Source organism: Faecalicoccus sp. LCP19S3_E2 (assembly GCF_052121255.1).
Lineage (GTDB): Bacteria > Bacillota_I > Bacilli_A > Erysipelotrichales > Erysipelotrichaceae > Faecalicoccus.
In genome coordinates this window covers 115,343-173,013 of sequence record NZ_JBQKEP010000003.1, presented here as the reverse complement: position 1 = coordinate 173,013, position 57,671 = coordinate 115,343, and the positions used below count along the sequence as shown (strand labels likewise).

Genomic DNA, 57,671 nt, shown 5'->3' with positions numbered 1-57,671 from the left:
GTTACTGAATATCAGAAGTACATTGCCAGTTTTGATCCCCTCTACGATCCCAAAAAGAACATCTACAGCATTGATGGCGGTAATATCGTCAAACAAGGCGGTCAGTTAAATGCATTGATTTTTGAACAAAATCATGTCGATGTCAAACGATACGATGACTTACCTACAGCCATTTGCATACAAAGTGTAGATTATCAAAATCAAATTCCTTTGTTTGTGACTTGGAATCGTGGTGAAATTGAAATCTTAACAAAGGAGCGTTACCAGTCTTATATTTATTGTTTCCATTTAAAACGTGCTTTTTGGGTCGATAATGAATTTATTGAACAGCGTCATGGCAAATGGTATGCCTCGGACTATACCAATTATCAAATACCTTTAAAAGAAGGAGATATCGTAAAAATAGTACGTGAATATCGTGACAAAGCACAAATTAAAAAAGATGGAGTACTGGGATGGACATATTTAAAAAATCTAAGAAAGTTAGAAAATTAATTTACTCTTTTCTTTTTGATCAACATCCTATACAATATCTCTGTATTAGGCAAATGCCTTGATCCACGCTTGTTAGGGAAAATTTATTTTTTCTGACAGGCGTGTTTTTTTAGGAGGTTTTTATGATGAAGATCATACGATCTGTAATTCCGGTTATCTTCGGAAATTTCTTGTATGCCCTGGTCGTAAAGCTGTTTATATTACCTACCAGTTTAATGAGTTCCGGTACGACCGGTATTGCCCTGTTTCTAAATCATTATTTCTCATTACCGGTCTCTTTATTTGTACTGGTATTTAATCTTGTGATGTTGTTGGTAGGATTTTTGATCTTAGGAAAAAAGTTTGTGATGACAACAATTGTATCAACATTGGTATATCCAATGGCATTGGAATTTTTTAATCAGCTCCTGGGTGATTTAGTCATTACAAATAACGAATTATTAAATACGATCTTTGCCGGTTTAGGTATTGGACTTTCTTTAGGTATCGTGATTCGTAGTGGTGCCAGTACCGGTGGCATGGATATTCCGCCTTTAGTACTTCATCATTTCTTTAAGATTCCGGTATCCATGAGTTTATATGTCTTTGATTTTATCATTTTGTCTTCACAGACATTGTACAATCCGTTAGAAAGATTATTGTATGGTATCATACTGATCTTGTTGACATCGATCGTCTTAGATAAAGTTCTTTTAATGGGTACGACGAAGACCGAAGTGAAGATCATCAGTCCGCATCATGAACAAATCGCATCTTCCATTTTAAAAGATGTCGATCGCGGTATCACATTGTTGCAGGGAAAAGGCGGTTATTCACACCAAGATCAATCTGTGATTCTAAGTGTTGTTTCCAACCGTGAGCTTCCAAAGATCGAAAGACTGGTCCATCAGATCGATCCGGATGCGTTTATGATCGTTAGTCGTGTCAGCGAAGTTTTAGGACGTGGCTTTTCTTCTAAGAAACAATATCAATAAAAACAGGCGACAGCTGGATACTATCGCCTGTTTACAACTATTCTTCTTTTAATTCTTTCGCCTGTTTTAATAAGGTAATCAGGGCATCTACCTGCTCTTGTGTAGTGCTCCAGCTGGTCACAAAACGAATGACCTTTCCTTCTTTCCGATTTTCCCAAAGCTCAAAATCTACTTTTTCTTTCAAAAAAACATATTCATTCTCATTGACAACCGGGAAGATCTGATTGGTGTCGCTCTTCATTAAAAATGGATATTTCAGATCAAACAAAGCATCCTGAATCTGTGCTGCCATTTCATTGGCATGTTTGGCAACGGTATAAAACGCATCGTTTTCAAACAAACCCGCAAACTGAATTCCTAATAACCAACCTTTCGCCATCATGGCTCCGTTTTGTTTCATACAAAAGCGGAAATAAGGCTTTAAGGCATCATTGACGATCACAATGGCTTCTCCCATTAGAGCACCATTCTTTGTACCGCCAATATAAAATACATCACACCAGCCAGCCAGATCATTTAACGAATAATCGACACCGGACATCAAAGCAGCGCCCAGTCTTGCCCCATCCATATATAGATATAAACCGAGTTCCTGACATTTTTCATGTAAGGCTGCAAGCTCTTCTCTTGTATAGACTGTACCAAATTCTGTGGCATTGGAAATATAGACCATCTTTGGATACACCAGATGTTCATAGGTCAACATGTGTTCATCAAATGATTTTTGAATCAATGACGGAGTCAGTTTTCCATTGACATTGGGAACTGTGATAACCTTATGACCTGTAGCTTCGATAGCTCCTGTTTCATGCGTTGCGATATGACCGGTATCACAGGAAATTACCGCTTCAAAAGGACGAAGCATGGCTTTGATCACAGTTTGATTGGTCAATGTACCACCGGAGATAAAATGAACATCAACTGTATGATCGACCATCTTGGATTGAATCAATTGTTTGGCATGCGCACTGATTTCATCCTCTCCATAGCCTACATGGCTTTGGGTGTTGGTCTGATTCATGTGTTCTAAGATTTCCGGAATGCAGCCTTGTCCATAGTCATTTCGAAAAAATAACATAAGCCCTCCTTTCAAAAAGAGAGTACTTATGAAAGTACTCCGCTTATTTTAACAATCCCATTTTTTCATCCGTGAATAAACGGGCATCCATCAATTTTAAATCTTCGGCAATAGCCGGTTTAAATTCCATCTGTGCCAGAACATCTTTTTCCAAATCAATACCTGGTGCAATTTCTGTTAAGGTCAATACACCATCTAACAGTTCAAAAACAGCACGTTCAGTAATATACATGACTTTCTGTCCTGTCTGCGCAGCATATTCAGCGGCAAATGTAATCTGTTCTACTTCATTTTTGAACTTTTTGATCTGCCCTTCCTGTACGATTTCCAGCTTGCCATTACCAATGGTTTCCTTTAAGCCCTTTGCGGTAAAGGTACCACAGTAAACCACGACAGGTGCGGTCTGTGTAATGTTGATGAAGCCACCGCAACCGGCAATCTTCGGTCCAAAACGAGAAACGTTGATGTTTCCGTGACGATCACATTCAGCCAATCCTAAGAAAGCTTGATCCAATCCACCACCATCATAGAAGTCAAACTGATATGGCTGATCGATCATCGCATCCGGGTTTGTACAAGCACCAAAAGCTGTACCACTCATCGGTACTCCACCGATTCCTCCGGTTTCTACCGTTAATTTTAGACCTGGTAATCCTTCTTCATTGGCTACATTGGCAATGCCTTCCGGCATACCGATACCTAAGTTGATGATCGCCTTTGGATCTAATTCCATAGCGGCTCTTCGACAAACAACCTTACGTGCATTTAACGGCATAGGTTCAATTGAATCGACCGGTACACGAACTTCACCGGAATAAGATGGATTGTATTCCTGTGAGAATGTCTGCCAATGGTTTTCCGGTTTTCCGATAACCAGCGCATCGACATAGATACCCGGAATTTTTACTTCACGAGCCGACAAGGTGCCATTTTGTACGATATCTTTGACCTGCACAATGACAGTACCTCCAGAGTTTTTAACTGCCTGTGCGATTGATAAGGAATCCAGCGTACCAGCTTCCTGTGTCATGACTACGTTACCATCTTCATCGGCATAGGTACCACGAAGCAATGCGACATTGACCGGGAAAGATTTATAACGTAACCATTCTTCCCCATCCATTTCAATCAGTTCTACCAAATCTTCTGCCTGACGTGTTTTTTCATTCATCTTAGCTCCTTCCAAACGAGGATCGATGAATGTTTTTAAACCGATTTTAGTAATAACGCCCGGACGATGACCGGCAATTTCACGGAACAACAAAGAAATGGTTCCTAAAGGCAGGTTATAACCTTCTACTTTATTTTCAAAAACCAGCTTCTGGAAAGTTGGGATCAATCCCCAGTGTCCGGCTACAATTCGTTTTAATAAGCCTTCATGTCCTAAATGGTTGGCACCTAAACGGTCCGTACCATCACCCATTCCGGCCGAAAACATAACGGTCAAATCACGTGGATGTCCGGTTTTCAAAAAGCTTTCTTCTACGGCAATACTTAATTCCTGCGGATGTCCCATTCCGATAAATCCGCTGATACCGACAGTATCACCATCTTTGATTAAAGAAACAGCTTCTTCGGCTGATAAAATTTTTGCCATTGAAACTACCTCCTTCTATTTGTTCTTAAATTCTTTTTCTTTTACTTTATTCACAAAGCATTCCATACCATAGGTTTGATCTTCTGTGGCAAAGCAGCTGGAGAATTCTTTGACTTCGATTTCAATGGCACTGTCAATGTCTGTCTGCAAACCATTGTTGATTGCTTTTTTGGCATAAGCAACGGCAATTGGAGCATTTTTGGCAATACCGTTTGCCATTTTTAATACCGTTGGCATCAATTCTTCAGCCGGAACAACATTATTGACCAAGCCGATCGCTAAAGCCTTATCTGCTTTGATGTTGCGAGCGGTGAAGATCATTTCTTTGGCAATACCAGCAGGTACTAAACGAGCTAAACGCTGTGTTCCACCAAAACCTGGTGTGATACCCAAACCAACTTCCGGCTGCCCGAATACTGCATTTTCACTGGCTACACGAATGTCACAGCTCATAGCCAATTCACATCCACCACCTAAGGCAAATCCGTTAACAGCGGCAATGACCGGACAATGCATGGTTTCGATCATACGGAAGATCTTATTTCCGTAAGCACCATATTCAGCTGCTTCTTCTACTGTTTTATCTTTCATTTCTGCAATATCAGCACCGGCTACAAAGCTTTTAGATCCGGCACCGGTAATAACGGCACAATAAGTATCTTTATCGGCTTCTACGGTATTGACAGCTTCTTCCAAGTCTTTTAAAACGGCAGTGCTCAATGCGTTTAATGCTTTTTCACGATTGATCGTAATGATCGATACATGTCCTTGTTTTTCTAAAATTACATTTTCCATGATAGTATCCTCTCTTTTGAAAAAAAGGCGAAACCAGAAACGGTTCGCCTTATCGGTTCAAGTAAATATTAATACTTGTAGAAACCTTCTCCAGTCTTACGTCCTAATTTACCGGCACGTACCATTTTTCTCAACAAGGTGCTGGCACGGTATTTAGAATCTCCTGTTTCATGATACAGAACGTCCATGATTGCTTCAACGATATCCAAACCGATCAGATCGCCTAAAGCCAAAGGTCCCATTGGATGGTTAGCGCCTAACTGCATTGCTGTATCAATGTCGCTGGCAGAAGCAATTCCTTCCTGAAGGATGAAAGTTGCTTCATTGATCATTGGAACTAAGATACGGTTTACGACAAATCCAGGTCCTTCATTGACTTCAACCGGTGTTTTTCCGATTGCCTTAGAGATTTCGATGACTTTGTCTTTTACTTCAGCCGGTGTATTAGCACCAGAGATAACTTCGACTAATTTCATACGATCTGCCGGATTGAAGAAATGCATACCAATTACCGGATGTTTGATACCATTGGCAATTTCTGTAATGCTTAAGCTAGATGTGTTAGAACCGAAGATGCAGTCGTCTTTTACGATTTCATCCAATTTTGTGAACAATTCTTTTTTCACATCCATAACTTCCAATACAGCTTCAACGATCAAATCTGAATCAGCCAGATCAGCATATTCCCCAGCTTTCAGGTTTGCTTTGGCAGCATCGGCAGCTTCCTGAGAGATTTTTCCTTTTGTGACTAATTTGTCTTTAGAAGCAAAAATCTTGTTGACACCATTCTGTGCCCATTCCAGTTTCACATCGACTACAGTTACCTGGTTTCCAGCTGTCGCAAACGCATTTGCGATACCTTGTCCCATTGTACCGGCGCCGACTACACCTACTTTTAATGTCATGTTGAATTCCTCCTTAAGCAGCTTTTGCTTTTTTGATTTCTTCTACTAACAAAGGTAATACTTCGTTGACATCACCGACAAATCCCATATTGGCAATCGTAAAGATTTCAGCCTGAGGATCACGGTTGATGGCGATGATCATATCGGATTTTTCCATTCCGGCTACGTGCTGAACGGCTCCGGAAATTCCACAAGCGATATATAAGCTTGGACGAACCGTCTTACCAGTCTGACCAACCTGTAAAGCTTTATCCATGTATCCATCTTCTACTACGGCACGAGTTGCACAAACAACACCATCTAATTCTTTAGCACAGGCTTCTACCAAATCCAGACATCCTTCCGCACCACGTCCGGCACCAACAAGAATGTTAGCTTTTGTGATATCTACACCTTCAACGATTTTTTCTACAACTTTATCGATGGTAACTTCTGGTTCCGTTGTTTCCCATTTTGGAGCAAATGATACAACTTCTCCTGTACGGCTTGCATCAGCCGGAGCCATATCAAATACTTTTGGTCGAATTGTAGCCATCTGTGGACGAGTGTCCGGACAAACGATGGTACCAAACAAGTTTCCACCAAATGTTGGACGAGTTACCAACAATAAAGCTTCTCCGTCTTTTGCCTTTTCTGTATCGATTTCGATCTTAGTAGCATCGGCTGTAAGACCGGCATTGATACGAGCCGCAACACGTGGAGCCAAATCACGTCCTAATACAGTAGCTCCTGTCAAGAAAGAATCTGGTTTAAATTCTTTGATGATCTGTGTTAATGCATCTGTATAGAACTGTGTAGAGTAATCTTTTAATAATTCGTCATCAACAACGATAACTTTATCAGCACCATGTGCAATGACATCCTGTGCTTTATCTGTAATATTTGAACCTAACAGAACACCGACAACCTGATATCCCATTTCCGGAATGCTGGCAACTAATTTTCTAGCTTCGGAAATTAATTCGTAACCAACTTCGGCAACGGTTCCATTTTTCTGTTCAACAAATACATAAATGTCTTTGTATCCTTCAAATTTTGCCATTTTGTGTTCCCCTTCCTACTTCGTGATCAATTGCTTTTCTTTCAATGTTTTAGCAATCAATTCTGCAGTTTCCTGTGCAGACAGTTCATATGTTTTTGTTTCAGCGCTGACTTCTTTTGTGAATGTCGCATGAACCTTAGTTGGAGAACCAGCTAAACCAACAACGGAAAGATCCAGATCTAAATCATCAAATGTCATGATGTTTACCGGTTTGTCAAAAGAATCTACGATATCAACGCAGTTCATATAACGAGGTTTGTTCATTCCGGATAGTGTAGTTAATACACAAGGCATCTTAGAAGTTAAGATTTGTTCTTCTTCTTCCAGGGCTTTTTTAACCGTAATTTTTTCCGGTGTCAGTTCAATGATCTGATCAACATATGTGATCTGAGGCAATCCTAAACGTTCAGCTGTCTGTGGACCAACCTGAGCTGTATCACCATCGATAGCCTGACGTCCGGCAATGATCAAATCAAATCCGATTTTCTTTAAAGCAGCGGCCAAAGTACGGCTTGTAGCACAAGTATCGGCACCACCCAAACGACGGTCAGTGATCAAATATGCATCATCTGCTCCACGGGCGATTGTTTCCTGCAGCATGCCTTTTGCCTGCGGAGGACCCATAGATACAACAGTTACTTTTACATCCGGATTGGCATCTTTTAATTCCAATGCAGCTTCCAAACCAGCTAGATCATCGGGGTTGATGATACTTGGAACGCCATCACGAACCAATGTACCAGTCTTTTTATCTACTGTAATTTCAGTAGAATCTGGTACCTGTTTTACTAGAACGACAATTTTCATATTTCAACAATTCCTTTCTAACGTAATACCGCACCAGAAATTACCATACGCTGTACTTCAGAAGTACCTTCGTAGATTTCGGTAATCTTTGCATCACGGAACATTCTTTCAACTGGTAAATCACGTGTATAACCATATCCACCCATCAACTGGATTGCTTTGGTTGTAACTTCCATCGCAACTTCAGCGGCAAATAATTTTGCTTCGGCAGCTAATACCGTATATTTTTCACCATTTTCTTTTGCCATGGCAGCGCGATAAACCAACAGACGAGCTGCATCAGTTTTGCACTGCATATCGGCTAACTGGAATTGTGTATTCTGGAATTTAGAGATCGGACGACCGAACTGTTTACGAGCTTTTACATAAGGAACAACTTCATCGATAGCTCCCTGGGCAATACCTAAAGCCTGCGCTGCGATACCGATACGTCCACCATCCAGTGTCATCATCGCAATCTTGAAGCCCTGTCCTTCTTTTCCTAATAAGTTCTCTACCGGAATCTCTACATTATTGAAGATCAGTTCGCTTGTGGCAGAACCGCGGATTCCCAATTTCTTTTCGTGAAGACCAAAAGTGAATCCCGGCATTCCTTTTTCAACGATAAAAGCAGAAATACCATGTGTTCCTTTTGATTTGTCTGTCATCGCAAAGATAATATAAACATCAGCTTCTCCGGCATTTGTGATAAAGATCTTTGTACCGTTCAATACATAATGATCTCCCTTTAATACAGCCGTAGTTTGCTGACCAGCTGCATCGGTACCGGCATTTGGTTCTGTCAAACCAAAGGCTGCTAATTTCTTACCTGTACACAGATCCGGTAAATATTTCTGTTTCTGTGCTTTAGTACCAAACTGAGCGATTGGCCATGTACCTAAAGATGTGTGGGCACTTAATACAACACCTGTTGTTGCACAAGTTTTAGAAAGCTCTTCAACGGCCAAAATGTATGACAAATAGTCAGCTCCGGCACCACCATATTCACGTGGATACGGAATTCCCAACATTTTTGCCTGACGCATAACTTCAACGCTTTCCTTAGGGAAACGTTCGTTTTCGTCAACATCCGCTGCGTTTTCTTTAACTTCGTTTTGCGCAACTTCTCTGAACAACTTCTGCATCATTTTTTGTTGTTCTGTTAAATTGAAATCCATAGATGAAGTTCTCCTTTCTTTCTTTGAACCATTCGACTTTTGGATATCGTAAGCATGAAAAAAGTTTCAAAACTTCTCATACATGTTTATTGTACAAAGTTATAATCTTTCCGTCAATAAGTTTGTGCAAAAATTAACAAGTTATTTTTAGTCACTTTTTCACGAGTAATATTAACTTATTATTTTTTTCACAAGTTTGTTGACATCCCCTCTGAATTGGATTATCCTATGCGTGACAAGTCTCTTATACGAGCAGAAAGGAAGATAAAATAATGAGAAAAGCTTATATCGTAGCTGCCAAACGAAGTGCTGTAGGAACCTTCATGGGTTCTTTGACCGATGTTGATGTTGCCGATTTTGGCGCTACTGTCCTCAAGGAAACCATTGCCCAGGCCGGTATTGATCCTAAAAACTTAGATGAAGTTTTGATCGGTAACGTTATCGCCGCCGGTTTAGGACAAAACATCGCCCGTCATGTGGCCTTTAATGCCGGTGTACCGGTAGAAGTATGCGCCCAGACTATCAACATGTTATGTGGATCTGGTTTAAAAGCCGTTATGGAAGCCTGCCTTCGCATTCAGGCTAACTTTGGAGATCTTTATGTAGCCGGTGGTGTTGAATCCATGACTCGCGCCCCTTTCCTAACTCCATATACCATTCGTAAAGGTGTAAAAAGCGGAAACATGACATTGATCGACTCTATGCTGCACGATGGTTTAACGGACGCCATGTATGGAATTCATATGGGTGTTACCGCCGATAACATTGCCAAAAAGTATAACATTTCTCGTGAAGCCCAGGATGAATTTGCCCTGACCAGCCAAGAAAAGGCATTGGCAGCAATCGAATCCGGACGCTTCAAAGATGAAATCGTTCCAATTACTTATCGTACAAGAAAAGGTGAAGTCACTTTTGATACCGATGAACATCCACGTCATACCAGTATGGAAAAACTGGCAAAATTAAAACCTGCTTTCTCCAAAGATGGGACAGTTACAGCCGGTAATGCTTCTGGTATCAACGATGGAGCCAGCTTTACGATCGTAGCCAGCGAAGATGCCGTTAAAAAATACAATTTAAAACCAATTGCTGAAATCGTTGGTTTTGGACAAGGTGGTGTAGATCCACGCGTAATGGGATTAGGTCCTACCCCAGCTATTTTAAACGCTTTAAAATATGCTGATCTTTCCATCAATGACATGGAATTGGTTGAGTTAAACGAAGCCTTCGCCGCTCAATCTTTAGGTGTAATTCATGAATTAGAAGAAGCAACCGGTATGGATCGCGAAGAATTCTTAAAGAAAACTAACGTCAATGGTGGTGCCATTGCCTTGGGACATCCAGTTGGAGCCAGTGGTAACCGTATCTTAGTTACACTTTTATATGAAATGAAAAAACGTGGTTTGAAGACCGGTCTTGCCTCTTTATGTATCGGTGGTGGACAAGGTGCTGCCGTTATCGTAAAGATGTGCGATTAATTATTCAATCAAAAAACGAGTAGAGTGCAAATACCCTACTCGTTTTCCTTTGTGATATAGCTCATAATCAACTCAACTGTATTTTCCAAAGCCTTATAATGTGTTCTTTCCATACCATGGGAAGCTTGTACTCCAGGGCCAATCAATGCCCCTTTGATATTATTTCCTCCTTTTAAGGCGGCAGACACATCACTGCCATACATCGGATAAATATCAACGGCATAACTTAACTGTTTTTCTTTAGCCAGGCGAATCAGATCACTTGTCATTTGGTAATCATAAGGGCCGCTGCTGTCCTTAGCACAAATGCTGACATCGTATTCTGTACAAGCCAGGTCTAAACCGATACATCCCATATCGACTGCCAACATAGAATCTATCTCATCCGGCAAGGCAGAAGCGCCATGGCCTACCTCTTCATACGTGCTAAACAAAAAGATCAGATTTGTAGAAGGCTTGATATTTTCATCCTTTAATGTTTTCAAAGCCGAAAACAAGCAGGCACAACTGATCTTATCGTCTAAGAATCGTGACTTGATAAATCCACTTTCGGTAACAGTTGTCTTTGGATCAATGGCGATAAAATCACCATTTGAAATTCCCAGTTTCAAAACATCCTCTTTTGTCTTCACGATTTCATCAATACGTACTTCTAAAGTATCCGCTTTTCTTTCTAAGCTGCTGGCATCCGGATGCACATGTTTACTGGCTGCCTGGCATAATATCGTTCCGGTATAAACTTTATTTTCACGCGTATAAATACGACAATATTCAGAATCCAAGGTTGGTAATGTAGGAGAACCGATAGGCGTAATAGCCAAATAGCCATTATCTTTGATCGAGCGTACCATTAAACCTAATGTATCACAATGCGCACTTAATCCCAGGGTATGATTTGTATCTTTTCCTTCAACCTTGATCATTAAATTCCCTTTTTGATTTCGAACTGTGTCATAACCTAATGCCTTTGCCTCTTTTTCTAAAAAATCGATCGCATGCATAGTAAATCCGGTTGGTGAATCCACCTGCAATAGTTTTTGTGCAAAATTCAATATATATTCTTTCTCCATTATCTTTAATCCCTTCTATACTTTCTGCTTGATTATACCACTTTTTGGACAATCCACCGCCCTTTACGATTAGATCCTTCCCGCACCAGCAAATGTTTTTCTTGTAGTTCCTTGATTAGCGTTTGCACTTGTTTTCTGGAAAGCCCTAAAGCCTCCATAAGTTGAACTTGTGTCATCGACGGATTCTTTTCTAACAAAGTCAAAATTTCCTGTTTATGATCGGCTCCTTTTTTTGGCTCCTTTTTGGCTCCTTTTTGGCTCCTTTTATTTTCATCTACCAAAAATCCTTCATGTATAAACAATCTAGATATGAAATAACTATGATTTTCATCTGTTTCAAATTCAGGTTTAGGTGAACCATTGGCCTCAAGTGCATCCAAGATTTTCTTAAATCCAGTATTTCTTCCCTCTGTAAGATGAAGTTCTTTTAAGAAATCACCAATTCTTCGATTTCTATATCGACGATTCGATACACGATAATGTTTTAACCCTTCCTGTGTAACTGATCTGTCTGGTCCGGGAAAACTGACAATTTCTATACGATCGCGTTCTACACGTACTTCAATAGGTTCTCTAATATCATAAGCACGATGATAGACAGCGTTTGATAAAGCTTCTTCAATCGCCGCAAAAGGATAATTAAAGAAACGATCTGCTTCAGCCCTATCCGGATGCTTGATGACTTTTTCGGTGATAATCATATTTTTTATAAACTGAAGCGCAGCTCTAAGCTGTTGATGAATTGGGCCTTTAAATGTATTTTCTATGATATCATTACCACCTAAACCATCAGGAAATTGCACGACATCAATTTGCGTATAAGGAAAAAACTTATCTGGTTCCATACTAAAAAACATTAAACCGACATTTTTAGGTTTTACATATTCAGGAAGATTGCTGATGATATTCATATCATGACAAACTTCTATAAAATCACCATTTTTGGATTTCTCATACAACGAACTTTTCACTTCTTTTAGATAATTTTGAATTAAAGTAATATTTAAATCCGATATATCAGCCTGATGATTTACTCGATCATCAAATGGAACACGATTAGCCAATGTAAATAAATCTTTTTCTTCATTATCTGATGGTTCCACTGTATTGGATGCCTTACGGATATAGTGAATATGTTCTTTATGATCTTTTGCCATAGTTTTAGGAGAAGAATACGGTCTATTATCTCCTCCAGGACACCAGATCACAATAAATTGTTTATTCTGATACGTTTCTACACCAATAATGGGTGTATAAGCTGGTCGAATTAACTTACATTTTGAAAATATATTCTTCTGATACGAATCTAATTTCTCACTGGGAACTCCTTTTAGCGGATAAACAGGACGACCATCTTTTTCTTCAACTCCAATGACAATATATCCGCCACCCCAGTTATCCAAATCATTGGCAAAGGCACAAATCGTTTTTAAAGAAGTAGCTGCATCCCAAGTTTGTTTGAATTCAATTCTTGCCCATTCTACTACCTCTCCAGATAATAATGTCTTGATATTTGTCGGTATTGCCATTCCATCACATCCTTCCTGCCTATTTTTGTCTAACCTTTATTTTTCTACACCATTTTTTGAGTAAATGAACTACTCTTCTCTTTCAAAAATTTGTATCCATCAAACAAATATAAATATCACATATAAATGTTTTAAGATTTCACAAACCAACCTGTTGACTACTTTTATCATCACTTTCGATTGAATTTATAGTATCGTATCAAATACATCTTACTAAGTCCTTACTTATACAATATAAATGTTATTGGTTTCGTAAAATTTTTAAAGATCTAAAATTCCAATTGAAATTGTATTCATATGTGTCTTCCTTTTCCATTAATAAAACTTTCTGGCCAGAAATTCTAAACGACTGACCGCATGCTCTAAAAAGTCTTTGTAGCCACAATAATTTTCATCAAAATAGGTGATGTTCAATCGTTTACAATTTTGATGACAAATTGATTCAAACGGACAGTTGAGACAAGCTCTGCTAGTACGTTTTGGACTGTTAAAAAAAGCCTTGGCTCCATCACTTTTGATTATGTTGTTTAAATCGTCCGTCTTTATATTTCCACAAAGATATTCATCTAAGGCATAAAAATCACAGGGGTACACATTCCCATTTGCTTCGATAACCGATTGAAAGCTGCAGTTTCCGCACATACCACACGATTGTGGTCTGCGACGTTGAAACAAAAGAATCAAATTATCAAATAAGGTGATACTGATATAGTTTCCTTTTTGTACTTCTTCAAACCAGTCATTAAAAAAAGTCTTATAAAACGAAGCAAATAGTTTAGGGGTTAAAGCATATCGTGTTGTACCCTGCAACGGTGGCAGGCAGGGAATGAACTGTACATAATGAAGCTGATGTTTTAAGATCCATTGAAACAGTTTTTGCGGATGTTTTGCCAAATATGAAGTTAAAACAATCAAAACATTTACCTCAACGTCATATTTCTTTAATCGATTCATTGCCTGTATGACTTTTGTATAGGTTGGATTCCCTTTTCCATCCAATCGTAAAAAGTCATGATTGTCTTTATATCCATCTAAAGAAATACCGACAAGAAAATGATTCTCTTTAAAGAAAGCACACCATTCATCGTTAATCGAAAGACCATTTGTCTGTATCGCATAGTGTATGCTTTGATTTGTCTTATACTGATTGACATATGCAATAAAAGCACGATAAAAAGAAAGACCGGCCAGTGTTGGTTCTCCACCCTGAAACGCAAATGTTATGTCTTGATACAAGCCAAGTGCCTGTTTGATCAATGCTTGCATCGTATCTTCTCGCATGATGTTATACGAAGGGATTTCTCGATGATCGACCACATCTTTATAGAAACAATAACGACAGTCCATATTACATAAAGAAGAAGCCGGTTTGATTAAAAAACTGATTGAATTCATATTTCTAGTTTATCAAATCTATACAAAATTCTCAAAACGATAGAGTAGAGGGAAGAAATTAATCTTCGCCCCTCTCATTGCACCGTACGTACGGGTCTCGTATACGGCGCTACATTTATATGTTGATGTACGACTTATCTTAGATAGTATTCAAGGGGATTGACCAAACCGGGTCGGTCCCCGTTTCTGATACCAAGTACATAAGGTGTTATTAGATAATTTGCGGTTTTCATTCCCGCTTGTCTATATAGTCCTAATCGTGTATTCGCTGTGGCATAGATGTCCTCATCTGTTATATTCTTCGCTTTAACGAATACTTTCAGTTTCTGTAGGTTCTTATAAATACGTACTGGTTCCTTCCATTGCTTGAAAAGAATCACCCGTATTTTATGTCTGAGCCATTGCCCAAACTCGTCCATGAAACTTTTCATCCTTCCAATTCGGAAATAGTTTATCCATCCTCTTACAATTTGATTGATTCGTGTAAATGTTCTCGCATTGGTCCGTGCTATACACCTTTTCCGTATGAGCTCCTTACGGCACTTGTCGTATAGGTTTCTCTTACTCTTGTTGGATGGTCTGCACTCCCACTTGGAAGAACCTTTCCAATAGGTAAAACCTAAAAAGTTACTGTTCGTTGGTCTTACCACTTTTGTTTTCGTGGCACTGACCTTCAGGAACAGTTTTCTCTCCAACCAGGATGTGACGGACTTCATCACTCTGTTGGCTGCCATTTCACTTTTCACAAAGATATTACTGTCATCCGCATACCGTACAAAGTGCAATCCTCTCTGTTCCAATTCCTTATCAAATTTATCAAGATAAATGTTTGAAAGAATCGGACTCAGTGGTCCGCCCTGTGGCATTCCGATCGCGTTTGGCTTAACGAGTCCTTTTTCCATAATTCCTGCCTGCAGAAATTTACGGATAAGATGTAAGGTTGCCGAATCAAATACACGCTCTCTAAGAATTGAAATTAATTTATCATGATTCACCGTATCAAAGTAGGCTTCGATATCTAAATCAACAACCCATTCATACCCTTCATTTAAGTAATCAAGTGTACGTATAGTGGCATCCTGTGCACTTCTGTGCGGACGGAATCCAAAACTATTGTCACTAAACGTGTTATCATAGATTTTTGATAATACTTGTGCGATAGCCTGTTGAATCACTCTGTCTACTACTGTAGGAATACCAAGCGGTCTTTTCTTGCCGTTTGATTTAGGTATATATACTCGTCTGACAGGTTGGGGCCTATATTTCTTCTCCATAATCTGTTTCTTTATGGTTTCCCTATGGATACGAAAATACTCATCCATTTCATCTACCGTCATCTGATCGACTCCGGCAACACCTTTATTACTCTTGACTCTTTTCATAGCCTCCTCAAGATTTTCATCCTGTAGAATCACTTCGATTAATTTCATGTCGCTGCTTCTCCTTCCATTTGTAGATACTTTCAGAACCATTCCATCGTCTCCCGCTTCCGTGAAGTTTACGACTCTCCACTTATGAAACGTTCCTCAAATTCGAACTGTCTGAGTATTGCGTATGGTGATTAGCACCATATAAACATTAGGCCCTTCAGTAGCGGTGTTTCTACCTACTATGACCTCAGCTGACTTCTTGTGATAAACCTTTTTCGACCGATGGTACCATCACTGTTTTTAAAGATATTGGATTTCATCTTCCACAAGATCTCCCGGGGTAATTCATGTCATCCTACTTCTTTCACAACGTCCGGATTTACTGTCTTGGTTTTAATACGTCTACCCTTTTGGACTTCGGTTTGTACGGCAACCTCATCCACCATTTAGCCTTGTATCCGGTTTCTGTTCGTACGCTCGAAAGAATCGCTACACCACTTCCTTCATCCTTGACATCACTGTCAACGACTTGTGGTTCACTACGCTTCAGCGGTAGATTCCATACGCGGCTGGTTTAACTCCAGCTGAATGCATGCCATGCCCGGCACACCAAAAAAAGGATCCCTCTTACGAAGAATCCTTCCAGTCTAAATATCAAACCACTGAATTGCACAGGCATCCAGTTCAACCTCAAAGGAGGAACCGTCACCTTTATAAATCGTTGATTTTTGTGGTTCATACGTATTGTTGACAACGCAGAAACTGTTGGTCGATGGATAAACATTGACATCTAAATTATAGTTGTCACTGTACCATTTCTTCATGTCATTTTCTTTATGTGCCGCAAAGAAGATCGCACGATATAATAGACGTGTATTTTCAAAGCTGAATGGAAGACCGTTCATATAAACGGAACGTCCTTTACCATATTCATTCACAGCCAAATTTACATGAAAATCTTTTTCCCTCAGGATCATTGTGCCCGGTAAAGCATACACGTTATTGACACATTCACCCCAGTCCTCATGTTCTAACTGTTCGGTGATAAAGTGTTCATGCGTATCCCAGTTATACTTATCGGTATGCATCGTAAATCCTAACTCTTTATCCACACCTAATACATCGTATAGTGTAAAGAATTTACCATTCTTGGCACAGGCTGTTGGTTCGCCGACACCAATGAAACCGCCACCGTTATCGACATATTTACGTAAAGCGGCAATCACGGTTTCATCAAATTCTTCACCACCGCTAAAGCTTGTATAAGCAGCACCTACATTCAACAAGACATCAATATCATTTAATACCGATGGATCGTTACGCACTTCATCAAAACTGATAAAACGCACATCAAACGGGTATCCGCTCAAAGCTTCCATAACACCGGTAAACGAATAAATCTGTTTATACCAGATCGCATGGTGTACCAGATGTGTTCCCCAGCGACGAAGTTCACCCCAGCTGTTCAATACACCAACCTTCATAAGTGTATATGGTTTTTGCTGGTTGACATGAGAATATAACTCACGGAATTCATCACAGACTTTTTCGATGTAGTCAATAAATTCCGGGAATTTTAAAGCCAGTTTTAAATAACCGCCATATCCGATACGATCGACCGGACTTCTTAAAATGGCACGACGGGCAGTCACCCAGTTGATCTTGGCTTCCTTTAAAGGATCGCCACCTTCATGGAAAGTATCCGGGAAGAAGTATGGCAAAAATCTTCCTTCGGTATATTTCACACCTTTGATATCAGAAATTAGACGAAGTGTTGTTCCGGAACCTACCGAACCAACCACAGCATCTAAACCAATGGATTCAAAATACTTACCGAATGGTTCAGTACCAATCCAGTGATCGCCTAAGAACATCATGGCTTCTTTACCATATTCATGGCAGATATCGACAAACTTTTTAGCAAGCTTACAGACTTCTCTTTGTTGGAAATCCATAAAATCGCGATATTCTTTGGTCGGTACACAGAAAGTAGAATTGTTGAAGCCTTTATTGATAATGTATTCTGGTCTGAACTTATAACCCACTTCTTCTTCAAAATGTTTTAAGATGTATGGAGAAACCGAAGCGCTGTAGCCAAACCAGTCAACGTATTTTTCTCTGGCCTGTTCGTCAAACTGTAATGTGAACTGATGAAAGAATGTCGTAAAACGAACAACGTTTACATCATCGCGTTCCTGACAAAACTTTCTGAATTTTTCCAGTACATACTTTTGTGTCTTTGGCTGACGCACATCAAAGGTCATCTGATGTTCTTCATCCTGCCAGTCATTTGTCAATGAATTGTACATGTGAACCGGATCCCAGATGACAAACGCCAGAAAGCTTACTGTATAGGCATGATAAGGAATCGCATCATGAATGATCACTTCGCGATTTTCTTCATCGTAATCCCAGTTTGTCACTACGGTATCCGTTGTACGATCAATGACTTCCCACCATAGGTGAATATCATCGATCGTGTTGGGTTTCAGCTGATCCTTATAGAAATGCTTCATGATCTGAATCTTACATTCAGTCTCTTTGGCCGTTACAAAATCAGACATCAGATACATTTGTTGAATTTCTTCCGGATTTGCCTTAGCCCATGTGTTATCTTTACGTGTTGTATAGTAAGTCGCATATTGTTTGATATCCATGGAACGTAGTTCTTTTGGCATATCCGTTCCATCGCAATCGCGAATCGCATCCGCCTTCCAGCGATGAATGATATCGATCGTATCATCTATGACATCGATATCCGTTGGTACAGTCACTCTTCCTTGTTTAATCATGTTAATGTCCCTTCTATTGTGTCAATCAATTTTTGAAACGCAATATCTCCTTTTTCATCAAAAGAATAGATGCCGCAATGTCTTAGTCCTTCCACAAAGACCCTGGCGACTTCTTCCTGCAGCTGTTCTTCCACGTTTTCTTTTGTCCAGGTCATGGATTGTTGAAGATTCTGCAGCCATTCTAAATGTGAATCTAAAAGATCTGAACAGGTACCATCTAATAAATAATCCTTCATTGCCTGCATTTCCGTTTTTAAACGGGCCGGCAATACTGCAAGTCCCATCACTTCGATCAGACCAATGTTTTCTTTTTTGATATGATGTACTTTTTCATGAGGATGAAATATCCCCATTGGGTGTTCCTTGCTTGTCCGATTATTTCTAAATACAAGATCCAGTTCATATCGATTGTTTCGATAACGCGCAATACTGGTAATGGTATTGTGCATCTGTCCATCTGTTTTGGCATAAACTTCAACAGCTGGATCATCATACTGCCGCCATACTTGCAGTATAGTATCCGCTACATCGATCAGTGTCTCCTTTTGCACCGATGATAAGCGCAATACGCTTAATGGCCAGAACAGACGATCGGCTCTTACATCCTCTGTCAGCTGAAAGCTTTGAACGACTTTCGCATTGGCCATGGCAAATTCATAATTCCCACCCTGAAAATGATCATGGGACAGGATCGATCCTCCCACGATTGGAAGGTCGGCATTGGAACCTAAGAAATAATGTGGAAACTGTTCGACGAATTCCAGCAGTCGAATAAAGGTTTTTCGACATGTTTTCATAGGTACATGTTCACCCTTTAACACAATACAGTGTTCATTGTAGTAAACATATGGAGAATACTGGAAGAACCAGTCTTCTCCATTTAATTTCAAAGGGATGATGCGATGGTTGCTGCGACCATCACATCGTAAACTTCCGTAATATCCTTCACATTCCTTACAAAGCACACACGATGGATAGCTTGTTGATACACTTTTTGATGCTTTGGCGATATCTCTGGGATCCTTTTCCGGCTTGGATAAATTGATCGTTATATCCATGATGCCGTACTCCGTATTCACTTTATAGGAAACATTCTTATCGATTCGGTCCTTGCGAATATAGTTACTGGCGATGCTGGTATGATAGAAATAATTGGTTGCTAGTATAGGAGAATTATTTTTTTTCGTCTCAAACGTATGAATCATTTCGGAAGGTCGCGGCATGAAACAATTCATAAGCTGAGAATCAAACGCATCGCGATTTCGCAAAGTATCTTCCAAGATTCCCTTTTTAACCGCAATATCACAAAGCATCTGCAGCAATTCACTGACATAGTGATAGGATACCCTTTGATCCGTTGGTGTATAATCTTCTTCTTTTAAACAGGCCAGAATGCGATTACGGGCATAGATTCGATCGGTTGGTTCCATCAAATGCTGCTCGATCGCATATTCCAGCAAAGTTTCAATGATTGCTTCCATACGTATCCCTTTTATACGATACGATTTTCTGTTTCCGGATCGAAGAAATGAATCTTGCTAAGATCCATGGTCAGATCCAAATCCTCATGTCCTTTGGCCTCCAGACGAGATGCAATCTTTGCACTCATGGCTTCTCCGTTATAAGTTCCATGCAGGATGTATTCATGACCTAATAATTCGGCTACGTCAATGTGGAAGGTAAAACGGGCACTTGGATATGTCTGGGCGACGATACCCTCGGCATGCATATCTTCCGGACGAATACCCATGATGACTTTTTTGCCGTTATACGCTTTCATCTTATCCTGGAACATATCCGGTACCTGAATCTTGTGATCTCCGGCTGTAAAGATGCCATCGGCATACGTTCCATGAATGAAGTTTGTTGCCGGTGCTCCTAAGAAGCCTGCCACAAACATATTGGCCGGATTGTTGTAGATTTCCTTTGGTGTACCGATCTGCTGGATATAGCCGGCTTTCATGACAACGATACGATCGGCCATGGTCATGGCTTCGGTCTGGTCATGTGTAACATAAATCGACGTTGCACCGATACGCTCATGCAGCTTGATGATCTCACTACGCATCTGAACACGCAGCTTGGCATCCAGGTTACTTAATGGCTCATCCATTAAGAACACCTTGGCATTACGCACAATGGCACGACCTAAGGCAACACGCTGTCTTTGTCCACCGGACAATGCCTTTGGTTTACGATCTAAATAATCGGTAATTTCCAAGATACGAGCCGCTTCTTTTACACGTTTATCGATTTCATCCTTTGGTGTTTTTCTAAGCTGCAAGCCAAATGCCATATTGTCATATACGCTCATATGCGGATATAGCGCATAGGACTGGAATACCATGGCGATGTCACGGTTTTTGGGTTCAACATCGTTCATCAGTTTTCCATCGATATAGAACTCTCCGGCGGTGATATCTTCCAAACCGGCAATCATACGAAGTGTCGTTGATTTTCCACATCCGGATGGTCCTACAAATACGATAAATTCTTTGTCTTTGATCTCCAGATTAAAATCAAAGACAGCTTGTACATTGTTATCATAGACTTTATCTATATGTCTTAAAGACAATTCTGCCATATTACTTTCCTCCTACTGATACTTTCGATTGTAGAGATAGATCAGGATCATAATACCAATGACACCGACGATCTCCATCATCAAATTTGGGATTCCTATCGTTTTTTGTCCGATGACTACCAATGCAACACAAACAATAAAGGCAATCAAAGACAAAATTGTTTTAATGATATTGCTGTTTTGCATATGCATCCTCCTTCAATTAGTCTTTTAAACCACCAAGGCTCATACCTTGTGTCAACTTCTTTTGAACGATGATATACAAAATCAATGTAGGAACCATCGCAATCACCAATCCGGCATACATGACACCGTATTGAGCTGCTGAACGCTGTGCCTGCATCAGATTACGTAATCCGACAGATAAAGTCGCATGATCTGTCTGCAACAATGTAAAGGCAACGATATATTCATTCCAGTAAGCTAAAAACTGGAACAAAATAACAGTAATGATACTTGGTCTTGCCATTGGGATCATGATCTTTGTCATGGTCTTAAAATAGCCACATCCATCTATCAATGCAGCTTCTTCATAAGCTTTTGGCAACGTCTGGAAGTAACCTGTCAACAAGTAAACTGTAAATGGAAGACTTGTCGATGCATAAACAATCGCAAGTACTAACTTGTTGTCTATCAAAAAGTTAGTCAATCCAAGCATGTTATCAAAGTTAAACAACATCATATAGATCGGCAATACGATATAGTTCATATTGATGAACAATCCGGCCATAAACAAGAGATTCATAAATTTCTTTCCCTTGAAGTTGAAACGAGCCAGTACATAAGAACACGGCAATGCGACTACCAGTAAGATTGCCAATGCCATAGCTACAACGATGACCGTATTTAACAGATAATCGCCCATTCTGGCCTTTTCAAATGCCGTCACATAGTTTGACCACTGTAGTACAGCCGGTAAGGCCCATGGGTTGTCGGCATTTAATTCCAACTGTGTTTTCAAACTTGCCAAAAATACCCAAAGAATCGGAATAATGATCGTTACCGCAAAGACGATCATGGCAAAATATACAAAGATCTTGTACCAGGAATGTGGTGATAAGTTCTTAAGTTTTTTCATCGAGGCACCTCCTAATACTGTAATGGATCACGTTTTGTGACCTTATTCAATGCACCTGCCATCGCAAACGCCAGGATAAAGGTAATTACACCAATGGCCATACCATATCCCAGGTTTCCGGAGAAGGCTTTTGAGTACATGTAGTTCAACATAACCTGCGTACCAAACTGTCCATCGGTATTGACCTGCACAAACAGGAAGCTTAAGTTGATCGTTGAAATAACGAAGAATGTCAAAGTCTGACGAATGTTATCCCAAATCAACGGCAGTGTGATCATGAAGAACTGTTTTAGTTTTCCGGCACCTTCCAAAGAAGCCGCTTCATACAAGTTTTCCGGAATGGAAGTCATACTGGCCATGTACATAACCATGTAATAGCCGATAGCCTGCCAAACCAAAGCTCCGATAATGGAGAAAATGATAATCTCCGGATCTCCCATCCACTGACGGCATAAGCTGTCAAGTCCGATCGTGGATAAGAAACTATTCAATAAACCATTGCTTGGTGCATAGATGGCTGAGAAAATACCGGCGATGATAACGATATTCAAAATGTTTGGAATATAGAATATAACACGGAAGAAATTCTTTCCTTTGAAGTTTTCACGTGTTAATAATGTCGCAAACAAGATCGCCAGAACGATCGTAAACATCGTTACGATCACAATGATGAGTATCTGATTCTGTATGGATTGCAGAAAGATATCATCTTTAAACAAAGTTTGGAAATTCTTGAGGCCGATAAACGTCTCCCCGCCGACAAATCCAGCTTTCTGATACAGTGAGTAACGGAATACCTGAACCGTTGGTATTACAATAAACAGTGTAACCAGAATTAGGGCAGGTGCCAGACAGGCGATGACAAAGCGGCGCTGTGATTTCTTTTTTGTCATAATGTCCAACCTCTCTCTTTTAAGTAGTAAGAAAGCGGTGAAGAATCACCGCTTTTTGTAAATATCACTGCGTTTCTTATTCTTTTGCTAATGGATTTTCACGTAATGTTGTCCAAAGCTCAGTCAGTGATTCTTGCCATGTATCAACAGATACACCTTCTTTACCACTGGCGATTTCTTCAATCGGTCCATAGATCGTACCCTTGAAGTCAACATCTGGTACAGCGGTAGCATCGTATGCAGCATATGTACCGGAAACAGCTTTTACGCCTTCCTGATTGTAAACATCAAACAGACCTTTTAACTGTTCGTCAGCTAACAAGCTAGCAGAATCTTTTCTTGGTGAAACAATGTTGTGAGAAGCAAAGATCTTAGCTGCATCTTCAGAATACAAGAATTTGATGAATTCTTTTGCATCATCTACGTTAGCAGCTTCAGCAGGGATCCATACTTGTTCCGTCATTGTTGTAACAACGCGTTCTCCACCTTCTTCAAAAGCAGGCAGTGGCATTACACCCCAAGAGAAGCCTTCCGGTGTAGTTTCAGCCATTTCACCGATGATCCAGGAACCATTTGGCATAAATACGGCTTTACCATCGATCATAGACTGCTGGTTCTTAGTGAAACCACCATCAACGTTAGCGTTGGCAACTGTATCTTTTTCTAAGTAGTTAGGTCCTACCAAGGTAGCTAAAGTTTCCAGAACTTTCTTACCTTCATCAGAATCCCAAGTACCTTCACCATATTTCAAAGCATTCTGGAAGTATTCTTCTCCACCAGCCTGATACAGCATACCTAATACCGTATTATCGAAGTATCCTTTGATTGGGTATGTGAATAAGTATTTGTCAGGGTTTTCACTATGTACCTGATCACCTAAAGCCCACATTTCATCCCAAGTCTTAGGAAGCTGATCTTCGGATAATTCAGCTTTGTTGTAGTATAATCCAGCAGGTGTGTACATGATTGGAGCCAGATATGCTTTTCCATCACCGAAGTAATCAGAAGTAGGTTCTGTGATAGAAGTATCGATTTCATCAGCAACTTCTTCCATAACATCACTGATGTCCAAAACGTTTCCGTTATTCAGCATTGACTCTGTATAATTGGAAGCCTGTCCCAGGTTGTAGTAAACCAAGTCAGCGTATTTTCCGGATGCATTGTCTTTCTGCATTTCCTGATCGATTTCTTTACTGAATCGGATCTGTACGTCAACTTCCGGGTTGGCTTCTTCAAATGCTGCGGCAGCTTCTTCCAGGAACTCTGTACCATTACCACCTTCAAAAGCATCAAAAGCTAGAATTCGTTGTCCATCATCATTTGTTGGCACTTCTTTTTCGCCCGAATCCGTGCTTCCTGAGCTACATCCAGTAACCATTGTAGCCATTGCCAGAGCCAAAGCTCCGGCTCTCATTAATTTGTTCATTATAATCCTCCTTTGAACATAGCTTTTAACTACTTAAAGTGTACAAAAATGTAAGCGCTTTTTCTATGCGATTCTTGTTTTCGATTTTAGAAATATTGCTTTTTGATAAATACACCTCAAAATTTCGAAATTTTCACATTATTCTGTGCTACACTTCTTTTAGTAAAAAAGGAGATTTTTTATGCGTCAACCTAATATACTTTTATTGATGTGTGATCAGTTTCGCGGTGACTGCCTTTCCATACAAGATCACCCCGATGTTAAAACACCTTTTCTAGATTCTATTGGACATCAGGGTGTGGTCTTTGAAAATGCATACAGCGCAACACCCAGTTGTATTCCCGCCCGTGCGGCTCTATTAACCGGACGAAGTCAGGAAGGACATGGACGTGTCGGCTATCAGGATAATGTCGATTGGGATTATACGCACTATATGGCTGAAGAGTTTTCCAATGCCAATTATCAGACCCAGTGCATTGGAAAGATGCATGTTCATCCCCCACGCCTATCCTGTGGTTTTCAAAGCTTAAAGCTTCATGATGGTTATTTGGCATGTTACAGAGATAATAACGCACCCTACTGGATGCATCAAAGCGTTCATGATGATTATCTTTTCGATCTGCAAAACCAGACAAATCGCTTCAGCGATGTCACATCCAGTGGACCGGAGTGTAATTCCTGGGTTACTCATCCATGGATCTATGAAGAAAGACTCCATCCGACAAACTGGGTTGCCGATCAAAGTATTCGCTTTATCCAGACAAGAGATCGAACCAAGCCTTTCTTTTTGATGTCTTCGTTTGTACGTCCTCATCAACCCTTAGATCCACCACAGTCCTATTTTGACATGTATAAAGATAAAGATCTAAGAAAACCGGCACAAGGTGATTGGGATGACAAAGAACGTACCAAAACGCATAAGTTTCAATATGACTCAATCTATGGAACCGATGATCCTAACCTGCAGCATGATGCGATGGCCGGCTACTATGCCTCCATCACCCATGTTGACCATCAGATTGGAAGGATCCTATTGGCTTTGCAGGAAGATGGCATCTTAGAAGATACGATCGTATGCTTTGTCAGTGATCATGGTGAAATGCTATTTGATCATGGATTATGGAGAAAAGTCTTCCCTTATCAGGGAAGTGTTCATATTCCGTTTTTGATGCGTGTGGGAAAAAATATCACATCCATTCCATCCAATACATTTAAAGAAGTCGTTGAATTACGGGATGTCATGCCTACTTTACTTGATTTTTGTGGAATTTCCATTCCAAATACTGTGGATGGAATCTCTTTAAAACCATTATTAGAACAAAAGACTAATTTCATACGGGATTATCTCCATGGTGAACATAGTTTTCATTCCAATTTATCCAACCACTATATTGTCACTAAACAATATAAATATATATGGTATTCCCAAACCGGAATAGAACAATTCTTTGATTTAGAAAACGATCCATGGGAACGTCATAATTTAATACAAAATAAAAAGTATCAAGAAACAATAAATGTGTTAAGAAATCATTTAATATTTGAATTAAAAAATCGACCAGAAGGTTATAGTGATGGAACTAAACTTTATATAAAAAAGGAACCAAGAACCATGATTCCCTATAAAAACTAGTCAAGAGGCAAAAATTTGTCCGCAGGCCCCTCTCTAAAAAATTACAAAAACAATAATATATCCATCTGACCTTATAAGGAAATGGAGTGCATTATGATACAATGCACTCCTTATTTAAATTAATCGATACGTTTTTCAGTCTCGGGATCAAAGAAGTGAACCTTGCTTAAATCCATAGTTAAGGATAATATACTATTCATCTTTGGTTCTAAACGACTGGCGACTTTGGCTACCATAGGTTGACCGTGAAAAGAACCATGTAAAATATATTCATGACCTAATAATTCTGCTACATCAATTTTAAAATCAAAGCTAGCACTTGGATACGTTTCTTTGACAATGCCTTCACCATATAAATCTTCAGGTCTTATACCTAAGATAACTTCTTTTCCCTGATAGGTTTTTAAAGATTCTAAATACATTTCAGGAATTTGAATATGTGTATCTTGAATATTGAAAGTTCCATCTTTGTAAGTACCTTTTATAAAGTTGGTAGCCGGTGATCCTAAGAAGCCTGCCACAAACATATTGGCTGGATTGTTGTAGATTTCTTTTGGCGTTCCTATTTGTTGGATATAGCCGCCCTTCATCACTACAATGCGATCGGCCATTGTCATCGCTTCAGTTTGATCATGAGTTACATAAATGGTTGTCGCTCCAATTCTTTCATGAAGTTGAATGATTTCACTACGCATCTGTACACGCAATTTGGCATCCAAATTCGATAATGGCTCATCCATTAAAAAGACTTTGGCATTACGTACAATGGCTCTTCCTAAAGCGACACGTTGTCTTTGTCCACCCGATAAGGCCTTAGGCTTACGATCTAAATATTGTTCAATTTCTAAGATTTGAGCCGCATTTCTTACGCGTTTATCAATTTCTTCTTTTGGACATTTTTTCAGTTTTAAACCAAAAGCCATATTGTCATAAACACTCATATGCGGATATAAGGCATATGATTGAAAAACCATCGCAATATCACGATCTTTTGGTTCTACATCATTCATCACTTTACCATCAATTTTTAATTCTCCACGAGTAATATCTTCTAAACCCGCAATCATGCGCAAGGTTGTCGATTTACCACAACCAGATGGTCCTACAAATACAATAAATTCTTTGTCTTGGATTTCTAAATTAAAATCAAAGACCGCTTGTACATTATTATCATATACTTTATCTATATGTTTTAAGCTAACTGTTGCCATTTGAATCGTTCTCCTTTTCTATCTTCCATATAATCTTGTCATATAAGCAATTTGACTTGACAATGTTTCATTTAACTCATCTTGTTTTAGTCGCCATGTCCAATTATTACCGGTTGTACTTGGTATATTTATTCTTCCATTACTGTTATATCCTAAATAATCTTGAATAGGTATTATTGCCAAGTTAGATACACTGGCAAGTACAGCTCGAATCATTTGCCAATGTATTTCTTGATCTGAATTAATATTTAAATATTGATTGGCAAATTCTCGATCCTCACTTGCACAAGAAGTATACCAGCCAACAATGGTGTCGTTATCATGCGTTCCGGTATAGGCTACACTATTATGTATATACATATGTGGTAAATATCCAGAACCTGTATCTCTTGAATCAAAGGCAAACTGAAGAATTTTCATACCTGGAAAACCACATTGTTTCACTAATTCAATTACTTCATCCGTAAGAAAACCTAAATCTTCCGCAATGATTTTGGCATTAGGAACTTGATTTTTCACAATTTCAAAAAATGGATACCCTGGTCCTTTTTCCCATACGCCATGTCTTGCGTTTTTTGAACCAAAAGGGATGGAATAATAACTTTCAAAGCCTCGAAAATGATCAATTCTTAATACATCGACAAAACGTAACTGATGTTTAATTCTTTGAATCCACCAGGCATACTGATCTTTTTCCATGACATCCCATCGAAATAAAGGATTGCCCCAAAGTTGTCCATCGGCTGAAAACCCATCAGGAGGACAGCCGGCAACATCTATAGGTTGTCGCATAGAATCCAACTGAAAAAGTTCTGGGTTTGACCATACATCGACACTATCTAAAGCTACATAAATCGGTATATCGCCTATGATTTGAATGCCTTTCGAATTGGCATAATCTTTTAATTTAAAATATTGTTGAAAGAAAAAATATTGACAAACTTTCCAAAATTCAATTTCATCCTTTAATTCTTCTTTTAGATAGGAAATGGCTCCTTCTTCTTTTAAACGATAAGAAATAGGCCATTCCAGAAACGGTTTTCCATTAAAATATTGTTTAATGGACATAAATAAAGAATAGTCTATTAACCAATTCGATTCTTTTTGACAAAAATCAATATAATCTTTAGTGGGTTGATTTAAAAATCTTTTTACCGCTATCTTTAATACCTTAAATCGAAGATCATATAACGTATTATATTCTATATGTGAAGTAGAAGTACCCCATTCTAGAGTTTGTACTTCTTCTTTTTTTAATAAGTCTTCCTGTATCAATTCATCTAAATCAATAAAATATGGATTTCCCGCATAGATGGAAAATGATTGATACGGTGAATCGCCATAGCCAGTACCTCCAATCGGCAAAATTTGCCAATATGTTTGATTCGAATCTGATAAAAAATCTATAAAGTCATACGCTGATTGTCCTAAAGTTCCTATACCATAATTCGAAGGCAAGGAAAAGATAGGACAGAGTATACCAGCACTTCGTTTCATGACATACCTTCTTCCTAAATCGATGAGACTGTTGCTCCTTTAATGACTTGAAAAGGAATGATTTCATGGATACCATCTCTTTGATAATTTAAGCGTACCAGTAAATCGTCAACAGCTTTATTTGCCATAGTTTCTATATCCTGATGAATGGTTGTTAGTCTTGGAATGGCATATTGTCCTAGTTCAATACCATCAAAACCAATTAAAGAAATTTGTTTAGGAACCTCATAATTATGATCGACTAAACAACGTAATGCACCTAACGCAATAGTGTCCCCCAGCGCAAAGAGTGCCGTAATGTCGTTATGTCTTTGTAATAACATGGAGGTAGCGGTATAGCCTCCATCTAAAGAAAATCGACTTGGCTCATAATAACTTTGTTTAAATTCTACACCAATCTCATTTAAAGCACGTATGGCACCTTGTAAACGAGCCTTCCCTACTGGTGTATTTTGATTTCCTCCGACAATTGCAATATGTTTATGACCCTTTAAAATCAAGTGATGTACCGCACTATAAGCTGCGGCTTCATTATCTGTGGTAAAAGATGAAATAAGAGAATCTTGACTATAAGGACTATTTGTCAAAAGTACGCTTGGTATTCTATAGGAAGACAAGACTTCGGAATAATTCTTTAAATCGCCACCTAAAAAGATAAGTCCTTTCGATTTTTTTTCTTTGATTAAAAGAAATGCTTCTTGAACTTCATCGGCATTTTCATCCATATAATGAACAGAAATTTCTTGTGAAGCTTCTTCTAATCTTCTTTGTAGTACTTCTAAAAGCTCAGCAAAAAATACATTGGCTTGTCCTTTGACTAGAATACTGATAATATCACTTGTTTTAATTTTCATATTTTTGGCATTTGTATTGGGTTGATAATGTTCTTTTTCAATGATTTCTTTAATTTTTTGTCTTGTTTCATCCGAGACATCAGGATGATTGTTGATTACACGGGAGACCGTTCCTATGCTGTAGCCACTAATTCGAGCTATATCCTTTATTGTCTTCATGCTTGTCGCCTCCCATTTTGAGTTCTATTTTATCCTTTTACAGCGCCTGCCGCAACACCTTTAATAATATGTTTTTGACAACTTAAATAGAAAATAATGACTGGAATAACCGCAAGGATTAAGGCCGCCATAATGGCACCCATATCCACACGTCCATAGCTGCCCTTCATGTATTGAATTGCAATTGAAAGTGTCTTGTATTTATTAATATCTAAGACTAGATATGGTAATAAAAAGTCATTCCAAATCCACATTGTCTCAAGGATTCCTACCGAAATATACGTAGGTTTCATAATAGGCAATACCACTCTAAAGAAAGTTTGTAGAGGTGTACATCCATCAATCATAGCTGCTTCTTCAATTTCCTTAGGAATGGATTTGACAAATCCACAAAACATAAATACCGCAAGACCTGCACCAAATCCTAAATAAATAATGACAATACCCCATGGTGTAGTAAGTCCTAAGATATTGGCAATTTTACTTAAAGTAAACATCACCATTTGAAAAGGAACAACCATAGAAAAGATACAAAGAATATAAATGGCTTTTGTCACTTTATTCTTAATTCTTGTGATAAACCAGGCACACATACTTGTACAAATTAATATCACCGCCACACTAACGACTGTAATGAAAACTGTAATGAATACAGCTTGTAAAAGATCATATCCATTGATTGCTTCTTTATAATTTTCTAATCCCGCAAAAGTTTCACCATTTGGAAGTGAAAATGGGTCGGAATTGATCCAAACTTTACTTTTAAAGGAGTTAAAAAGAACAATCGCAATCGGTGCAATCCAGAAAATGGACAATATGCTTAAGATTCCACTTCCAAAGATTCTAGAAATTTTGGATTTCATATTATTGTTCAACCTCCTTATTACGCGTAATTCTAAGTTGTACTAAACCAATTAAGACAACTAAGATAAAGAATAATACCGCTTTAGCCTGACCAACACCTTCAAAGCCAGAACGACCATAGAAGGTATTAAAGATATTTAAAGCCATCATTTCGGACATCTTGGCAGGCTCACCAGCCGTTAAAGCCAGGTTTTGATCAAAGAGTTTAAATCCATTGGTAATGGATAAGAATGTACAAATCGTAATGGATGGCATCATCATTGGAATGGTGATTTTGAATAATTTTTGAATACGATTGGCACCATCAATTTCAGCGGCCTCCATCATATCTTCTGGAATGGATTGAAGTCCGGCAATATATATAATCATCATATATCCAATCTGTTGCCAACAAACTAAGATAATTAATCCCCAGAAACCTAATGTACTATCTAGGTTAATAGCCATACTGTATTGACTTAATATACCAGAAAAGATCAACTGCCAAATATAACCTAGAACAATTCCTCCAATTAAGTTAGGCATAAAGAATATCGTTCTAAAGATATTGGTTCCCTTTAATTTCTTTGTCAGCGCAAGAGCTAAGGCAAAGGCAATAATATTAATAATCAATAAAGATACAAGGGCAAATGCGGCAGTATACCAGAAGGAATGTTTAAAAATCGCATCACCCAGCGCCAAGACATAATTTTTAAGACCAATAAACTTCGCATCGGTTACCGTAGTAAAATCACAAAAGGATAAATAGATTCCCATGATAAATGGAAGTATAAATCCAATAAAGAACGCAATCATTGTTGGCAAAACAAATATTGGCCAAAACTTTTTTAAATTTTTTTCCATAACGCTCTCCTTATCTATTTGATAAAAAAATAAGAGTGATGATGTCTAGACTTTAAATCATCACCACTCTACAATACAATTTAGTCTTTTGTGGCAGCCTTTTCTGAAGCCCATCCATCAACAAATGCTTTTACAACTTTATTCCAGTTATCATCATTTTGATTCGCCGCATAGGTTGTTAAAGCACTACCTACACCATTTTTCCATTCTTCACTAGGCATAGTTGTAAAGTTCCAAGTGACTGGTTTTTTACCTTCTTCCTGGTATTTAGCCGCAATATTTACTAGTGGATTTGAACTCTTTAAGTTTTCTTTAAATGGAATATTGAATCCCATACCGGCTTTTCCACTAGGCATTGCCTTATCGCCACCACAAAGAGCTTTTACAGCTTTTTTATTTGTAACACACCAATTCATGAAATCTAAAGTGGCTTGTACATCTTTTTTATCCGCTTTCGAATTAACACACCAATAGTTTTCTGTACCTGTACATAAACCTTGATTTTCTTCCCCTTCAACACCAATATAAATTGGAATCATATCTAGATTTTCATCACCAATTTCCGCAACATCGTTATAAGCCCAAGTACCATTTTGATAGAATACAGCTTTTTCTGTCACAAAATCAGCTGTCGCATCATCGGCTGTTTTTGTAGAAAGTTGTGTAGGATCACTTGTTGAATTATTAATATATAGATCCCAGATATTTCTATAATTATTTAAATAAGTTCCTTTAATAGCTTCTGTATCAGTAATACCATCGGCTTGATATTCATAATAAATTGGTAAATTTGCCAAGTGTGTTTTAAAACGCCAGTCACTGGAAGAATCCATACCAGCACTTGTAAAGGCACTAAATCCTAATTCATCTTTACGAGCTGTAATATCTTCACTTATTCTCTTTAGACTTTCAAAGTTTTTGATATCTTCTACAGAATAACCCGCTTCTTTTAATAATTTTTTATTAACAATAATACCATACGTTTCTGTTACATAGCCAATACCAGCCATTTTGTCGCCATCCATTAAAGCATAATCTTGACTAGTAAGTTGACCAGCGATATCACTATCTTTTAAGTCATAACAATAATCTTTCCAGCTAGCAAGTCCTACTGGACCATTGACTTGGAATAAAGTCGGTGCATCACTCTTTGCCATTTCTGATTTTAAAGTAGCCTCATATTGACCACTGGCAGCTGTAAGCACTTTTACAGGAACACCTGTTTCCTCCGTGTACATTTCTGCCAATTCTTGCCATTGCTTATCGGCTTCTGGTTTGAAGTTTAGATAATATACACTTCCATTTTCCTTGGATGCCCCTTTAGAACCAGAGCATCCCGCAAGCATTGTGATGGACAATGCTGCTGCCAATCCTCGTGTTACAAAACGATTCATTATACTTCCTCCTAGTACGAATGTACATTACGTAAACGTTTCCGTAAACGTTTCCAATTACAATTACATCATAGGTCATACCAACCTATAAGTCAATCCTTTTTTAATAAAATTCAAAGAATTGCATAAAAGTATCCATGAAAAATGTATTTCACTTCTATTCTATTTTCTATCGATTCCTTATGGAATCAAAATAGAGTACTCATCAACTTGTGAAAAAATTCATTATCCATTGATTTAAGATACAAGCTGTGATACAGTTTCCTTGGTAAGATAGTAAATATCTGAAACAATGGAGGAATTAAAATGTCAAAGAAAATCGTATTAGCCGGTGCATGTCGTACCGCAATCGGTAAAATGGGTGGCGCTCTAAGCAATACACCTGCTGCTGATTTAGGAGCTATCGTTATCAAAGAAGCTTTAAATCGTGCCGGTGTTAAACCTGAACAAGTGGATGAAGTTTTAATGGGATGCGTTATCCAGGCTGGTTTAGGACAGAACGTTGCTCGTCAGGCATCCATCAAAGCCGGACTTCCTATTGAAGTACCAGTTGTTACATTAAACGTAGTATGTGGTTCTGGTTTGAACAGTGTAAACCAGGCAGCTGCTATGATCAAAGCCGGACAGGCTGATATCGTGGTTGCCGGTGGAATGGAAAACATGTCCATGGCACCATTTGCTCTGAATAAAGCACGTTTTGGATATCGCATGAACAACGGAGTATTAGTTGATACGATGGTAAACGATGCCTTGACTGATGCATTTAATCATTATCATATGATGATCACTGCCGAAAACATTTGTGATCAATGGGGATTAACTCGTGAGGAATTGGATGAATTTGCCGCTAATTCTCAACAGAAATGTGAAAAAGCACAGGCTGAAGGTAAATTTGATGATGAAATCGTACCAGTTCCGGTAAAAGTGAAAAAAGAAATCGTAGAATTCAAGAAAGACGAAGGACCACGTGCCGGTACTACGGTTGAAACCTTGGCTAAATTACGCTGCTGCTCAGGAAAAGACGGTGGATTGGTAACAGCCGGAAACGCTTCCGGAATCAATGATGGTGCTGCTGCCATCGTTGTAATGAGCGAAGAAAAGGCAAAAGAATTAGGTGTTACCCCAATGGCTACATGGGTAGATGGTGCTTTAGCCGGTGTAGATCCAAAGATCATGGGTATCGGTCCAGTAGCTGCTACAAAGAAAGTAATGGAACGTACTGGATTAAGCGTTGATGATATGGATCTGATCGAAGCCAATGAAGCCTTTGCGGCACAGTCTGTAGCCGTTGCCAAAGACTTGAACTTCGACATGAGCAAAGTTAACGTTAACGGTGGTGCTATCGCATTAGGTCACCCTGTAGGTGCCAGTGGATGCCGTATCTTAGTCACTCTGTTATACGAAATGCAGAAACAGAATGCGAAAAAAGGTCTTGCGACATTATGTATCGGTGGTGGTATGGGATGTGCCACGATCGTTGAACGCGACTAATTTCAAACGGATTATAAAAAAAAACGGCGTGTGAAGTTTATTGTTCACACGTCTTTTTCTTTGTCAGATATTTACTTGCCTCTTTGATAGTTAATGAACTTAAAGCTGTATGATGTTGTTTGACAAAAGATTCTACCCATCTTGGATTCGTTTTGGAATATTGTCGCAGTGCCCATCCTATCGCTTTATCGATAAAAAATTCATGAGATCCTAAACAGTTTAAAAGAATCGTTTCTAAAAGCTGAGTATCGGTTTTCTCTTTATATAACAGTTGATGATCGATCGCAGCTCTTTTGATCCAAATTTCATCCGATTTTGTCCACAGAATCATCTCCTGCTTGATTCTTGTATCTCTAAGACCCATTTTTCCAATGACTTGATCTAAGGCATCTGTTGTATCCCACCAGTTCCCTTTTTGAATATAAGCTTGGATTCGATCTACCTCTTCAAAAGGAATATAGGAAGCTAACGCTACCAAATAATCACAGACAAAATATTGAAATTCTCGGTGTTGATCTTCAAAGCATTGATCCAACAATTCCCAATCTACCATCTTCTTTGTCTTTTCCTCTTTCAAAAAGTCTTTATACAATGCTTTTCGCTTTGGTGAAGGGATACCATAAAATAAAAACTGATTCTTCATATAAGCAGCCATCTTTTTTGCCTGTAAAGGATCGGCCTGATCTTCCATCTGTTTTTTGAGTATCTTGTAATAAGTTGTCATATCCAAGCTTTCTACAATACGGTGTAATGAAAGATATTATAAATATTGATGCAGATAATGACAATCATCAAACCAATAAACAGTTTATCAACCGTAGAATCGACAATTTTCTTATTGATCTTTCGTCCAAAGATTCCGCCTAGAATACCACAGAGAATCATACCCACAAGCAAGGTCAAATCGATGGAGGCGACACCGCTGATCAGATTGCTGATCAAACTGGCACCCTGCGAAAACAAAATAATATATAACGAATTTTGCGCAGCTTCCTTGGTCTTCATCGTAAAGAAAAAATATAGAACAACCAGATTGATCGGTCCTCCACCTATTCCAAGGAAGGAAGAAAAACAACCTAATAATAAACCAATACCAATACATGCCAGAAGATTGGTGACTTTATACGTCTTGATCTTGTCTTTTTGAATTGTATAGATCAATGTGCCTAATGTAATCAGAAGCAATACAAAAGCCTGAACAGCCCCGGCTGTATTGGGTGATGCGAACAAGGAAGCTACCATACTAAAGAGTTCTTTTCCAATCAAGCCTCCAATCGCAGCACCGATGGCCAAGGGTGTTCCGGTCTTCATATCAACAGAAGAATCCTTTGCCACAAAGCTTTTACAAACTGAATAGGTTGTCATCGAAAGAACGGTACATCCGGAAAGAAAATTGATTACCGATACGTCCAATACTCCAAAGGCATCCATGACCGGTTTAATGATAATACCGCCGCCAATACCACATATAGCACCAATGATCGAGGCAAAAAAACTAATCAGAAAAAATAATATATACATGAATCTCTCTCCTTTTTAAGAGTTTTGACATCTTCTATTATTCTACACTATTCCCTTTTAAAAATTTTAGAACATCTTGTCAATTTCTTTAGAAGGATTGTTCTTCCATATTTTCTAAAACTGATTTTGTTTTATAATGAAAGTAAGAAATGTGAGGTAAAAATCCTATGAAAACTTTTATTGCGGTGGATCTGGGCGGAACCAATATTCGTGCCGCTTTGGTATCCGAAGATGGCCAGATCTTAGATGTGAAAAAAGATAAGACAGAAGCCCAGTTAGGCAAAGAGCACATCATGGAAAAAATGGAGAGCTTGATTACTTCATTGGACGGCTACAAAGATGCGCTTGGTATCGGTTTAGGAATTCCCGGTCCAACCGATACTGTAAACGGAAAGATCATCATTTCCAATAATTTACCGGATCTGGTTGGCTATCCGATTGCCGATCGTATTCGAAATCATTTTAACAAGCCTACCTTTATGGCAAATGATGTAAAGGTAGCAGGTCTTGCCGAAGCTCTATTAGGCGAAGGAAAAGGAAAGAAAAATTTATATTATTTAACCATTTCAACCGGTGTTGCCGGAGCCATGATCCTGGATGGAAAAGTCTTATCCGGCTTCCATGGACACGGTGGTGAAATCGGTAATGCGATCATCGATCCTTCCAGAGAGCCAATCAATGGATTAAATCCAGGGGCTGCCGAGTCCTGGGTATCCGGTCCGGCCATTGTACGCGAGGCAAATAAAGCCTGTCATAAAGAATTTGCCCATGCCGGAGAAGTCTTTGAAGCAGCCAAGAGCGATGAAAATGCCAAAGCAGTCGTAGAACAATTCAAAGAAGATTTAGCCATTTTACTGGCAAATGTATGCTTTGTATGCGATCCGGAACGCATCCTGATTCAAGGTGGTGTTATGAAATCCGGTTCTGATTTTTTGGAAGATGTGCAGGAAAGAATGCGCAAGTATTTATTCCCGGGTATGCGTGAAACAACACTGGCCAATGCCACTATGGAAGAAAGTGGTCTTGTCGGTGCGGCAATGCTTGCCAAATCACAAATGGAAGATTAAAGCGTTCGTAAAGAGCGCTTTTTTTACATATGTATATCCTACTGTTTTTATATTGTATATAAGCTATGTAAATGATAAACTTTTTTGAGGAAAGAAGGAATATCATGCCAAAAAATCAACCACTACAAGTTATGGTGGATGCGATTGACTTTGATCAAAGAAACATTCAAACATCATCAATATATATTTCATTCGATACGATTATCAATACAGAGATCATATGTGATATCTATCAAAACCAAGACAAGAAAATTGTTTCACTGCAGTCATACTTACCTGTCAAAGCTGCTAAGCTGCAAATTGGATTAAAGCTGATTGATCAAGATCATTCAGAATTTGTTGTTTATCCATCCCACGAACTGGTCTATCCCTTTACAAAAGAGTATGATCAAGTCCTGCATCTTTGTCATGTTCTACAGGATAAAATACGCAACAAATCCTAAAAAATACCTTCTACCTACAATTTCATTAAATTTTATTCAAAATTTTCCTTTGCAAACATTCTTTGCATGACAAAAGCCCATCTCTGCTTTACTATGAAATTAGAAAAGAGGTGGCAATCATGACATATATACAGTCGAACTTAAAGTTCTTGCGAAATAAAATGAACATTTCTCAAGAAGAATTGGCTAAACGATTATTTGTAACCCATCAAACCGTTTCCAATCATGAAAATGGAAAATCACAGCCTAATTTTGAAATGATAGAAAAGTATGCTTCCTTTTTCAATGTTCCCTTTGAAGATCTGATTCACAAGGATCTTTCCCTGAAACAAAAACCGACTCGCATTCTATTTGACAGTATCATCTTTGATACCAAAGACAAAGTATTTATCATACTTGATGGTTCTAAAGGGACTTATTCCTATAAAAATATTAAAAAATGCGAAATTCTGAATGAAAAAGCACGTTTTCGTGGAAAGGAACCCCCTTTTACGCATCAAGTTGTTACCGGTGTCGATTGGATGATTGCGGCCAATTTTATGGAACAACCTTTTTACGTAGGGCTTAGAATTACCATGAAGGATGATACTCAGCTGGTTGTCTATATTTCAAAAAATCCGACACGAACACAAACCGATCAACATATCAAAGCCTTTCAGGAAGCAGAAAAGATCAAACATCTGATCGATCGTATCATTAATAAATATCAGTTGGAATCCGGACCGGTCACGGTAAATAAAAAAGAAAATACCTTTACGATCCATTCCGGCGACTGCGGTGTCTATCCATTGAATGAACTGGTTAAATGCAGCGTAGTTTTTGAGAAGGCAAGAGATGCCAAACACAATAAACCATTTGCCAGACAAATGTTGATCAGTCCGATGACACAAGGTTTTGCGGGCATTTATTCCCTTCATATTGGATTACAGTTTACTTTTAAAGATGGAAACAAAAAATATGCGTTTGTATCGCAAAATGCTGTACAACCTTATTCAGATGAATATCGAAAAATTCACCTACAGGCACAACAAATGCGTAAAGGAATTGTTAAACTGATTTCTCATTAGATATCCGAAAGGATATTTTTTTAAGATATATTGCGCATTGAAACTATTTGCACAATATCTTATAATAAAAGAAAAGAAATTGAGGTTATTTATGCCAAATTTAACATATGAAATTAGTGAAACCCCTTTAAATAAAATTAAAATGAACTTATTGTACATCTCACAAAGTATCTATGGTGATGATTGGCATAGCAGTATGCATACCCACCATTGTACGGAATTCTTCTATGTCACAAGAGGTACCGGGTTATTTCAAACCGATGGAGGAACGACAACACTGCATGAAGACGATTTGATGATCGTCAACCCCAATGTCAGTCATACGGAAATTGGAATCAAAGGGGAAACGTTTGAATATATCGTATTAGGATTTGAGGGAATGGAATTCTACAATGCGGATTTCAATCAACATATCCAGGTCTTTCAGGCAAACTACCAAGATTATAAACATGAAATCTTATTTTATCTAAAAACACTTCTTTTAGAAGCCAAGAATAAAGATCAGCACTATAAAGAGCTTTGTCAAAATCTTTTGGAAATTCTCATGATCAACATCATTCGCCGATCAAACATTCAATTAACGGTTTCACCAAGTCAAAAAGTAAATAAAGAGTGTATCTTTGTCGAAAACTATATCAATGATCACTACAAAGAAAACATCACGCTGGATCAATTGGCAGAATTAGCTTATGTCAACAAATATTATCTGGCACATACCTTTAAGAAACAAAAAGGGATTTCTCCCATCAACTATCTTTTAGAGAAACGAATTGAAGAGGCAAAATATTTGTTGAAGACCACCAATCTTTCTGTCAATGAAATCGGTCGAATCGTCGGTTTTTCCTCACAATCGTATTTTGCACAGAGTTTTAAACGAGCTTTAGGCAAAACGCCGTTAGAGTTTCGTAAAAATAAATCTGAAACAGAATAAGGCTTTCCTCATGGAAAGCCTTACTTTTGTATATCGTGTAAAATCTTTTCGATCTTATTTCCCTGTTCCAGACTTGTATCCTGCACAAAGATCAAATCCGGCATTTTACGAATCTTAATCTTTTTCGCAAGATTTGAACGTATAAAACCTTTGCTTTGGTTTAATACACGTAAACCGGCATCATTGCGATCTTGTTTTCCTAAAAAAGATACATAGACCTTAGCAAGACTTAGATCATTTGTACATTGTACATCGGTGACTGTCACAAAACCAAGCTTTGGATTCTTTAATTCAAACTGCAGGATGTTTGAGATTTCCCGCATGAGAATATGATCCATACGATCTGCTTTTAAACCAGCCATTATTCCTGCACTTCCTGATCTTCATACGCTTCAATGATATCATCGACTTTAATATCATTGTAGTTTTCAATGGTCATACCACATTCAAAGCCGCTATTGACCTCTTTGGCATCGTTTTCAAAACGACGTAAGGAACCAAGCTTACCTTCATAAATCACGATGCCATCGCGAATTAAACGAACCTTACAGTCACGTTTGACACAACCATCCGTCACCATACAGCCGGCAATCGTTCCTACCTTGGAAACTTTATAGATTTGACGAACTTCAGCCTGACCGATGATAACTTCTTCATATACCGGTGCAAGAAGACCTTTCATGGCACCTTCTAATTCTTCCAAAGCTTTATAAATAATGTTATGAAGACGAATCTCTACGCCCTCTTCTTCTGCTTTTTTACGAATGGCAGCACTTGGTCGGATATTGAATCCATAGATCAGTGCATTGGATGCACTAGCTAACATGATGTCAGATTCCGAAATCGTTCCTACTGTCGAACGAATCACATTGACACGAACCGTATCTACATCCAGCTTTTCCATGCTGGCCTTTAACGCTTCGGCAGAACCCTGCACATCCGCTTTGATCAAAACGTTGATCTCCTGAATATCGCCTTCTTCAACCTTTTTAGCTAAATCTTCCAAAGACATAGCACTGGTCTGATTACGTTCTTTCTCGATTTGTTTTTCCAAACGATGAGATGCGATTTCCTGTGCTTTCTTGTAGTTTGGATACGTCATAAAGACATCTCCGGCACGCGGTACATCATTGAGTCCAATAATTTCCACCGGACAGCTTGGTTCGGCACCCTTGATTTCCATACCACGATCATTGGTCATCTTACGAACACGTCCGTAAGAACTTCCAACAACAATGCTGTCACCAGTATGCAAGGTACCTCTTTGTACCAACAAAGTCGCAACCGGTCCACGTCCTTTATCCAACTTGGCTTCGATAACCGTACCACTGGCAAGAGCATCCGGATTTGCTTTTAATTCCTGCATTTCGGCAACCAGTAACATCGTTTCCAATAAATCGGAAACTCCTTCACCGGTCTTGGCAGATATTTTGGCAAAGATCGTATCGCCACCCCATTCTTCCGGCATGATACCTAAATCAGACATTTCCGACATGATACGATCTGGATTAGCACCCGGTTTATCCATTTTATTCACTGCTACAACGATTGGAACACCGGCAGCTTTGGCATGATCTACCGCTTCCTTTGTCTGTGGCATAACACCATCGTCTGCCGCAACGACAATGATAACGATATCTGTAACCTGTGCTCCTCTGGCACGCATAGACGTAAATGCTTCATGTCCCGGCGTATCTAAGAAAGTTACCTTTTTTCCTTTCACTTTAACCTGGTAGGCACCAATATGCTGTGTGATACCACCAAATTCTTCGCCGGTAACATGTGTTTTACGAATCGTATCCAACAATGTTGTCTTTCCATGATCGACATGCCCCATGATCGTGATCACCGGTGGTCTAGGCTGTAATTTTGATTCATCTTCTTCAATGTTATCGATTTGTTCTTCAATATCATCTTCATCGATCACCACTTCTTTATGCGCCTCGCAGTTGAACTCCATACAGATCAATTCAATATCTTCATCACTTAATACCGTATTGATCGTGGACATGTTGCCCATCATAAAGAGGAATTTGATAATATCAGAACTATTGCGCTTTAACAGTGTGGCAAGTCCACCAACTGTCAATGGTTCCTGATATGTAATCTCTTTAGGGTATTCAACTTTCTTTACCGGCTGCTGGCGATTGCTGTTTCTCTGATTTCGGTTTCGATTCGGTTTTTTCTTCTGTTTGTTGTAAGCCATTTGACATCACCATTCCCTTTCTATCATTCCATATTTGTTTGGCTAAAGAAGCATCCAATATGGAAAATGCTACAAAAGATCGTTTCGTGATCTGATCAAATTCATCAGGATCCACACCAAAATAAGGTATTTGATACGTATGACATTTGTCCTGTATCTTTTTTTTCAAGTTGTTTCCAATCAAATTGGAATACACAACAAGACAAGCCTGTTTCTTTTGAATGCTTAGAAGCAGCTTGCTTCCATAAACGACTTTTCCGGCTCTAAAGGCAATCTGACAATACGAGATCCATTTACTCGTCTTCACAGAGTTCTTCCAACTGATCATAGATTGCTGTTGGAATTTCCATTTCCAAAGCTCGATCTAATGCTTTGTTCTTACGAGCCAGAGCAATCGTTTTCTTATTTAAGGAAACGTAAGCTCCATGTCCGTTCTTTTTTCCTGTCAGATCAACCTCAATTGCTTTTTCCGGTGTACGTACCACACGAATCAGTTCCTTTTTAGGAAACCGTTCCTGTGTCACTACACATTTTCGCATCGGTATCTTACGCATACAAACTCCTAGTCGTCATAGTATTCGTCGAATTCTTCATAATCGACATCTTCATCCCAGACATTCTCTTCTTCCATCTGCTGGGCCTCAATCTCGGCAAGCTCTTCCTCTGAATAGATCGGTTTCATCTGCTCAAACTGCTGTTTTACCTCACTTAGATCATGCTTATCTGTTGTTTCTTTGACTTCTTCCTGTTTTTTCTTCGATTTTACCGGAGCTGTTTCCTGTTTATTCGAGACATCTGCAAAGTTTTCAAATTTAGAAGTATATTCCGTGCTTGGCGCAATACTTGCTTTTTCTTTACGTTTTGCCTTAGCGATACGAGCTGCTTCTTCCATTTCATCCAATTCTTTTTTCTCTTGTTCTTTTTCAAACAAGGTCGTTGTATTCTGAAGTGGCATATCTTCTTCTGTATCCAGTAAAACATCATCATCGTATGTAAAGTCAGCTACATCCACGTTTTCGATTTCCGTTGGTGTCTGGTTCAATTCTTCAATACGCTGCTGCTGTTTATAAGCACGCTCTTTTGCTTTCTTAGCTTCGTATTCTTCCTGCATTGCTTTGGATATAGCCATGTAGTCAATACCTGCTTCTTCCATTTCCGCATCCGATTTAATATCGATCTTGCGATTTGTCAGTTTTACAGCTAATCGAGCATTTTTACCACGTTTACCGATGGCAAGCGACAACTGACTTTCCGGAACGACAACGATCAAGCCATCCTTTACATTTTCATTTGGAATGACCGCAATGGCTTCACTTGGACTCAAGGCATTCTTGATCAAATCCGCAATGTTATCAGACCATTCAAAGATATCAATTTTTTCGCCATGCAGTTCGTTGATGATCATCTGTACACGAGAACCGCGCGGACCAATGCAGGCACCGATCGGATCAATGTTTTCATTATGTGTATAAACGGCAATCTTACAACGTTCTCCCGGTTCTCTGGCAATCGCTTTAATTTCAATGATACCCTGATAGATTTCCGGTACTTCACGCTCAAACAAGCGCCGCACGAATACCGGTGTAGCTCGTGATACCAGGACTTGTGCACCTTTTGTTTCTTTATTGACTTCAGTAATCACAACCAACAGATTTTGTCCTTCATAATAAGTTTCCCCTGGGATCTGCTGGCTCTTTTTCATCATGGCCAGTGTCTTACCGATATTAACGATCACAAATTTAGGTTCTACGGTTTCTACCGTTCCCATGACCATTTCATCAACTTTATCGCAATATTCTTCGTAAACGATTTGTTTTTCGGCTTCACGAATCTTTTGTTTGATGACGTTTTTAGCCAGAACAACGGCAGCACGATCAAATTGTGTATAATCCACTTCTTCATCGATCATATCGCCCAGTTTGGCATCCTTATTCACTTTCTTCGCTTCTTTTAAGGAAACTTCCAACTCATCGTCTTCGACTTCTTCTACAACGACTCTTTGATGATAAATATGAATGATTCCGTCTTTAATTTCAGTTTTTACATAAGCGTCCGGAATTTCAATATGCTTACGATACGCTTTTGTCAAAGCTTCCTTTAAAGCTTCTTCCACAATTTCCGGTGTCAACTGACGATCACTTTCAATTCCCAATAATGCAGAAGCAATCGTATCCACTTTTTGTTTCATGTCCGTCTCCTTTATACCTTAACAGCTGTTCGAATCAGCGCAATATTTTCTCTTTCAATTTCCATCGTTTTATTTCTTGTCTTATCTTTATACTGAATCACAATGGAATGTTCATTGATTTCTTTTAAGTCTCCCGTCACAGCATCCAATCCCTGTTTAGGATCTTTCAGCTTACAGTGCACATATTCTCCCAAGGCTCGCTGCAGCTGTTCTTCATTTTTTAGTTCCCTTTCCGCTCCCGGAGAACATACTTCCAACATATACTCGGAAGCAAACCAGTCTTTTTGATCCAATACTTCCCCAATGGCATCACTGCACAAAGCACAAGTATCCAGATCCATGCCTCCCTTTTCTTTTTCTACACTAAAGCGTAATAATGGCGGATCTTGACTCGGTATCCATTCAATGTCATACAACCTGCAGCCAAGCTTTGACAGAACGGGTTCGATCCACTCTTTGAGTTTGTCCATACTTTCTCCTTTTCAAAATGAAGGAGTGGGTTTCCCCACTCCTTGTTTCAATACATGCATAACATAGCACAAACTATGCTTAAACGCAAGCGATTATTTGTTTTCCCTAATCTAAATCTTCTCCATTCGATGCGATAACTTTCTTATACCAATAAAAACTATCTTTTTTATATCGTTTATAGGTTCCATTTCCATTATCGTCAACATCTACATAAATAAACCCATATCGTTTACTCATCTCTCCTGTAGAAGCACTAACCAAATCAATACATCCCCATGGGGTATATCCCATTAAATCTACACCATCAATATCGACTGCCTTTTTCATTGCATCGATATGTAACTTAAGATATTCAATTCGATAAGAATCATGAATTTCATCATCTTCTAATTTGTCATATGCACCTAATCCATTTTCGGCAATAAACAATGGTTTCTTATATCGATCATAAAGTACATTTAGCACATATCTCAATCCTTCCGGATCAATCTGCCAACCCCAATCACTTGTTTTCAGATATGGATTCTTGGCGCCTTGCAAAAGATTACCGCTGGAATTATTCTCTATAGGGTTTGCGCTAATGCAATTCGTTTGATAATAAGAAAAGGAATAAAAATCTACCGTACCTTTTTTTAAGTTGTTATAGTCTTCTTCCGAAATTTCCAGCTGAATATTATTTTTCTTCCACATTTTTCTCGCAAAATAACTGTATTCTCCAAAAACTTGAACATCTCCACAATAAAAATTTCTCTCATTCCATTCTTTTTGATTCATTAGAATATCTTTAGGATTACATGTTAAAGGATAAGTTGGCATGATCGCAATCATGTTGCCAATCTTGAAATGTGAGTTTGTCTCATGTCCTAAAGCTACCGCTTTGGCGCTGGCAACCAATTGGTGATGTAATGCTTGATATCGCTTTTGAAGATTGTCCTTCTGATTTAAAAAATCTTTAGTACCTTCATTCAAAATTCCCAGAGACATGTAATTTCCTAAAGGCAAAGTTCCACAATTAATTTCATTAAACGTAAGCCAGTAAGTAATAAGTTCTTTATATCGATTAAAAATAACTTCGCAATATTTCAGATAATAATCTATGACTTTACGATTGTTCCATCCGCCAAAATGTTCAACCAAATAAATAGGCATTTCATAATGAGAAATCGTAACTAAAGGTTCAATATTGTATTTTCTTAGTTCTTTAAATACGTTCTCATAAAATTCTAATCCCTTTTCATTCGGTTTATCTTCTACACCAGTAGGAAAAATTCGTGTCCAGGCAATAGACATTCTATAAGTTCTAAATCCCATTTCCGCAAAATAAGCAATATCTTCCTTATAACAATGATAGAAATCACTAGCAAAATGGCTGGGATAATTTAAATCATCGCTTATATCCATGGTGATTTTTCTTGGGTTTTTATGTGTTCCAGAAGATAATAAATCAGCCGTGCTTAACCCTTTACCATCTTCCAAATATGCACCTTCAACCTGATTGGCTGCTGTAGCTCCTCCCCACAAAAAATTTTTATTCATTTTATCCTTCCTCGTTTTCCTTATAAAGGAATAATGTTGCTATAAATGTCACGATGCAACCAATAGCAATAGCAACACACATTAAAATCATATTTGTAAGACCGCTAGTTCCTCCGATAAAGCAAGGGAGTGCTACAAATGATGAGGCACCGGCAAAGGCATAAATATACACATTCATAATTCCTGCAAATAGGCCGCCACAAAGACTGCCTATCATAGCTGCATAAAGAGGCGTCTTATATTTGAAGTTTACTCCATACATTGCAGGCTCTGTAACACCAGCACTTAATGCAGTAATTGCACATGAAATGCTTGTTGATCGTACTGTTTTATTTTTGGTTTTGATTCCAACAGCCAAAGCTGAAATTCCCTGATTAATATTTGATATTACAAGTGAAGTAAAGAAAATTGGTTCATAGCCAACCGTTGAAAACATCTGCATCAAATATGGAACAAAAGCAGAATGCATACCAGTCATAATTAAAAAAGGCATTAAAGCAGCTAATACACCAACACCTAAGAATCCAACAGTGTTATATAGCCAAATGACAGCAGCTGATACATAGTTACCAAGAAATGCTCCAGCAGGTGCTAATAAACAAAAAGATAATGGAATCATCACAAGCAAAGTACACAATGGTTCAACTATAGACCGCAAGGAATCTGGCGAAATTCGTGCAAAGAACTTTTCAATATAAGACATGATCCAAACACATAAAATTGCAGGAAAAATCGAACTTGTATAGCTGGCTCCATAAACAGGAATTCCAAAAATATCAAAAGCAGTACCGTCTGTAACACCATTTACAAATGTAGGGTATACTAATATGGCACCAATAACCATTCCCAAAGAAGGATTAGCTCCAAATTTTTTAGCTGCATTGGCTCCTACCAATATAGGAAGAAAATAAAATCCGGCATCTCCAACAATAGTTAGAATTTGATTGGTGCCACTATCCGTTGGTAACCATGAAAAAGTAGTAATACATAAAACAATAACTTTTATCATTCCGCAACCTATTAATGCTGGGATGATTGGAGTCAGGCATCCTGAAATTCCATCTAAAATATTGCCAAAGACTAAACTTAGACTCAATTTTTTCTTAGTAGAAGTTTCTTCTTCATCTAAGGTATTTTCTCCTCCTAATCCTGTTTTTGTGCAAATCAGATCATAAGCATCACCAACAGCCTGTCCAATAATGATCTGATATTGATCATTTTGCCACTGACTTCCCATGACTCCTTCTATATTTTCAATTGCTTCTTTTTGGACTAAACTCTTATCTTTTAAGTTAAATCGTAAACGGGTAACACAATGCGTAAAAAAAGTCACATTCTCTTTACCTCCAATCAAATCAATAATCTGATTCGCTAATTGTTCATATTTTTGTTTTTTAGCCATATTTCTTCTCCTTTTTATCTATGCATACAATGAATGCGCGCTTATTCATTGATGATGCCAAAAATAAAACCCCAGCTTAAAATGCTGAGGTAATGCCCTATTGGTTACAATCCTCTCGACTACATAGTCGATTTATATGTAAAATCAAATATAATAATTCTTCATCAGTTAATTTCCACTCAAGATTCTGTTTGATGTATTCTCTGATATGTAAAGCGCATTGATATGGTTCTGGAAATTCCTTGACCAATTTATCAAACATCTTTTTATTTTCTGATTGTATGTCAGTATGTCCTTGTTGTCGTTTTAATAAATATTGCATATGGGTGACAAATCGAGAATAATTAAAACTTCTTTTATTAATGGAAATTTTTAGTTGTTCTTCAATCATACCGGTAATATCAGCAATCACTTTTTTATCGTCCAATGAATCTATGTTATTTCTTTGCATATTTTCCGCATTGATGAAATGCAGGGCAATTCCGGCAGCTTCATTCATTGGCAGATGTATCCCTTTTTTCTTATTGATAAAAACCACTGATCTTTTTCCTATTTCTAACTCTGTTTCATAAAGATGTTCTAAATCGTACAGAAAAGGGATGTTGATCTTCATATTTTTTTCATAACGTTGAATCGCAAAATGAATGTGATCGGCTAAAGTAAATACGACATTTGAATTGAGTTCATTCACAATTTTTGTCTTTGCATAATCCACTATTTTAGCAGAGATTTCAAAAATATCTTCAGGTATCTCATTCAACAAATCCATCAAATTAGAACTCACGCCATAATAGGTTCTGGAAATTTTATTTAAATCATGAATTTCGTAAGGCACTTTGGGAAAACCGATTCCATTTCCAAAGGCAATTAATTCTTTTCCATTGTTATCTAAACATATGGCAACATTGTTGTTGATCTTTCTAATTACCTCCATCTTCAGCCTCCTAACTATTCAAAATAAATTACTTTATCATCCTTGGCATGTACAACCTTGTTTGGTTCTATACAATGGAATTTATAATCAGCACTATTGGTTATTACCATCGGTGTTATAAGATTGATTCCTTTTTCTTTCATAAAATCAAGATCGACTTTTGCAATCAACTCACCAACTGAAACTTTTGAACCTTTCTCTTTTACACAAATAAATCCCTGGCCATTTAAATTAACAGTATCCAATCCCACATGAATTAAGATTTCTGCACCATTTCTAGCTTTAAAGCCATAAGCATGAAAGGTGTGAGCTACCATTGTAAGTTCACCATCACAAGGAGCATAAAGATTCACATCATTTAATTCAAACGCAATCCCATCCCCCATCATCTTGCTCGCAAACACTTTATCCGGAACTTCTTCAAGAGATATTGTTTTACCATTTACCGGTGAATATAAAACACATTCTTTATTCTTTTTGAATCCAAACATAAACAATCCTCCAAAATAAAAAACTCTCTTTGACATAACCATGTATTCTACAACAGGTAATGCCTCAAGAGAGTAACAATCCTTTATTACGGATTAAGCTTAGCACGCATTGAAAGCGTTGTCAATCAAAACGCTTTCAATTATTTGTTTTCTTCCAGCTCAATATGGCGTAAAATGATCGTTTCGATCAATTCTGCTGCCAATTGTGGATCATCATTACAAACGATGTATTTATACTGGTACACCATCTTCATTTCATTGCTGGCTTTGGCAAGTCTTTGTTGAACAATTTCTTCCGGTTCTGTTCTACGTCCACGGATACGTCTTTCCAATTCCTCCATAGAAGGTGGTACGATAAAGATACTGATCGCATCCGGACATTTTTCCTGTACCTGTGTAGCGCCCTGTACTTCGATTTCCAGAAGAACATTCTTTCCTTCATCGCGCAAGCGGTTGACTTCCTTTAATGGCGTTCCATAATAATTACCGACAAATTCGGCATATTCCAACAATTCACCATTCTCGATGGCCTTTTCAAACTCTTCCCTTGTGGTAAAAAAGTAATCCACACCATCTTGTTCACCTTCTCGCGGCTTTCTTGTCGTCATAGAAGTAGAATACGCCAGATTCAATCGTTCATCTTCCGAAAAAATCTTTCGTATCGTTCCTTTTCCAACACCGCTAGGCCCACTTAATATAATCAATAGCCCACGTTTCATTCCCTTTTCTCCTTTTTTTATTACTAACATTTTACACCGAATGCACACAGTGTCAAAAGAAACTTAAGAATATGTTATAATGGTACAGCTAAAAGGAGGCAACTATGGCATTAGATGGTTTATTGTTGCATGTAATCAACAAACACTTACAGGCACTTTGTCCCTGTAAGTTAAATAAAATCCAAAATATAAGCGATGAAGAGCTTTTATTTGTCCTTCGTACACATACCAAGACCGAAAAGCTTGTCATCAATGTACATTCCAATACCAATCGTATTTACTTAAACGATTATACCTATCCTTCACAGATGGCTCCCAGCAACTTTGTGATGGTGCTCCGCAAAAACTGCAATCAGGCAATCATTGAAGATATTAAACAGATTGGTTTTGATCGCATTTTAGAAATGTCGATTGTTGCCCGCGATGAATTGGGCGATATCAAGAAATATAAATTATACATTGAATTGATGGGCAAATACTCCAACCTGGTTTTTGTTGATCAACAAGGAATCATCATTGATGCCTTAAAGCGCATACCGGTTTACGAAAACTCCAAGCGCTTGATCCATCCAGGTGCTCGCTATACATTACCGGATCCCGGTCATAAACAAGATCCGCTGCATGTAACACATATTGATACAGATACCAGCCTTGTCAAACAAATCTATGGTTTTTCGCCCTTGTTGTCAAAGGAATTCCTCTATCGATTAAACAAAGGACAAACGTATGAAACGATCTTGCAGGAGTTACTAAATTCCTCATCTCTTTATGTATATGAAAAGGATTTTCATGCCTTAGAGATGCAGCACATAGAACAAAAGCCAAAAATCTTTCCATTTATGGAAGGCTTTCATCATCTTTACCAGGAAGAAGAACAAAAAGCTCGTATCAAGGAACAATGTGGGGATGTCTTTCGATGTGTGGAAAAAGAAAAGAATAAAACCATCAAAAAGCTTCCCAAGCTGCAAAGCACGTTAGAACTTTCACAGGACTATCAAAAATATCAGGAATACGGTGATCTTTTATTTGCCTATATGGATGAAGTACCAAAAGAGCCGATCATTGAAGTTCCTTCTTTTGAACGAGATGAATGGGTACAGATCCCTATTGATATGCGCTATGATCTCAAACAAAACGCCAATAAGTATTATCAGAAATATCACAAATTAAAACGATCACTAGCCATATTAAAAGAACAGATCGATGCATGTAAGGAAGATATTGCTTATTTTACACAGTTAGAAGAACAGTTAGCTCATTGTTCTATTCCTGATGCGCTGGAAATTCGCGAGGAACTTGTCAAAAATCGCATCTTGTTTGTAAAAAAGAATCAAAAGAATACCAAACGCAAAAACAAGCCGAATTTACTATGTCTTCAAAAAGACGATTTTACAATCTTTGTCGGTAAAAATAATCTGCAGAATCATTACATTACACATCAAATTGCACGTAAAAACGACTTATGGTTTCATGTTAAAGATTATCATGGATCTCATGTTTTATTGAAAAGTGAACATGTAGATGAAGAACAAATTCGTATGTGTGCCAACCTGGCCGCCTATTATTCCAAAAGTAAAGATTCCAGCAGTGTACCGGTCAATTACACCACAATTTCGAATTTAAAAAAAGTTCCCGGAGCCAAAACCGGTTTTGTGACCATGAAAACCTATAAAACCATTTATATTGATCCCCAGGAGGCACCGGTGGAACAATGGATACAGGAATACAAAAAAATCTGATCAATTTGACCAGATTTTTTTATCCTTTGATTTCTACCGTTGATCCATCCGGACCCGGTGTATTTTTTAAGTAATCGATGATTTCCTGTTTTTTATCCGGTTTACAAGGCTTACACAAGAACGTGTTAACCTCTTTTGTGACCATGGCTTCAGCCATACCGGAACAACCCGGATAACCACATCCTCCACAGTTATAACCAGGAAGCATTCCTGTCACTTTTTCTACACGTTCATCCACTTCCACTTTGAGAAACCGGTCGGCAAAGCCTAACCCTAGTCCTAAAAGGCCTCCCAATACAAGCATCATGACGACTGCAATCAAAATCGTATCCAACATATCCTATTCTCCTTCTGCTTTCTTTATATGATGAGCAGGATTGTGTGAGCAGGAAAAATCATGACAGCCTTCACAATCGGCTTTCAGATCTTCACATCCTTCCGGTAATGGTGTCTTTTTGTTTAATAGATACAAAACGATATACACCAGTACCAGCGCTCCAAAAAACAATGCTGCTAAAAGGTATTTCATTATACGATACCTGCAAGTCCGGAAAATGCCATAGACATGATGGCTGCACAAATCAGGGCAATTCCATTTCCTTTAAAGGCAGCCGGTACATTGCTTAGCTCTAAGCGTTCACGAATGGTTGAAAAGATATACAATACAAGCGCAAAACCAAGCGGTGTACCAACAGAATATACCAGCATATGTGAAAAATCATAAGTATTGGTAATGTTGACTAAACATACATTTAATACAACACAGTTGGTCGTGATCAATGGCAGATAGACACCTAACGATTTATACAAGCTGGGACTGTACTTTTTGATGAACATCTCCGTTAACTGTACCAACGATGCGATGACCAGGATAAAGGTGATCAGTTCCATAAATTCCAAACTGATCGGAACCAAAACCAAATAATATAAAGCGTAAGTAACCAGAGCCGCTACCACAATAACAAAGACAACGGCAACACCCATTCCTAACGCACTAGACTTTTTCTTCGATACGCCCATAAAAGGACACATACCTAAGAACTGGTTTAAAATGACGTTATTGATCAATACACTGGTTACCAGTAAAGTTACTAATTCACTCATATTCTATTTCTCCTTTGCCTTTTCTTTGGCTTCCAGATGTACTTTATAAGCACCTAAAGCCGAAGCCAGACAAGCAAACGTAATAAAGGCACCTACCGGAGAACCAAATAAAGAAATGGTAAAATCTTCCGGGAACAGCGTGACATTCAATAGCACCTGCGCCGTATTAAACGGATTGGTGATCAAAATACCGCCGGTAGAGAGCACCTCACGAATAATGGACATGGAAAGTACCGCTAATGTATATCCAAGTCCCATACCAATTCCATCGATTGCACTGGCTACGATACCATTCTTGCTCGCAAAACTTTCGGCACGACCTAAAATGATACAGTTGACAACGATCAGAGGTATAAATACACCCAGACTTTCATTTAATGCCGGTGCAAATGCCTGAATCAACATTTGTATGATCGTTACTAACGTCGCAATAATCACGATGTAAACCGGAATACGAATCTCATCCGGTGTGATTTTTCGAATCATGGAAATGATCACATTCGACATCGTCAATACGATGATAACGGAAACACCCATACCGATCGCATTATTGATGGTTGTTGTAATAGCCAGTGTTGAACAGATACCCAGAAACAAAGAGAAAACCGGATTGTCTTTGATCAAACCATTTTTGAAATTCTTTAACTGATCCATATTCTTCCTCCTATTCTAAGCTTTCTACTACACTAGCCGCTTCATGGATCCCATTGACAACGGCACTCGAAGAAATCGTAGCCCCTGAAATCGTATCGAGTTGTCCATCGGCCGGATTACCTTCCATGGATTTTCTAAACGGTTCATCCAAGACCTGTGTTCCCAAGCCACTGGTATCCCCATTGGAAATTGCGATAAATTTATCGATGTTTAAATTATTTTTATCGATAGAAACTAAGAACGTTGTTCCCTGACTATAACCGGAAACGCTCATATTGAAGATGTAGAAATCTTGATAAGAATAAATCTTATTGATCGTTTTTGATTCAATGGAAGAAAGATCAACATTTTTAAAATCTTCAACATTGGCATCCGGATACATTTCCAATAAAGTTTCTCTTTCCTGTTTTGCCTCATTTTCGGCAATGACAGGTTCTGTCAGCTCATTAAAATAAGCTAAGGCACCACCAGCAATGACAGACACGATAGCTAAAAACAATGTTAAATGAAGAATCTTTTTCATAACGTTTCCTCCATTCTAACCGTTTCCACCATTGCTGTTTTTTCCGTGGCAGCTGTTGTAACCGGTTCTACCGAAGTAGCGGCATAGAAAGATACGGCAAGTCCTAAGATGGCTAAACAGCCTGCCATGATATAAGCTTTTTTCTTAACGACCAGCTGAACACCATCTAAGCTGCTTTCAATCATTGGCGTAAACATATTCATCAAAAGAATCGAATATAAACAACCTTCCGGAAGATTGGCCTTTAATCGCAACAAAACTGTGATTACTGCTGCTCCCAGGGCAAAGATCACACGACCCTGCGCACTGGTAGGGCTTGTGACCGGATCGGTTAACATGAACACCGCACCAAAGACGATACCACCGGTAACCATATGTAAAAGCGGATACCAGATAAAAGCCGGAATACCGTGATAGGAATCAATACCGCTTAATACGGCAACCACAGCTGTCAAAATAAAGATCGTTCCTAAATATACGACCGGAACACGCCAATCGATGATCTTACGTACACAAAACCAGATTCCGATCAATACGATCGCAAGGGTAAAGGTTTCTCCTAATGCCCCATCGTAAAAGCCTAAAGCTAAATTGGCAAAACCACCATATTGTGATAAAAAGGAATCCAATGCTTCCGCAGAGGCCGGCAGCCAATTAAACGTATTGGCTAGATAGGCTGTAGGAGTAGCCCCGGTTGTAATGCCTGCGGCAGCAGCACTGGTAAAGGCGGCAAAAATAACGGCTCTTCCGACTCCGGCCGGGTTAAAGATATTTTGTCCAAAACCGCCAAACAACAACTTTCCAAATACGATCGCAAAAATTGTGGCAATGATTAAAGCATAAACGGTCATGGTAATCGGCACCATCAATGTCAGGATAATACTTGTCACCCAACCAAATGACTTTTTCATATAAGTGATCGGATTCTCTTTATAAATCTTGGCAAAGATTGATTCACAAATAAACATTGTGACTAAAGAGCTTACCAACAACAAAACTTCATGTAATACATAGCTTGCACCATACGTTGTACCATTATAGAAACAAGATAAAAGGAAAAGAATCATCAGACCTACTGTCAGCTCTAACATGATCTTTTGTGTGGTCAGGCTTCCTTTTAAACTTGGTGATACGTGAAAATTAAATTTCATAGCTTGACCCCTCTTACTTCTTCTTTTTCAACATAACTGTTCGTTTTGCCTTACGAACATTTTCTGTTACATCGATATGACTCGGGCAAACATAGGTACAAAGTCCACACTCAATACATTGTAAAGCCCCTCTTTTTTCCATTTCTTTGGCATCACCGGCATTCACAGCCATGGCAATACGTACCGGTTGTAAGCCGGCCGGACAATGATCGCTGCATCGACCACAGCGTAAGCAGGCAATCGCATCATCTGCTACATTCGGTAAAACCGTAATCGCATTGGTCGCACGATCGATGACAAACTGATCATTGACGATCGTTCTTCCCATCATCGGACCACCGGCAATCAAACGAACGCTGTCTGTCGTATAACCGCCACAGGCTTTGATGACTTCCTGTACCGGTGTACCAACCGGACATTCCACGTTAGTAGGATTTTTAACCCCTTCACCGGAAACCGTTACGATCTTTTTAGTAATCGGCTCTCCTTTTTCAAACGCATAGGCTGCCGCAATAGCAGTTGTCGCATTACTGATGATCGTATGAGCTTCGGAAGGAAGACGATCATATTCTGTATGCAGGATCTCACGTACTAAAACACGTTCCCATCCCATAGGATACACATCCGGTACCGGATAGACTTCCATTCCCTGTTTATCATTCAGTGCATCCTGCACGACTTGAATTAGATCCGGGTGTGTTTTCTTGATCGCAATATACACTTTTGATACATCAGCCATCTTCTTAAAGATTTCACATCCCATCACAAAATGAGAAACATCCTTCATGATGATCTTATAATCGGCAGTAATATAAGGCTCACATTCAACCGCATTGATGATGATACAATCAATTCCATCCGGCTTCTGATACTTTACATAGGTAGGAAAACCAGCTCCCCCTAAACCAACAATACCGGCCTGTTTGATTTGTTCTACACATTCTTCCCTTGTTGCCGTATGATAATCCAAAGGCAAAAGCGCCTGTGTTTTTGTTTGTGATCCATCCAATTCTATAACCATATGGTCCATAGGCTTCAACATAGCACTCATTCGTTTTTTTATACCGATATAAGTACCGGAGACACTGGAATACAAAGGCACAAAAAAACCAGACTTTGTTTGCGCCAGTTTCGTACCGATCTGTACCTTGTCGCCTTCACTGACAAAGATTTCAAAGTCTGTATTGGCACCAGCGGCCAAAGGGATATAGACTTCTTTTTCAGGCATCAAAGAAATGACGTCTTTTTTCTCTGTCAAACCTTTACGTCCAGGAATATGATGATGCATTTCTCCCAGAAACAGTGACATATAAAAATCCCTCCTAATAATTCATTCTTTCTTATCATATTCTTTTTATGAAACAACTTCAAGGTCTTTTCCAAATGCATATGTCATCTTAATGTAACTCAAGAATTAAAAAATACAGTGACAAACTAATTTCATCACTGTATCAATTTAACTTAGGATGTATAGGATGTAAAAGTTTTTTTAAACACATCGTAAAGTACAAAGCTAATACATCCGATCATCAAAGGTAGAAATACAAAGTTTTGTATAAAAAGAGAGTTTTCTAACTGACCTTGAACAAAGAAAGTATGTATGAAGTAGTAAAAGACCACAAATATTATAAGAAATAATAGAAACTCTAATAAAATGAGAATACGTTTATTCTTTACGATCAGATCAATAGCCAATGAAAATAACGAATAAACAAGAGCCGGAACCACACACCATGCCCGCATAATATTCATGGCTTGAATCCATTGATATTCAATTGGAATCATGGAAAGTAAACCCCCATTAAAATACAGGCACAAGTATAAAAGAAAAACGAGACCAAAATCTTAAAAGAATGTAATTGTTTCACCAGTCCATCTCCTTTCTTTGAAAATCTTCAATAACATCTTAAAAAATCATTAAATTAGTTGGTGGTTCCACTCTTATTATCCATTTCAATTAAACATACAACCATTGACAAAATTAGTCCCAAAAAATCAAGATCAAATAAAAATAGTCTTTACCATATGCGATCATTTGATCATCTATAAAAAGCTTCTCAGCTTAACACCTACTTTAATTATAGACTAATCTTATTCAAAAAAAATAGCCTTATATCGATGGTTTTACTATGTTATAGCAATAAACTAGTCTCTTGACAGAAACATTCTTCGCTAGTCCTCGTTAGACTTTTTTATAGAGATTGACTATAATACAAATTATGGAAAAAAAGAGTAATACATTTAAAACCTGGATTTTGATTTCGTGCTGTTTCTTTGTATTGATTTGCAGTATCGTTTACTTCATTCAACATAAAACAAGTAATCTTCCTGATACACATTCTATTGTATTGACTGATGTTGGTTTTGATACATCGATCACCTTTGAAGCTGATTGTACTAAAGAAGAATTTGATTCATATGTCGCCATCGTAAAAGAAAGCTTTACACACTATAATCAGCTTTTTGATCAGTATCACGCCTATGATGGTATCAACAATGTATATACCCTGAATCATGAAGCTTATAAAAATCCGGTAAAGGTAGATACTGAATTAGTCGATTTGATTACGTATTCTTTATCCTTTAATGAAAAAGATACAGCTTTTGATATAACACAGGGAAAACTATTAGATATTTGGCATACATACCGGGAAGAAGGTTTAGAAAAAAATGCGCAGCAGGAAAGCGGTCGTCTTCCCGGCAATGAAGAAATCCAAGAGGCAAGAACTCATTCCGGAAGTGATAAGATACAAATAGAAGGCAATACGATTCGCTTTACCGATTCGCAATTTCAAATCGATTTAGGCGGTATCGCCAAAGGATATGCGACAGAACAAACAGCAAAAAAGCTGAAAGAAGAAGGATTGCATACCGGTTTTATCAATGCCGGAGGAAACGTGGTACTCATTGGCCATAAGTCCAATGAGGCATGGAAGATCGGCATTCAAGATCCGGATAAACAGACTTCCCTGCTTCGATTGGAATCCTCAGATCCTTTAGCCATAGTGACAAGTGGCGACTATCAAAGAAATTATGAAGTTGATGGCGTACAATATGCACACATCATTGATCCAAAGACCGGCTATCCGCCTAGGTATCATCGCAGTGTGACG

Annotated in this window: 56 protein-coding genes (2 of these 56 running past the window's edge); 11 read left to right on the top strand and 45 right to left on the bottom strand. The window is 38.4% G+C overall.

Annotated features, from left to right (window positions below):
- Positions 1–495: the 3' portion of a metallophosphoesterase gene (locus tag ACTQX6_RS04180; protein WP_294686908.1), read on the top strand. The gene continues 603 nt to the left of window position 1, outside the view; 495 of the gene's 1,098 nt are visible here — the last part of the coding sequence; its start codon lies beyond the left edge, outside the window; the stop codon is at positions 493–495.
- A gap of 122 nt (positions 496–617) precedes the next feature.
- Positions 618–1,469 (top strand): YitT family protein, encoded by an 852-nt coding sequence (locus tag ACTQX6_RS04175; protein WP_229035525.1) that lies wholly within the window; start codon positions 618–620, stop codon positions 1,467–1,469.
- A gap of 37 nt (positions 1,470–1,506) precedes the next feature.
- On the opposite strand, the gene ACTQX6_RS04170 is transcribed toward ACTQX6_RS04175, so the two are convergent.
- From ACTQX6_RS04170 to ACTQX6_RS04140, 7 genes are all read right to left on the bottom strand, one after another.
- Positions 1,507–2,547 carry a threonine aldolase family protein gene (locus ACTQX6_RS04170; protein ID WP_320863352.1) on the bottom strand — a complete coding sequence of 347 codons (1,041 nt, stop codon included), beginning with the start codon at positions 2,545–2,547 and terminating at the stop codon, positions 1,507–1,509.
- Positions 2,548–2,590: 43 nt separating this feature from the next.
- A complete protein-coding gene (locus tag ACTQX6_RS04165; RefSeq protein ID WP_117445314.1) occupies positions 2,591–4,144 on the bottom strand; it encodes an acyl CoA:acetate/3-ketoacid CoA transferase in 1,554 nt (517 codons plus the stop codon).
- A 15-nt stretch (positions 4,145–4,159) separates the two neighbouring features.
- Positions 4,160–4,939, bottom strand: a complete 780-nt coding sequence (locus tag ACTQX6_RS04160; RefSeq protein WP_167698146.1) for an enoyl-CoA hydratase-related protein — start codon at positions 4,937–4,939, stop codon at positions 4,160–4,162.
- Between the two features lie 68 nt (positions 4,940–5,007).
- A complete protein-coding gene (locus ACTQX6_RS04155; protein WP_022789026.1) occupies positions 5,008–5,844 on the bottom strand; it encodes a 3-hydroxyacyl-CoA dehydrogenase family protein in 837 nt (278 codons plus the stop codon).
- Between the two features lie 13 nt (positions 5,845–5,857).
- Positions 5,858–6,886, bottom strand: coding sequence for an electron transfer flavoprotein subunit alpha/FixB family protein (locus tag ACTQX6_RS04150; protein WP_294686912.1), 1,029 nt, complete (start codon positions 6,884–6,886; stop codon positions 5,858–5,860).
- A 15-nt stretch (positions 6,887–6,901) separates the two neighbouring features.
- A complete protein-coding gene (locus ACTQX6_RS04145; RefSeq protein ID WP_022789024.1) occupies positions 6,902–7,693 on the bottom strand; it encodes an electron transfer flavoprotein subunit beta/FixA family protein in 792 nt (263 codons plus the stop codon).
- Between the two features lie 17 nt (positions 7,694–7,710).
- Positions 7,711–8,850 carry an acyl-CoA dehydrogenase gene (locus tag ACTQX6_RS04140; RefSeq protein WP_294686913.1) on the bottom strand — a complete coding sequence of 380 codons (1,140 nt, stop codon included), beginning with the start codon at positions 8,848–8,850 and terminating at the stop codon, positions 7,711–7,713.
- Positions 8,851–9,122: 272 nt separating this feature from the next.
- On the opposite strand from ACTQX6_RS04140, the gene ACTQX6_RS04135 reads away from it, so the two are divergent.
- Positions 9,123–10,328 carry an acetyl-CoA C-acetyltransferase gene (locus tag ACTQX6_RS04135; protein ID WP_294686915.1) on the top strand — a complete coding sequence of 402 codons (1,206 nt, stop codon included), beginning with the start codon at positions 9,123–9,125 and terminating at the stop codon, positions 10,326–10,328.
- A gap of 35 nt (positions 10,329–10,363) precedes the next feature.
- On the opposite strand, the gene ACTQX6_RS04130 is transcribed toward ACTQX6_RS04135, so the two are convergent.
- From ACTQX6_RS04130 to ACTQX6_RS04080, 11 genes are all read right to left on the bottom strand, one after another.
- Positions 10,364–11,398, bottom strand: coding sequence for a M42 family metallopeptidase (locus ACTQX6_RS04130; protein ID WP_272005436.1), 1,035 nt, complete (start codon positions 11,396–11,398; stop codon positions 10,364–10,366).
- Between the two features lie 32 nt (positions 11,399–11,430).
- Positions 11,431–12,927 (bottom strand): RNA-binding domain-containing protein, encoded by a 1,497-nt coding sequence (locus tag ACTQX6_RS04125; protein WP_294686918.1) that lies wholly within the window; start codon positions 12,925–12,927, stop codon positions 11,431–11,433.
- A 315-nt stretch (positions 12,928–13,242) separates the two neighbouring features.
- A complete protein-coding gene (locus tag ACTQX6_RS04120) occupies positions 13,243–14,322 on the bottom strand; it encodes a radical SAM/SPASM domain-containing protein (RefSeq protein ID WP_294686919.1) in 1,080 nt (359 codons plus the stop codon).
- Positions 14,323–14,456: 134 nt separating this feature from the next.
- Positions 14,457–15,752, bottom strand: coding sequence for a group II intron reverse transcriptase/maturase (gene ltrA, locus ACTQX6_RS04115; protein ID WP_320870183.1), 1,296 nt, complete (start codon positions 15,750–15,752; stop codon positions 14,457–14,459).
- A gap of 587 nt (positions 15,753–16,339) precedes the next feature.
- Positions 16,340–18,484, bottom strand: coding sequence for a 1,3-beta-galactosyl-N-acetylhexosamine phosphorylase (gnpA, locus tag ACTQX6_RS04110; protein WP_117446855.1), 2,145 nt, complete (start codon positions 18,482–18,484; stop codon positions 16,340–16,342).
- Entirely contained in the window at positions 18,481–19,965 is a 1,485-nt protein-coding gene (locus tag ACTQX6_RS04105; RefSeq protein WP_294686924.1) for a UDP-glucose--hexose-1-phosphate uridylyltransferase, read from the bottom strand. Before ACTQX6_RS04105 ends, gnpA begins: the two co-directional genes overlap by 4 nt.
- Positions 19,966–19,976: 11 nt before the next feature.
- On the bottom strand, positions 19,977–21,068 hold the full coding sequence (locus ACTQX6_RS04100) for an ABC transporter ATP-binding protein (RefSeq protein ID WP_117446857.1): 1,092 nt from the start codon (positions 21,066–21,068) through the stop codon (positions 19,977–19,979).
- Between the two features lie 12 nt (positions 21,069–21,080).
- Positions 21,081–21,254, bottom strand: a complete 174-nt coding sequence (locus ACTQX6_RS04095) for a DUF6903 family protein (protein ID WP_168964504.1) — start codon at positions 21,252–21,254, stop codon at positions 21,081–21,083.
- A gap of 16 nt (positions 21,255–21,270) precedes the next feature.
- A complete protein-coding gene (locus ACTQX6_RS04090) occupies positions 21,271–22,146 on the bottom strand; it encodes a carbohydrate ABC transporter permease (RefSeq protein WP_117446858.1) in 876 nt (291 codons plus the stop codon).
- Positions 22,147–22,157: 11 nt separating this feature from the next.
- Positions 22,158–23,039, bottom strand: a complete 882-nt coding sequence (locus ACTQX6_RS04085; RefSeq protein WP_117446859.1) for a carbohydrate ABC transporter permease — start codon at positions 23,037–23,039, stop codon at positions 22,158–22,160.
- A gap of 76 nt (positions 23,040–23,115) precedes the next feature.
- The gene (locus ACTQX6_RS04080; RefSeq protein WP_117446860.1) at positions 23,116–24,465 is read right to left on the bottom strand and encodes a carbohydrate ABC transporter substrate-binding protein; all 1,350 of its coding nucleotides are present in this window, start codon (positions 24,463–24,465) and stop codon (positions 23,116–23,118) included.
- A gap of 181 nt (positions 24,466–24,646) precedes the next feature.
- Here ACTQX6_RS04080 and ACTQX6_RS04075 point away from each other — a divergent pair, with 181 nt between their 5' ends.
- Positions 24,647–26,098 carry an arylsulfatase gene (locus ACTQX6_RS04075; RefSeq protein WP_117446861.1) on the top strand — a complete coding sequence of 484 codons (1,452 nt, stop codon included), beginning with the start codon at positions 24,647–24,649 and terminating at the stop codon, positions 26,096–26,098.
- Between the two features lie 119 nt (positions 26,099–26,217).
- On the opposite strand, the gene ACTQX6_RS04070 is transcribed toward ACTQX6_RS04075, so the two are convergent.
- The 6 genes from ACTQX6_RS04070 to ACTQX6_RS04045 form a co-directional block, all read right to left on the bottom strand.
- Entirely contained in the window at positions 26,218–27,309 is a 1,092-nt protein-coding gene (locus ACTQX6_RS04070; RefSeq protein WP_195221855.1) for an ABC transporter ATP-binding protein, read from the bottom strand.
- A gap of 18 nt (positions 27,310–27,327) precedes the next feature.
- Entirely contained in the window at positions 27,328–28,806 is a 1,479-nt protein-coding gene (gene malQ / locus ACTQX6_RS04065; RefSeq protein WP_441657333.1) for a 4-alpha-glucanotransferase, read from the bottom strand.
- A gap of 14 nt (positions 28,807–28,820) precedes the next feature.
- Positions 28,821–29,819, bottom strand: a complete 999-nt coding sequence (locus ACTQX6_RS04060; RefSeq protein ID WP_117446864.1) for a LacI family DNA-binding transcriptional regulator — start codon at positions 29,817–29,819, stop codon at positions 28,821–28,823.
- A 29-nt stretch (positions 29,820–29,848) separates the two neighbouring features.
- On the bottom strand, positions 29,849–30,682 hold the full coding sequence (locus ACTQX6_RS04055; protein WP_117446865.1) for a carbohydrate ABC transporter permease: 834 nt from the start codon (positions 30,680–30,682) through the stop codon (positions 29,849–29,851).
- 1 nt (position 30,683) lies between these two features.
- The gene (locus ACTQX6_RS04050; protein WP_117446866.1) at positions 30,684–31,526 is read right to left on the bottom strand and encodes a carbohydrate ABC transporter permease; all 843 of its coding nucleotides are present in this window, start codon (positions 31,524–31,526) and stop codon (positions 30,684–30,686) included.
- Positions 31,527–31,606: 80 nt separating this feature from the next.
- A complete protein-coding gene (locus tag ACTQX6_RS04045; protein WP_320863069.1) occupies positions 31,607–32,920 on the bottom strand; it encodes an ABC transporter substrate-binding protein in 1,314 nt (437 codons plus the stop codon).
- Between the two features lie 306 nt (positions 32,921–33,226).
- Between ACTQX6_RS04045 and ACTQX6_RS04040 the strand changes: the two genes are divergently transcribed.
- Positions 33,227–34,411 (top strand): acetyl-CoA C-acetyltransferase, encoded by a 1,185-nt coding sequence (locus ACTQX6_RS04040; protein ID WP_441657334.1) that lies wholly within the window; start codon positions 33,227–33,229, stop codon positions 34,409–34,411.
- A gap of 37 nt (positions 34,412–34,448) precedes the next feature.
- On the opposite strand, the gene ACTQX6_RS04035 is transcribed toward ACTQX6_RS04040, so the two are convergent.
- A complete protein-coding gene (locus ACTQX6_RS04035; RefSeq protein WP_294686938.1) occupies positions 34,449–35,135 on the bottom strand; it encodes a DNA alkylation repair protein in 687 nt (228 codons plus the stop codon).
- An 11-nt stretch (positions 35,136–35,146) separates the two neighbouring features.
- Complete coding sequence (locus tag ACTQX6_RS04030; protein WP_117446867.1) at positions 35,147–35,932, bottom strand: sulfite exporter TauE/SafE family protein; 786 nt, start codon at positions 35,930–35,932, stop codon at positions 35,147–35,149.
- Between the two features lie 167 nt (positions 35,933–36,099).
- On the opposite strand from ACTQX6_RS04030, the gene ACTQX6_RS04025 reads away from it, so the two are divergent.
- The 4 genes from ACTQX6_RS04025 (at position 36,100) to ACTQX6_RS04010 (ending at position 39,440) form a co-directional block, all read left to right on the top strand.
- Positions 36,100–36,999: an ROK family protein gene (locus ACTQX6_RS04025; RefSeq protein WP_168964497.1), complete on the top strand. Its 900-nt coding sequence runs from the start codon at positions 36,100–36,102 to the stop codon at positions 36,997–36,999.
- Between the two features lie 104 nt (positions 37,000–37,103).
- Positions 37,104–37,442 carry a hypothetical protein gene (locus ACTQX6_RS04020; protein WP_294688829.1) on the top strand — a complete coding sequence of 113 codons (339 nt, stop codon included), beginning with the start codon at positions 37,104–37,106 and terminating at the stop codon, positions 37,440–37,442.
- A gap of 119 nt (positions 37,443–37,561) precedes the next feature.
- Complete coding sequence (locus ACTQX6_RS04015; protein WP_117446870.1) at positions 37,562–38,509, top strand: helix-turn-helix domain-containing protein; 948 nt, start codon at positions 37,562–37,564, stop codon at positions 38,507–38,509.
- 91 nt (positions 38,510–38,600) lie between these two features.
- A complete protein-coding gene (locus ACTQX6_RS04010; RefSeq protein ID WP_117446871.1) occupies positions 38,601–39,440 on the top strand; it encodes an AraC family transcriptional regulator in 840 nt (279 codons plus the stop codon).
- A gap of 20 nt (positions 39,441–39,460) precedes the next feature.
- On the opposite strand, the gene rbfA is transcribed toward ACTQX6_RS04010, so the two are convergent.
- From rbfA to gmk, 11 genes are all read right to left on the bottom strand, one after another.
- Positions 39,461–39,802 carry a 30S ribosome-binding factor RbfA gene (gene rbfA, locus ACTQX6_RS04005; protein WP_294688826.1) on the bottom strand — a complete coding sequence of 114 codons (342 nt, stop codon included), beginning with the start codon at positions 39,800–39,802 and terminating at the stop codon, positions 39,461–39,463.
- The gene (gene infB / locus ACTQX6_RS04000; protein WP_294688824.1) at positions 39,802–41,646 is read right to left on the bottom strand and encodes a translation initiation factor IF-2; all 1,845 of its coding nucleotides are present in this window, start codon (positions 41,644–41,646) and stop codon (positions 39,802–39,804) included. Before infB ends, rbfA begins: the two co-directional genes overlap by 1 nt.
- Positions 41,561–41,953, bottom strand: a complete 393-nt coding sequence (locus ACTQX6_RS03995; RefSeq protein WP_195221851.1) for a L7Ae/L30e/S12e/Gadd45 family ribosomal protein — start codon at positions 41,951–41,953, stop codon at positions 41,561–41,563. The genes infB and ACTQX6_RS03995 overlap by 86 nt, the downstream gene beginning before the upstream one ends.
- Positions 41,940–42,200: an RNase P modulator RnpM gene (gene rnpM, locus ACTQX6_RS03990; protein ID WP_022789002.1), complete on the bottom strand. Its 261-nt coding sequence runs from the start codon at positions 42,198–42,200 to the stop codon at positions 41,940–41,942. The genes ACTQX6_RS03995 and rnpM overlap by 14 nt, the downstream gene beginning before the upstream one ends.
- A gap of 8 nt (positions 42,201–42,208) precedes the next feature.
- Entirely contained in the window at positions 42,209–43,834 is a 1,626-nt protein-coding gene (gene nusA / locus ACTQX6_RS03985; protein WP_294688821.1) for a transcription termination factor NusA, read from the bottom strand.
- Positions 43,835–43,845: 11 nt separating this feature from the next.
- Positions 43,846–44,304, bottom strand: a complete 459-nt coding sequence (gene rimP, locus ACTQX6_RS03980) for a ribosome maturation factor RimP (RefSeq protein ID WP_022789000.1) — start codon at positions 44,302–44,304, stop codon at positions 43,846–43,848.
- Positions 44,305–44,410: 106 nt separating this feature from the next.
- Positions 44,411–45,841: a glycoside hydrolase family 1 protein gene (locus ACTQX6_RS03975; RefSeq protein ID WP_441657335.1), complete on the bottom strand. Its 1,431-nt coding sequence runs from the start codon at positions 45,839–45,841 to the stop codon at positions 44,411–44,413.
- Between the two features lies 1 nt (position 45,842).
- The gene (locus ACTQX6_RS03970) at positions 45,843–47,243 is read right to left on the bottom strand and encodes a PTS transporter subunit EIIC (protein ID WP_294687095.1); all 1,401 of its coding nucleotides are present in this window, start codon (positions 47,241–47,243) and stop codon (positions 45,843–45,845) included.
- 97 nt (positions 47,244–47,340) lie between these two features.
- Positions 47,341–48,177, bottom strand: a complete 837-nt coding sequence (locus ACTQX6_RS03965; RefSeq protein WP_294687097.1) for a PRD domain-containing protein — start codon at positions 48,175–48,177, stop codon at positions 47,341–47,343.
- Between the two features lie 14 nt (positions 48,178–48,191).
- Positions 48,192–48,668, bottom strand: a complete 477-nt coding sequence (locus tag ACTQX6_RS03960; protein ID WP_117446881.1) for a PTS sugar transporter subunit IIA — start codon at positions 48,666–48,668, stop codon at positions 48,192–48,194.
- Between the two features lie 140 nt (positions 48,669–48,808).
- Entirely contained in the window at positions 48,809–49,387 is a 579-nt protein-coding gene (gene gmk / locus ACTQX6_RS03955) for a guanylate kinase (RefSeq protein ID WP_168964490.1), read from the bottom strand.
- Between the two features lie 104 nt (positions 49,388–49,491).
- Between gmk and ACTQX6_RS03950 the strand changes: the two genes are divergently transcribed.
- A complete protein-coding gene (locus ACTQX6_RS03950) occupies positions 49,492–51,126 on the top strand; it encodes an Rqc2 family fibronectin-binding protein (RefSeq protein WP_294687100.1) in 1,635 nt (544 codons plus the stop codon).
- A 19-nt stretch (positions 51,127–51,145) separates the two neighbouring features.
- Here the strand turns inward: ACTQX6_RS03950 and ACTQX6_RS03945 are convergent, their stop codons facing one another.
- The 8 genes from ACTQX6_RS03945 to ACTQX6_RS03910 form a co-directional block, all read right to left on the bottom strand.
- Positions 51,146–51,463 (bottom strand): (Fe-S)-binding protein, encoded by a 318-nt coding sequence (locus ACTQX6_RS03945; protein WP_206198179.1) that lies wholly within the window; start codon positions 51,461–51,463, stop codon positions 51,146–51,148.
- Between the two features lie 3 nt (positions 51,464–51,466).
- Complete coding sequence (locus ACTQX6_RS03940) at positions 51,467–51,655, bottom strand: hypothetical protein (RefSeq protein ID WP_022788996.1); 189 nt, start codon at positions 51,653–51,655, stop codon at positions 51,467–51,469.
- A complete protein-coding gene (locus ACTQX6_RS03935) occupies positions 51,655–52,230 on the bottom strand; it encodes an electron transport complex protein RnfA (RefSeq protein ID WP_117446884.1) in 576 nt (191 codons plus the stop codon). Before ACTQX6_RS03935 ends, ACTQX6_RS03940 begins: the two co-directional genes overlap by 1 nt.
- A gap of 3 nt (positions 52,231–52,233) precedes the next feature.
- A complete protein-coding gene (gene rsxE / locus ACTQX6_RS03930; RefSeq protein WP_117446885.1) occupies positions 52,234–52,884 on the bottom strand; it encodes an electron transport complex subunit RsxE in 651 nt (216 codons plus the stop codon).
- A gap of 10 nt (positions 52,885–52,894) precedes the next feature.
- Positions 52,895–53,407: an FMN-binding protein gene (locus ACTQX6_RS03925; protein ID WP_117446886.1), complete on the bottom strand. Its 513-nt coding sequence runs from the start codon at positions 53,405–53,407 to the stop codon at positions 52,895–52,897.
- The gene (locus ACTQX6_RS03920; protein ID WP_168964485.1) at positions 53,404–54,558 is read right to left on the bottom strand and encodes an RnfABCDGE type electron transport complex subunit D; all 1,155 of its coding nucleotides are present in this window, start codon (positions 54,556–54,558) and stop codon (positions 53,404–53,406) included. The genes ACTQX6_RS03925 and ACTQX6_RS03920 overlap by 4 nt, the downstream gene beginning before the upstream one ends.
- A gap of 13 nt (positions 54,559–54,571) precedes the next feature.
- On the bottom strand, positions 54,572–55,867 hold the full coding sequence (locus tag ACTQX6_RS03915; RefSeq protein ID WP_168964484.1) for an RnfABCDGE type electron transport complex subunit C: 1,296 nt from the start codon (positions 55,865–55,867) through the stop codon (positions 54,572–54,574).
- Between the two features lie 152 nt (positions 55,868–56,019).
- Complete coding sequence (locus tag ACTQX6_RS03910; RefSeq protein WP_294687104.1) at positions 56,020–56,343, bottom strand: hypothetical protein; 324 nt, start codon at positions 56,341–56,343, stop codon at positions 56,020–56,022.
- Between the two features lie 434 nt (positions 56,344–56,777).
- On the opposite strand from ACTQX6_RS03910, the gene ACTQX6_RS03905 reads away from it, so the two are divergent.
- On the top strand, positions 56,778–57,671 hold the 5' portion of the coding sequence (locus tag ACTQX6_RS03905) for an FAD:protein FMN transferase (protein ID WP_294687106.1). It continues 219 nt past the right edge of the window; only the first 894 of its 1,113 coding nucleotides appear in the window; its start codon is at positions 56,778–56,780; its stop codon lies off the right edge, out of view.

What these genes read in the sequence shown, in the direction of transcription:
- ACTQX6_RS04175 (WP_229035525.1), top strand. Translation starts at nt 618, where the DNA reads ATGATGAAGATCATACGATCTGTAATTCCGGTTATCTTCGGAAATTTC.
- ACTQX6_RS04170 (WP_320863352.1), bottom strand. Translation starts at nt 2,547, where the DNA reads ATGTTATTTTTTCGAAATGACTATGGACAAGGCTGCATTCCGGAAATC.
- ACTQX6_RS04165 (WP_117445314.1), bottom strand. Translation starts at nt 4,144, where the DNA reads ATGGCAAAAATTTTATCAGCCGAAGAAGCTGTTTCTTTAATCAAAGAT.
- ACTQX6_RS04160 (WP_167698146.1), bottom strand. Translation starts at nt 4,939, where the DNA reads ATGGAAAATGTAATTTTAGAAAAACAAGGACATGTATCGATCATTACG.
- ACTQX6_RS04155 (WP_022789026.1), bottom strand. Translation starts at nt 5,844, where the DNA reads ATGACATTAAAAGTAGGTGTAGTCGGCGCCGGTACAATGGGACAAGGT.
- ACTQX6_RS04150 (WP_294686912.1), bottom strand. Translation starts at nt 6,886, where the DNA reads ATGGCAAAATTTGAAGGATACAAAGACATTTATGTATTTGTTGAACAG.
- ACTQX6_RS04145 (WP_022789024.1), bottom strand. Translation starts at nt 7,693, where the DNA reads ATGAAAATTGTCGTTCTAGTAAAACAGGTACCAGATTCTACTGAAATT.
- ACTQX6_RS04140 (WP_294686913.1), bottom strand. Translation starts at nt 8,850, where the DNA reads ATGGATTTCAATTTAACAGAACAACAAAAAATGATGCAGAAGTTGTTC.
- ACTQX6_RS04135 (WP_294686915.1), top strand. Translation starts at nt 9,123, where the DNA reads ATGAGAAAAGCTTATATCGTAGCTGCCAAACGAAGTGCTGTAGGAACC.
- ACTQX6_RS04130 (WP_272005436.1), bottom strand. Translation starts at nt 11,398, where the DNA reads ATGGAGAAAGAATATATATTGAATTTTGCACAAAAACTATTGCAGGTG.
- ACTQX6_RS04125 (WP_294686918.1), bottom strand. Translation starts at nt 12,927, where the DNA reads ATGGCAATACCGACAAATATCAAGACATTATTATCTGGAGAGGTAGTA.
- ACTQX6_RS04120 (WP_294686919.1), bottom strand. Translation starts at nt 14,322, where the DNA reads ATGAATTCAATCAGTTTTTTAATCAAACCGGCTTCTTCTTTATGTAAT.
- ltrA (WP_320870183.1), bottom strand. Translation starts at nt 15,752, where the DNA reads ATGAAATTAATCGAAGTGATTCTACAGGATGAAAATCTTGAGGAGGCT.
- gnpA (WP_117446855.1), bottom strand. Translation starts at nt 18,484, where the DNA reads ATGATTAAACAAGGAAGAGTGACTGTACCAACGGATATCGATGTCATA.
- ACTQX6_RS04105 (WP_294686924.1), bottom strand. Translation starts at nt 19,965, where the DNA reads ATGGAAGCAATCATTGAAACTTTGCTGGAATATGCGATCGAGCAGCAT.
- ACTQX6_RS04100 (WP_117446857.1), bottom strand. Translation starts at nt 21,068, where the DNA reads ATGGCAGAATTGTCTTTAAGACATATAGATAAAGTCTATGATAACAAT.
- ACTQX6_RS04095 (WP_168964504.1), bottom strand. Translation starts at nt 21,254, where the DNA reads ATGCAAAACAGCAATATCATTAAAACAATTTTGTCTTTGATTGCCTTT.
- ACTQX6_RS04090 (WP_117446858.1), bottom strand. Translation starts at nt 22,146, where the DNA reads ATGAAAAAACTTAAGAACTTATCACCACATTCCTGGTACAAGATCTTT.
- ACTQX6_RS04085 (WP_117446859.1), bottom strand. Translation starts at nt 23,039, where the DNA reads ATGACAAAAAAGAAATCACAGCGCCGCTTTGTCATCGCCTGTCTGGCA.
- ACTQX6_RS04080 (WP_117446860.1), bottom strand. Translation starts at nt 24,465, where the DNA reads ATGAACAAATTAATGAGAGCCGGAGCTTTGGCTCTGGCAATGGCTACA.
- ACTQX6_RS04075 (WP_117446861.1), top strand. Translation starts at nt 24,647, where the DNA reads ATGCGTCAACCTAATATACTTTTATTGATGTGTGATCAGTTTCGCGGT.
- ACTQX6_RS04070 (WP_195221855.1), bottom strand. Translation starts at nt 27,309, where the DNA reads ATGGCAACAGTTAGCTTAAAACATATAGATAAAGTATATGATAATAAT.
- malQ (WP_441657333.1), bottom strand. Translation starts at nt 28,806, where the DNA reads ATGAAACGAAGTGCTGGTATACTCTGTCCTATCTTTTCCTTGCCTTCG.
- ACTQX6_RS04060 (WP_117446864.1), bottom strand. Translation starts at nt 29,819, where the DNA reads ATGAAGACAATAAAGGATATAGCTCGAATTAGTGGCTACAGCATAGGA.
- ACTQX6_RS04055 (WP_117446865.1), bottom strand. Translation starts at nt 30,682, where the DNA reads ATGAAATCCAAAATTTCTAGAATCTTTGGAAGTGGAATCTTAAGCATA.
- ACTQX6_RS04050 (WP_117446866.1), bottom strand. Translation starts at nt 31,526, where the DNA reads ATGGAAAAAAATTTAAAAAAGTTTTGGCCAATATTTGTTTTGCCAACA.
- ACTQX6_RS04045 (WP_320863069.1), bottom strand. Translation starts at nt 32,920, where the DNA reads ATGAATCGTTTTGTAACACGAGGATTGGCAGCAGCATTGTCCATCACA.
- ACTQX6_RS04040 (WP_441657334.1), top strand. Translation starts at nt 33,227, where the DNA reads ATGTCAAAGAAAATCGTATTAGCCGGTGCATGTCGTACCGCAATCGGT.
- ACTQX6_RS04035 (WP_294686938.1), bottom strand. Translation starts at nt 35,135, where the DNA reads ATGACAACTTATTACAAGATACTCAAAAAACAGATGGAAGATCAGGCC.
- ACTQX6_RS04030 (WP_117446867.1), bottom strand. Translation starts at nt 35,932, where the DNA reads ATGTATATATTATTTTTTCTGATTAGTTTTTTTGCCTCGATCATTGGT.
- ACTQX6_RS04025 (WP_168964497.1), top strand. Translation starts at nt 36,100, where the DNA reads ATGAAAACTTTTATTGCGGTGGATCTGGGCGGAACCAATATTCGTGCC.
- ACTQX6_RS04020 (WP_294688829.1), top strand. Translation starts at nt 37,104, where the DNA reads ATGCCAAAAAATCAACCACTACAAGTTATGGTGGATGCGATTGACTTT.
- ACTQX6_RS04015 (WP_117446870.1), top strand. Translation starts at nt 37,562, where the DNA reads ATGACATATATACAGTCGAACTTAAAGTTCTTGCGAAATAAAATGAAC.
- ACTQX6_RS04010 (WP_117446871.1), top strand. Translation starts at nt 38,601, where the DNA reads ATGCCAAATTTAACATATGAAATTAGTGAAACCCCTTTAAATAAAATT.
- rbfA (WP_294688826.1), bottom strand. Translation starts at nt 39,802, where the DNA reads ATGGCTGGTTTAAAAGCAGATCGTATGGATCATATTCTCATGCGGGAA.
- infB (WP_294688824.1), bottom strand. Translation starts at nt 41,646, where the DNA reads ATGGCTTACAACAAACAGAAGAAAAAACCGAATCGAAACCGAAATCAG.
- rnpM (WP_022789002.1), bottom strand. Translation starts at nt 42,200, where the DNA reads ATGCGTAAGATACCGATGCGAAAATGTGTAGTGACACAGGAACGGTTT.
- nusA (WP_294688821.1), bottom strand. Translation starts at nt 43,834, where the DNA reads ATGAAACAAAAAGTGGATACGATTGCTTCTGCATTATTGGGAATTGAA.
- rimP (WP_022789000.1), bottom strand. Translation starts at nt 44,304, where the DNA reads ATGGACAAACTCAAAGAGTGGATCGAACCCGTTCTGTCAAAGCTTGGC.
- ACTQX6_RS03975 (WP_441657335.1), bottom strand. Translation starts at nt 45,841, where the DNA reads ATGAATAAAAATTTTTTGTGGGGAGGAGCTACAGCAGCCAATCAGGTT.
- ACTQX6_RS03970 (WP_294687095.1), bottom strand. Translation starts at nt 47,243, where the DNA reads ATGGCTAAAAAACAAAAATATGAACAATTAGCGAATCAGATTATTGAT.
- ACTQX6_RS03965 (WP_294687097.1), bottom strand. Translation starts at nt 48,177, where the DNA reads ATGGAGGTAATTAGAAAGATCAACAACAATGTTGCCATATGTTTAGAT.
- ACTQX6_RS03960 (WP_117446881.1), bottom strand. Translation starts at nt 48,668, where the DNA reads ATGTTTGGATTCAAAAAGAATAAAGAATGTGTTTTATATTCACCGGTA.
- gmk (WP_168964490.1), bottom strand. Translation starts at nt 49,387, where the DNA reads ATGAAACGTGGGCTATTGATTATATTAAGTGGGCCTAGCGGTGTTGGA.
- ACTQX6_RS03950 (WP_294687100.1), top strand. Translation starts at nt 49,492, where the DNA reads ATGGCATTAGATGGTTTATTGTTGCATGTAATCAACAAACACTTACAG.
- ACTQX6_RS03945 (WP_206198179.1), bottom strand. Translation starts at nt 51,463, where the DNA reads ATGTTGGATACGATTTTGATTGCAGTCGTCATGATGCTTGTATTGGGA.
- ACTQX6_RS03940 (WP_022788996.1), bottom strand. Translation starts at nt 51,655, where the DNA reads ATGAAATACCTTTTAGCAGCATTGTTTTTTGGAGCGCTGGTACTGGTG.
- ACTQX6_RS03935 (WP_117446884.1), bottom strand. Translation starts at nt 52,230, where the DNA reads ATGAGTGAATTAGTAACTTTACTGGTAACCAGTGTATTGATCAATAAC.
- rsxE (WP_117446885.1), bottom strand. Translation starts at nt 52,884, where the DNA reads ATGGATCAGTTAAAGAATTTCAAAAATGGTTTGATCAAAGACAATCCG.
- ACTQX6_RS03925 (WP_117446886.1), bottom strand. Translation starts at nt 53,407, where the DNA reads ATGAAAAAGATTCTTCATTTAACATTGTTTTTAGCTATCGTGTCTGTC.
- ACTQX6_RS03920 (WP_168964485.1), bottom strand. Translation starts at nt 54,558, where the DNA reads ATGAAATTTAATTTTCACGTATCACCAAGTTTAAAAGGAAGCCTGACC.
- ACTQX6_RS03915 (WP_168964484.1), bottom strand. Translation starts at nt 55,867, where the DNA reads ATGTCACTGTTTCTGGGAGAAATGCATCATCATATTCCTGGACGTAAA.
- ACTQX6_RS03910 (WP_294687104.1), bottom strand. Translation starts at nt 56,343, where the DNA reads ATGATTCCAATTGAATATCAATGGATTCAAGCCATGAATATTATGCGG.